A 57,090-nucleotide genomic window follows, 5' to 3' on the forward strand; every position below is an offset into this window, starting at 1 on the left:
GCATGAAATGCAGCGCCGCGACGCGAAGCGCGGGCTGGCGTCGCTGTGCATCGGCGGCGGCATGGGCGTGGCGCTCGCGCTCGAACGCGGCTGATCTGACGCCGTGGCGGGCCGCAAGCGGCCCGCCACGGCTTACCCGACGAGCGCGAGCGATTAGCGAGCGCGAGCGGCGCAGGCGGAGACAGCAGGAAGGAGCGAGGCCGGGGCCGTTTATCGGCGCATCCGGAAAACGATAATGGAGTGTGGTTTATGTCAGAGCGTATTGCGTATGTAACTGGCGGGATGGGCGGCATCGGAACGGGCATCTGCCAGCGCCTCGCGAAGCAGGGTTTCAAGGTCGTCGCCGGCTGCGGTCCGAATTCGCCGCGCCGCACGAAGTGGCTGGAAGACCAGAAGGCGCTCGGCTTCGATTTCGTTGCTTCGGAAGGCAACGTCGGCGACTGGGATTCGACCCGTCAGGCGTTCGACAAGGTGAAGGCCGAAGTCGGCGAGATCGACGTGCTCGTGAACAACGCCGGCATCACGCGCGACGTGGTGTTCCGCAAGATGACGCGCGAAGACTGGACGGCCGTCATCGACACCAATCTCACGAGCCTCTTCAATGTGACGAAGCAGGTGATCGACGGCATGGTCGAGCGCGGCTGGGGCCGCATCATCAACATTTCGTCGGTGAACGGCCAGAAAGGCCAGTTCGGGCAGACCAATTATTCCACGGCCAAGGCGGGCATTCACGGCTTCACGATGGCGCTGGCCCAGGAAGTAGCGACCAAGGGCGTGACGGTCAATACCGTTTCGCCGGGTTATATCGGCACGGACATGGTGAAGTCGATCCGTCCCGACGTGCTTGAAAAGATCGTCGCGACGATCCCCGTGCGCCGTCTGGGCGCGCCCGAGGAAATCGCGTCGATCGTGGCGTGGCTCGCCTCCGACGAGTCGGGCTTTGCAACCGGTGCTGACTTCTCGCTGAATGGCGGGTTGCACATGGGCTGATCCCGGCGCAGCGCGCCTTGCTAGGGGCGCATGATGCAGGGATCGAGGGCGGCAGCAGGCCTGTTTGCACACCGGGGCAGGCCGCTTCCGGGCTAGACCAACGCGCGACGGCAGCGGCCGCCGCGCGTTGGCGCTAACAAGGGCGACACATGACGACTACAAAGAAAACCGCCGAACGTCTCATCAAGAAATATCCGAATCGTCGGCTGTACGACACGGAGACGAGCACGTACATCACGTTGACGGACGTGAAGCAACTCGTGCTGGATCAGGAGGAGTTCAAGGTCATCGACGCGAAGACCAACGAGGATCTGACGCGCAGCATCCTGCTGCAGATCATCCTCGAGGAGGAAAGCGGCGGTCTGCCGATGTTCTCGTCGTCGATGCTGTCGCAGATCATCCGTTTCTACGGCCATGCGATGCAGGGCATGATGGGCACCTACCTGGAGAAAAACATCCAGGCGTTCATCGACATCCAGAACAAGCTCGCGGACCAGTCGAAGAGCCTCTACGAAGGCAACGCGATGAACCCCGAGGTCTGGTCGCAGTTCATGAACATGCAGGCGCCGATGATGCAGGGCATGATGACGAGCTATATCGAGCAGTCTAAGAACATGTTCGTGCAGATGCAGGAGCAGATGCAGAACCAGGCGAAGAACATGTTCAGCAGCTTTCCGTTCAAGCCCGTGACGCCGGGGGGCGCGGCGACGCCGGCGCAGGGCGCGCCCGAAGGCGGCGAGGAAGAGAAGAAGTAGGACACGGCGCGGCCGGATGTCGTGTGGCGCGCCGCCGTTTTGCGTGGCCGCGAGCTTGCTTGCGGCGCAACGCATATCTGGTGCGATCGATGCACGCGCTTTCAGGCGCCTTGCACGTCGCGCAAGGCTTCGGGGTGCGCCACGGCCACGCGCAGCAGGGTTTGCGCGGCACCAGTAGGCTGGCGCCGGCCTTGCTCCCAGTCCTGCAGCGTGCGCGTGGAAACGCCGAGGAGTGCTGCGAAGGCGCTTTGCGAGAGTCCTGTCCTGGCGCGCGCGAGCGCTGCCGCGGTGGGCATGGGGTGCGCACGTCGCGCCGCATAACCGAGGCGCGCGCCGCCCGACGCCGTCCCACGTTTTTCCATTTCGCGCACCGCCCTCAGCAGGTCGATCCGAAACCGCTCCATTTCGTCGTTCACGTTCTCGCTCTCCGTGCAGCCGGTTGTGAGATGCCTTTGACGATGCGCAAGGCGTATGCGGCGCAAATTATCTGGATGCGCCGTGGGCCGCGAGGAAAAGCTGAACGAAGTTTGATCCCGGTCCATGTTCCATCTGACCCCGGGACTACCGGTGGCCGGCCCGCATGCTGCGCCGCGCGATACGTCAAACGGGTAAAATGGCGGATTGGCCTGACTTCGCGCCGCGCTTCGTTCGCCTCGCGCCCCACATCCGGACGTACACGTGAAAAACCCAGTTGAATCAACGACCTCCCGCAATCCTGCTCCGCGCGTCGGGATGGTATCCCTCGGCTGCCCGAAGGCGCTTGTCGACTCCGAGCAGATCATCACCCAGTTGCGCGCCGAGGGTTACGAGATCTCGGGCTCTTACGACGGCGCGGATCTCGTGGTCGTCAACACGTGCGGCTTCATCGACGAGGCGGTGCAGGAGAGTCTCGACGCCATCGGCGAAGCGCTCAATGAGAACGGCAAGGTGATCGTCACCGGCTGTCTGGGCAAGAAGGCGAGCGCGAGCGGTTCGAACCTGATCGAGGAAGTGCATCCGAAAGTGCTCGCCGTGACCGGTCCGCACGCGGTGGGCGAGGTCATGCAGGCCGTGCACAGCCATCTGCCCAAACCTCACGACCCATTCGTCGATCTCGTGCCCCCGGCGGGCATCAAGCTCACGCCGCGCCACTACGCGTACCTGAAAATTTCCGAAGGCTGCAATCACCGCTGCACGTTTTGCATCATCCCGTCGATGCGCGGCGACCTCGTGTCGCGCCCGGTCGCCGAAGTCATGCTCGAAGCGGAAAACCTTTTCAAGTCCGGCGTGAAGGAACTGCTCGTGATCTCGCAGGACACGAGCGCCTACGGTGTGGACGTCAAGTACCGCACCGGCTTCTGGAACGGCAAGCCGATCAAGACGCGCATGACCGACCTCGTCGCCGCGCTCGGCGAACTGGCCGCGCAGTACGGCGCCTGGGTGCGCCTGCATTACGTCTATCCATATCCGGGCGTCGACGAAGTCATCCCGATGATGGCCGAAGGGCCGTTCAAGGGCCACGTGCTGCCGTACCTCGACGTGCCGTTCCAGCACGCGCATCCCGAGGTGCTCAAGCGCATGAAGCGTCCCGCGAACGCGGAGAAGGTCATGGAGCGCGTGAAGGCGTGGCGCGAGATCTGCCCCGATCTCACGATCCGCAGCACCTTCATTGCCGGCTTCCCGGGCGAGACCGAGGAGCAGTTCGAAACGCTGCTCGACTTCATCCGCGAAGCCGAGCTCGATCGCGTGGGCTGCTTCGCCTATTCGCCGGTCGAAGGCGCAACGGCGAACGAGCTCGACGGCGCGCTGCCCGACGCGGTGCGCGAGGCGCGCCGCGCGCGCTTCATGGAAGTGGCGGAACAGGTGTCGGCCAAACGCATTCAGCGTAAGGTCGGCAAGACGCTCAAGGTGCTGATCGACGAAGTCAACGCGGACGGCGGCATCGGCCGCACCGCGGCGGATGCGCCCGAAATCGACGGCGTGGTCTACGTCGCGCCCGCGACGAAGGCGTCGAAGCGCTACAAGGTCGGCGATTTCGTCTCGGTGAAGATCACCGGCGCGGACGGGCACGACCTCTGGGGCGAGGTCTGACCGGCATGACGAGCGCCGCTGCGCAAGTCCTCGCCTATGGCGAGGCGATGGTCGAGTTCAATCAGGCATCGAAAGCGCGCCCGGAGTATCTGCAAGGCTTCGGCGGCGACACGTCGAACTTCGCCATCGCGGCGGCGCGCCAGGGCGCGCGCGCCGGCTTTGTCTCGGCGGTCGGCGACGATCATTTCGGACGCCTGTTGATCGATCTGTGGACGCGCGAAGGTGTCGATGCGTCGACGGTGCGCGTGGACGCCGCGGCGCCCACGGGCGTCTACTTCGTTTCGCACGGCCCGGGCGGTCATGCCTTCGATTACCTGCGCAAGGGCTCGGCCGCGAGCCGCTATGCGCCGGGCGAACTGCCGCTCGACAGGATTGCGGCCGCGCGCGTGCTGCATCTGTCGGGCATCAGCGTGGCGATCAGCGACAGTGCCTGCGACGCGGCACTCGCCGCCGTCGAGCATGCGCGCGCGAATGGCGTGCGCGTGAGCTTCGACACCAATCTGCGCCTGAAGCTCTGGCCGCTCGCCCGCGCGCGCGCCGTGATGAACGAGGTGCTGCGCCTCACGGACATATGCCTGCCGAGCTGGGACGACGTGGCCGTGCTCACGGGTCTCGACGACCGCGACGCGATCGTCGATTGCCTGCTTGCGCGCGGGGCTCGCGTGGTCGCGCTCAAGCTCGGCAAGGACGGTGCATACGTCGCCACGCCCGAAGCGCGGCGCGTCGTGCCGGGCCACGCGGTCGCGGCCGTGGACGCCACGGGCGCGGGCGACTGCTTTGGCGGCGCATTCGTCGCGAGGCTCGCGGCGGACGACGACCCTTTCACGGCCGCGCGCTATGCGAACGCGGCCGCCGCGTTGTCCACGCTGGGCTATGGCGCCGTCGCGCCGATCCCGTATCGCGAGGACGTCGAGCGCATGCTGGCCGGTCGGTCGGCCGGCTGAGCGTTCTCGAGGCTACGAAGCGACGCGTGCCGATAACGAGATTCATCCAGTCAGGAAGACGAGGAGCAAGACGATGGAACGCGAAGTAGTGGTGGCAAGCGGTGTGCGTACGGCAATCGGCGACTTCGGCGGTAGCCTGAAGGACTTTTCGCCGACCGATCTTGGCGCGCGCGTGGTGCGCGAAGTGCTCTCGCGAGCGAACGTCGATGGCGACGCGGTGGGTCACGTGGTGTTCGGCAACGTCGTGCATACGGAGCCGAAAGACATGTACCTGGCCCGCGTGGTGGCGATCAACGGCGGCGTTGCGCAGCACGCGCCCGCGCTGACGGTGAACCGCCTGTGCGGCTCGGGCCTGCAGGCGATCGTTTCGGCCGCGCAGACGATCCTGCTCGGCGACGCCGAGATCGCGATCGGCGGCGGCGCGGAGAACATGAGCCGCGCGCCGTACGCAATGCCGGCCGCGCGTTTCGGCCAGCGCATGGGCGACGCGCAGCTCGTCGACATGATGACCGGTGCGCTGCACGACCCGTTCCAGACGGTCCACATGGGCGTGACGGCGGAGAACGTCGCGAAGAAGTTCGGCATTACGCGCGAGGCGCAGGATGCGCTCGCGCTCGAATCGCACCGGCGCGCCGAGCGTGCGCTCGCGGAAGGCCGCTTCAAGGATCAGATCCTGCCCATCGCGGTCAAATCGAAGAAAGGCGAGGTGGTGTTCGACGCCGACGAGCACGTGCGTCAGGGCGCCACGCTCGACGAATTCGTCAAGCTCAAGCCCGTGTTCGCGAAAGAGAACGGCACGGTGACGGCGGGCAACGCGTCGGGCATCAACGACGCAGCGGCGGCCGTGCTGCTGATGAGCGCCGAGGCCGCCCGCGCGCGCGGCGTGAAGCCGCTCGCGCGCCTCGTCGCCTACGCGCACGCGGGCGTCGATCCGGCGTACATGGGCATCGGTCCGGTGCCGGCCACGCAGAAGGTGCTGGCGCGCGCCGGCCTCAAGGTCGGCGACCTCGACGTGATCGAAGCCAACGAGGCCTTCGCGGCGCAGGCCTGCGCGGTTTCGCAGGAACTCGGGCTCGACCCGGCCAGGGTCAATCCGAACGGCTCGGGTATCTCGCTCGGTCACCCGATCGGCGCGACTGGCGCACTCATCACCGTGAAGGCGCTTTATGAACTGCAGCGCATCGGCGGGCGCTATGCGCTCGTGACGATGTGCATCGGCGGCGGGCAGGGCATTGCGGCCGTCTTCGAGCGTATTTGACGCCGTTGCGCTCCGTCCGCCGTGCAAGTGAGGGAAAAACTCAGATGGAAGCTGTGACGCAAGCCCTGCGGCCGCCGCGCGCGGCCGCCCGACGGGGCAGCGCCGTGAAGGCGCGTGGCTGGATCGCGGCCGTTGCGGCCGCGGTCGTGGTGTGGGCGCCCGTTGCGGCGCACGCGCAGGACGCGGGCGCGTCGCCGCCGGTCTCGTCCACGCTCAAGCCCAATCCCGAGTTCGCGAAGCTGCCGCAATACGTCGGCACGCTCGGCAAGCGTCGGATCGTCATGCGCCTCGGCGCCAAAACCGGCGACGACGACCCGTCCGGCGTGCACGGCGAGTACCAGTTCACCGACACCGGCGAAGTGATCCTGATCGCAGGCGATCGCGCGGACGCCACGCTCGAAGCCGAAGACTCGAACGACGGTACGCATATCACCGGCAACTGGGTGGGCACGTTCGCCGAGGACGGCTCGCTCTCGGGCGAGCGCATGGAGCCCGACGATTCGAATCCGGTGCCGTTCGATCTGAAGCCGCTGGATCGAGGGGCGGCTGCGCCGGCCGTGTCGACCGGCGCGGCCCCCGCGTCGGCATCGGCGCCGAAAGGCGGCCAGGCGGTGAACGGCGTGAGCAATCTCGTCATCGGGCAATAAGCGCCGCCGCGGGTGTTAATCTTCGTATTCGGCGTTGCGCGCGCAAGCGGGCCACGAGAGCAGCGGGCCAGCCGTGCGGCGCAATGTCATCGCGCCTCAACCGAATTCGCTCCGACATGAACAAATCCGACTCCAGCCGCGCGTTGCAGACGCGCATCATTCATCCGCAAGACGATCTCACGCCCGGCTTCGAGTCGTTTGCCGCGCCCGTCACGCGGGCTTCGACCGTGGTGTTTCCCGACCTCGCATCGGTTCGCGCGCTCGACTGGCGCAACGACGCGCAATGGCGCTACGGCCTGCATGCCACGCCCACTTCGGCAATGCTCCAGAAGCGGATTGCCGAAATCGAGGGCGGCGAGCACGCGCTGTTGCAGCCTTCGGGACTCTCGGCCATCTCGAACGTCTACTTCGGACTGCTGAAGTCGGGCGACGACGTGCTGATTCCCGACAACGTCTATTCGCCGAACCGCGATCATGGCGACTGGCTCGCGCGCGATTTCGGCCTCACGGTGCGCTATTACGATCCGATGATCGGCGCGGGCATCGCCGACCTGATCCGGCCGGACACGAAGCTGATCTGGCTCGAAGCGCCCGGCTCGGTGACGATGGAAGTGCCCGACGTGCGCGCGATCACGGCGGCGGCGCGTGCGCGCGACGTCCTCACGGCGATCGACAATACGTGGTCCGCCGGTCTCGCGTTCAAGCCGTTCGAGCATGGCATCGACATTTCGGTGCAGGCACTCACGAAGTACCAGTCGGGCGGCAGCGACGTGCTGATGGGCGCGACCATCACCGCCGACCGCGACCTCTATCTCAAGCTCAAAGCCGCGCGCATGCGGCTTGGCATCGGCGTGTCGGCCGACGACTGTTCGCTCGTGCTGCGTGCGCTGCCAAGCATGAAGGCGCGCTTCGAGGCGCACGATCGCACGGCGCTCGCCGTGGCCGGCTGGCTCAAGGCGCGCCCCGAAATCGCCGCGATGCTGCACCCCGCATTCGAAGACTGCCCGGGCCACGCTTTCTACAAGCGCGACTTCACGGGCGCGGGCGGCCTCTTTTCCGTGGTGTTCGACGAGCGCTACAGCGCGGCGCAGATCGATACGTTCTGCGAGTCGCTCGAACTCTTCTCGCTGGGCTGGAGCTGGGGCGGGGCGCATAGCCTCGCGATGCCGTACGACGTCGCCTCGATGCGCACGGCCGCGAGCTGGCCGCACCGCGGCACGCTGGTGCGCTTCTACATCGGCCTCGAAGACGAAGCCGATCTGCGTGCGGATATCGAGCGCGCGCTCGCGAAGCTCGCCGCGTAGGCCGGTGCGCTGACGCGCGCCGCATATGAAACGGCCGCCCGCGTCCAGGTGGACACGGGCGGCCGTCGGCGTTTCCGGCCGCCGCGAAACAGGTCGCGAAACAGGTCGCGAAACCAATCGCGAGACAGGCCGCGAAACCGGCCGCAAAGCAGAATCAGAAAAGACGCAGCAGTCCGTCGAGCCCCACGAAGTTGAACGCGACGCTCGCCGCCTCACGCACCACCGGCTTCGCGCGAAATGCGACGGAGAGGCCCGCCGCGCCCATCATCTTGAGGTCGTTCGAGCCGTCTCCCATCGCGATCGCACGGTTCGGCTCGATGCCGATTCGCGCGCAGGTTTCGGTCAGCATGCGCGCCTTCACGTCGGCGTTGACGATCTCGCCGGTCACGCGGCCCGTGAGCTTTCCCTCGACGATCTCGAGCGTGTTCGCGCGCGTGTAGTCGAGCCCGAGCCGTGCCTTCAGGCGCTCGGTGAAAAACGTGAAGCCGCCCGAGACGAGCAGCGTCTTGAGGCCGGCGGCTTTCGCGCCCGCGAGCATCTGCTCCGCGCCCGGCGAGAGTTGCAGGCGCTCCTCGTAGACGCGCTCCAGCGCGCCCGCGTCGAGCCCCTTGAGCAACGCCACGCGTCGCGTGAGGCTTTCGTTGAAGTCCTTGATCTCGCCGCGCATCGCGGCTTCGGTAATCGCCGCGACTTCGGCCTTCAGGCCGCAGAAGTCCGCGATTTCGTCGATGCATTCGATCGTGATCAGCGTCGAGTCCATGTCCATCGCCACGAGGCCGAAATCGGCCAGCGTCCGGCCCGCTTCGACGAACGCGTAGTCGAGCTGGTGCGTGCCGCAATAGACCTCGAGGTCGGCGCGCTGAGCGGGCTCGGCGTTCTCGATGCGGACCGCATGGGCGTCGACCGGCGTAAGGCGGCTGCCGCGGGCGAGGCCGAGGAGCGGCTTGTGATGGACGGTGTCGAGCGGAGCAGGACTCTGGATGACGAGATTCATGGCAGGGCGGACAAGGCCGGCGCACGGCGCCGGCACGGCGATCGGATGAACGGAGGCGCATGACGCGCGTGCGAAGCCTCTGCGGCGCGCGGCAAAGCCCGTTATTGTAACTTCTTGCCGCTGGCTTCGGGCCATATGGTCCGGCCGCCACGCCCCGCACACGGCAGATGCTTCCCCATTTTTTGGATCGCCGCCGTACACCTTACGGCGACGAAAGCGCCCGTTCGATGCACAATGAAAGCTTGTGCGGCGGTCTGACGGGGACGGCCGCCGCGTGCCGTCAGCCGAACGTGTCGCGACTCGCGTCGCGCGACGCGTCATGTGCGCCATCGTGCGCCGGGGGAACCGGTATGCAGGACGCTCGCAAGGCCCAAACCACGAAATCCGCCCGAACGCCGCGCGGCGAACGGGCCCCGACATCGGACGCCGCCGCGCCGGCCTCGCCTGCCGCGTCCGTGCGCCGCTCGCCCAGCGCCGCGAGGCGCCGCCGCGCCGATGCCGCCGAAAGCGAAATCGCCGGCATACGCATCACAAGCGCAAGGCGCGTCATCGACGCCGACAGCGGCACGCGCAAGCTCGAACTCGTGCGCTATTACGAGCGCGCCGCGCGCTGGATCCTGCCGCATCTGCGCGCTCGTCCGGTCTCGCTCGTGCGCGCGCCGCGGGGCTTGAGCGGCGAGATGTTCTTCCAGCGCCACAGCGGCCGCGTGCCGCTGCCCGGACTCACGGAGCACGAGGGGCTCGACCCGGGCCATCCGGCGCTGCTCACGATCGATACCCAGAGGGCGCTCGTGAGCGCCGCGCAGATGGACGTCATCGAGCTGCACACCTGGAACGCGAGCGTCGACGACATCGAACGGCCTGACCGCGTTGTGTTCGACCTCGACCCCGATCCGGCGCTCGGCTGGGACCGCATGATCGAAGCGGCGCAGCGCACGCGCGCGTTGCTCGCGGAGCTCGGCCTCGAGTCGTTTTGCAAGACGAGCGGCGGCAAGGGGCTGCACATCGTCGTGCCGCTCGCGCCGGAGGCGGGCTGGGACGACGCGAAGGCGTTCGCGCGCGCGGCCGCGCAGCATCTGGCCTCCGTCTGGCCCACGCAGATCACGGCCACGATGGGCCCTGAGCATCGCAAGAAGAAGATTTTCGTCGACTACCTGCGCAACGCGCGAGGCGCGAGCACGGCGGTCGCTTACGGCGTGCGGGCGCGGCCCGGCATGGGCGTGTCCGTGCCGATCGGCTGGGACGAGCTGGAGGCGACGACAGGCGGCGCGCACTGGACGCTCGCGACCATCGACGCCCGCCTCGCGCAGATCGAGCACGCCGATCCGTGGGCGGCCTATGGGCGCGTGCGCCAGACAGTGACGGCGGAGCTGACGATCGGCCTCGAAACGGGCGGCAAGTAGCGCGGCGGGCGCGAGTCCCGGCTGGGCTCGATGCGCGGCACGCGATCGCGCCTCACGCGCCCGGGGCGCGCGCGGATTCGGCGGCGGCGCGCATTTTCAAAATCCGACGAAGAAAGTTTCCGCGATTGCACGGCTTCCGCGCGCAACCGATGCCGCCTACGATAACTGCCAGCGACGCCTCCGGCGCCCCCCAAACCGACTTGCCTCGACAGGAGCCTCGCATGAAAGCTGTTGCCCTCTATCGCTATCTTCCGGTCGACGATCCCGAATCGCTCATCGACGTCGAGTTGCCCAAGCCCGTCGCCGTCGGCCGCGACATTCTCGTGAAGGTCGAGGCGGTCTCCGTGAACCCCGTCGACTACAAGGTGCGCGCGCCCAAGGCGACCGTGGAAAGCACGCCGCGCGTGCTCGGCTGGGACGCCGCGGGCGTCGTCGAGGCGGTTGGCCCGGAGGTCACGCTCTTCAAGCCGGGCGATTCGGTCTTCTATGCAGGCGACATCACGCGTGCCGGCTCGAACAGCGAGTATCAGCTCGTGGACGAACGCATCGTGGGCCGCAAGCCGGCCTCGCTCGATTTCGCGCACGCCGCCGCGCTGCCGCTCACCGCGATCACCGCGTGGGAAGCGCTGTTCGTGCGCCTGAACGTTTCGCCGCAAGGCGCGGACGCGGGCAAGTCGGTGCTGATCGTCGGCGGGGCGGGCGGCGTCGGCTCGATCGGCATCCAGCTGGCGAAGCAGCTCGCGAAGCTCACCGTGATCGCCACCGCCTCGCGGCCCGAATCGTCGAAGTGGGCCCAGTCGCTCGGAGCGGATCACATCGTCAACCACTACGGCGACGTGGCCGCGCAGTTGAAGGCGATCGGCTTCGAGTACGTCGATTACGTGCTGATCTTCAACGACACCGATGCCAACTTTCCGGCCGCCGCGCAGGTCATCAAGCCGCAGGGCGGCATCGCGACGATCGTCGAGAACAGCGAACCGGTTCCTGTCGAGCTGCTCAAGGCGAAGAGCGCCGCGCTGCACTGGGAGTTCATGTTTACGCGCTCGATGTTCAAGACGCCGGACATGATCGAGCAGCACAAGCTGCTCAACGAAGTCGCGCGGCTCGTGGACGCGGGCACGCTGCGCACGACGCTCGGCGAGGTGCTCGGGACGATCAGCGCGGCCAACGTCCGGCGCGCGCACAAGCTGCTCGAAGAGGGGCGCGCGATCGGCAAGCTGGTGCTGAGCGGATTTTGAGCGACGCAGTCGGCGCGATCGGGCATGGACGCCGCCCATGCGAACGGGTGAAGGCCCGCGCGGGCGTTCGCCAGCGTGCGGCAAGCAAAATGCGCGCGATGGCAAGCAGGATAAAACCTGGTCCGCTCGATGCGTGCGCTCGGCGCAAGCCATCGCGCGGCGCGCTAGACTGGTAACAGACCATCCGCCGCACGGGAGCGGTGCGTCGTGCAGGCTTCGCGGCTTGCCGCGTTTGTTGCGTACGCCGCTAACGCTCCCGGGCGCGGCCGTTCACGCCAGGAGGTGACGCATGCCTTGCCGCAGCTCCCGCCATACCCGCCGCCGCGCGGCGTTTATTCCGTTTGCCCTAGCCGTTTCCTGCGCGCTCGCGTTGCCTGCGCTCGGGGCCACGCCGATCACGGTCACTTCGAAGGCCGCGACCGACGGGCCGATCCGCTACACCGTGCGGGTCGCGTCCAGGCAGTTCGGCAACGCCGAGGAAACCCGCACGCTGCGCTCGGGAGACACCGACGACTTCACCTGGCGCACCACGCCGCCGGGCGGCGCCGTCGCGACGCCGCAAGGCTGCCCGGACTACGCTTCGCTGCCGCTCGACGCGAACGGTGCGATGGTCCGCCAGACTCAGGTGCGTCTCGCGCCGATCGTTGCGAGCAACGGCATCGCCACGGTGCAGGTGAGCTTTCGCGCCCAGGCGCCGCACGGCACGCAGTCGGTGTCGAGCAACGGCGCCACGCTGACGTGTCCCGCCGTGGTCGCGCACAGCGAAGTCGCGCATCTTACGATGCCGACCAACGGCACTTCGAAGACGCTCACGCTCAGCGACGGCACGCAGATCACAATCTCGGCGCAGCGTTAGGCGCGCCGCACGTCGAAATCGTTTGCAACGCGCAGGCAGCGCGGGCCGCGTAAGGCCCTAAGCGCGTGCCTTGCGCTCGACGAGCCGCGCAACGAGAAAGCGATGCTCGGGTGAGAATAGCCGCCGGTAGGCGAGCAGCACGGCGCCCACCGTGCCGAGCGCCGAGGAAGCCGCGATCAGGAACATGATCACGATCTGATAGCGGACCGCCTGAAGCGGCGACTGCCCGGCGAGCACCTGGCCCGTCATCATGCCGGGCAGGCTGACCACGCCCACCACGGCCATCTGGTTGAGCGTCGGGATCATGCCGGCGCGCACCGCCTCGCGGGCGCTCGCCTGCGCGGCTTCCCAGCGCGTCGCGCCGAGCGCGAGCGCGCTTTCCACGCGATCGCGCCGCGCGGTCAGTTCCTGCATCATGCGCTCCACGCCGAGCGACACGCCCGTGAGCGTGTTGCCGAGAATCATGCCGAGGATGGGAATCGCGTATTGCGGCTCGTACCAAGGCCGGATGCGGATCACCACGAACAGGCCGACCGCCGCCACGAGCCAGGCGCTCAGCCAGATCGAGACGATGCTGTCCGTGCGCTGCCCGCCATATGTGCGCGCGCCGCGCTGCGCGCCCGCGAAGCCGGCGATCAGCGTCATGAGCCCCATCAAGGGCAGCACGACGTACCAGCGATTGAAGGCGAACACCCAGCCGAGCACATAGCCGATCGCGAGCAACTGCACGACGGTGCGTACGGCCGCCCAGGCCAGCCTGCGCTCGAGGTCGAGCTTGAGCAGCACCGAAACCGCGCCGTTCACGAAGACCAGCAGCGCCGCCATCGCGACGTCGCCGATGCCGAGGTTCTGCAGCACGCCGGGGCTCATGGCGCGGCTCCCTGGGCGTAGGCCGCGCGCGCGGCCGGTTCTTCGAGCATGCCTTCGCGCATCGTCAGATGCCGCGCGCCCACGCGTTGCGCCTGGGCGGGGTCGTGCGACACCCAGACCGTGGCGCGCGCCGTGCGCGCCTGATCGAACCAGCCTGCCACGAGCGCTTCGACCGCGCGCACCGATTCGGGGTCGAGGGACGCGGTCGGTTCGTCGAGAAGGAGCGCCTCGGGGTCGAGCTGGAGCACGCGCACGAGCGCGACGATCTGCGCTTCGCCGCCCGAGAGGTCGGAGGCGTCGCGGGAGAGGAAGTCGCTCGCGCGGCCGGCGGCGGCAAAGAACGCGCGGGCACGCGCCGCATCGAATTGCGCGTCGCGATATACCGCGAGCGTGTAGGGGTAGCGCAGGTTGTCCTCGACGCTGCCGTCGAGTAGCGCGGGCCGCTGGCGCAGGTACGCAACGTGCCGGCGATAGTGGACCATGCGCGAGCGGGAGACAGCTTCGCCATGCCAGCGCACTTCGCCGCCGTCGAGCGGATCGAGCAGCGCGAGCGCGCGCAGGAACACGCTTTTTCCCGAGCCGGACGGCCCGGTGAGTACGGCGCGCTCGCCGGCGCGCAGCGCGAAATCGGTGGGATGCAGCAGCCACTGGCCGCGCCGCGCGCCGCGCCTTGCGATCCGGTTCGCCTCGGCGAGCGGGGCGTTTTCGGCATGGAGAGAGGACAAATGATTGTGCGTTAGCATCGAAAGATTGCAAACAGGACGTGCATCCGGTTGGCCGCGCGAGCCCGCCGTGCGGATCTGGCCGGGCACGCTGGCTGCTTCCGCGGTCATGCAACATAGCAGGCGAAACAACAACGCATAACACGGAGTGCGCATGACGTCACCGCAGCCCAAAGCCTTCAGCCTCGGCCGCACGCTCGCCAGGATCATCGCATGGCTCGTCGCCGTTGTCGTCGTGCTGATCGCCGTGCTCGTCGTATTCATTCTCACGTTCGACTGGAACCGCGCGAAGCCGTACATCAACGAAAAGGTCAGCGAGGCCATTGGGCGGCCGTTCGCCATTCAAGGCGACATCAAGGTCGGCTGGCAAAAGCCGCCTGGCGAGACGGGGTGGCGCGCCTGGGTGCCCTGGCCGCGTTTTTCCGCTACGCGGATCGAAATCGCCAATCCCGACTGGACCAAGGCGCCGCACTTTGCCACGCTCGACGAGATCGACTTCGAAGTGGCCGTGCTGCCGCTTCTCACGCACGACATCGTCATTCCGGCAATCAATCTCGTGAATCCGGCCATCGACGTCGAGCGTCTTGCGGACGGGCGCAATAACTGGACTTTCAAGCTGCCCGCCTCGAGCGGGCCGTCGACGTGGAAGCTCGATCTGCATGACATCGCCTTTTCGAGCGGCAACATCGCCGTGAGCGACCAGCAGACGAAGACCGACGTGAAAATCGTGGTGAGTCTGCTCGGGCATGGCATCCCGATCGGCAAAATGATGGAGCAGCAGGAAGCGGCGTCGCGTCAGGGATCGGCGCAGATGATCGGCCGCGCGGGCGCGAACCGGCTCGCGCAGCAGGCGCGCAGGGAGCAGGCTTCGGAGGCTGCGGGCGCGGCGAGTGGAACTGGCGCGGCCAGCGGGGCGAGCGCAGTCTCCGCGGCCGGCGCGACGGTCCCTGCCAGCGCAACGGGCACGAACGCCGCAACGAGCGCGCCCGCGGCAGGCTCGCAGGCGCTCGCCGCAAGCGAAGCCAGCGGCGCATCGGGCGTCATCGGCGCGCGGCCCGCCGCGACGCAGCCGTTCTACGCGATCGGCTGGACCATCAAGGGCACGTACAACAAGACACCGCTTTCGGGCGACGGCAAGGTCGGCGGCGTGCTTGCGCTGCAGGACGCGAATCGCCCGTTTCCGGTCCAGGCCGATGTGCGCGCCGGCGACATGCACGTCGCGCTCGTCGGCACGATCACCGACCCGATGCATCTAGCCGCCGTCGACCTGCGCCTGTGGCTGCAAGGGCAGAGCATGGCGCACCTCTACAACCTGACGGGCGTGACGCTGCCCGAGACGCCGCCCTATGCCACCGAAGGCCGCTTCGTCGGCCGGTTCCGTCGCGGCGCGAGCGTGTTCCGCTACGAGAACTTCACCGGCCGCGTCGGCGGCAGCGACCTGAACGGCACGTTCGTCTACGAGCAGCGCCCGACGCGGCCGCTTCTCTCGGGCGAACTGGTGTCGAACCTGCTGCAGTTCCCGGACCTCGCGCCGATCATCGGCGCGGACAGCAAGGCGAGCAAGCAAAAGCGCGGCGACGCGGTCAAGCAACCCGCCGATCGCGTGATTCCCGTCGAGCAGTTCCGCACCGACCGCTGGAACGCCATCGACGCCGACGTCAGGTTCACGGGCCGGCGCATCGTCAAGCAGGGCAGTCTGCCTGTTCAGGATCTCTACACGCACGTGACGATGACCAACGGCGTGCTCGTGCTCGATCCGCTGACGTTTGGCGTGGCGGGCGGCACGCTCGCCACGCGCCTTTCGCTCGACGGCGGCGGCGCGCCGCTCAAGGCGCGCGGCACGCTCGAGGCGCGCCATCTGAAGCTCAAGCAACTGTTCCCGGGCTTCAAGACGATGCAGTCGGCGCTCGGCGAGATCAACGGTGACGCTTCGCTTTCGGCCACGGGCAATTCGCCGGCGGCGCTCGCCGCGACGTCGAACGGCGAAGTGAAGCTGCTCGTCACGCAGGGCACGATCAGCCGCCTGCTCATGGAGGCGGCGGGACTGAACGTGGCGAACGTGGTCTATGAGAAGCTGTTCGGCGAGCGTGACGTGAAGATCAACTGCGCGGCGGCGGACTTCGTCGCGACCAACGGTGTGCTGGACCCGCACGTGTTCGCGCTCGACACCGACGACGCCGTGATCGATATCGACGGCCCGGTCGATCTGCGCGACGAGTCGCTGGACATGAAGGTCCACCCGCATACGAAGGGCTTTCGCATCTTCACGCTGCGCTCGCCGCTCTACGTGAAGGGCACGTTCAAGAATCCGCACGTGGGCGTGGATGCCACCGCGCTCGCGCTGCGCGGCGGCGCAATGGTCGGGCTTGGGCTCATCAACCCGTTTGCCGCGCTGCTCCCGCTCATCGCGCCGAGCAACAACAAGCCGCTGCCGTGCGACGCGCTGTTCGCGCAGTTGCACAAGCAGCCCACGGCGCCGCCGCCGGGCCAGAAGATGCGCGCGCAGCCGAAGCCCGACCTCGGCGGCGCGGGCGGCGCCGCAGCAACCGGGAAGGGGACGAAGACGCGCCCGGCGACGCCGTCGGGGAAGAAGCCGCAGGAAGGGCAGGAGCCGCTCTACAAGGGAAGCTGACGGACAGCGGAATACGAACCGCGCCGGGTAGTCAACCCGGCGCAGCGGTGCAGTGAACTTCGTGGAAGGCGGGACTTAACGCAGCGAACGTGGCGCCGTGTCGCCGGCGGCGTCCTGGCGACGCGTCATGCGCCGCGAGGCCATGCTCGGGCGCGCCGCACCGAACTCGGGCAGGATCCGCGCGCGGGCGCGGCTCGCGAATACGAGAAAGCCGAAGCCATCCGCCTCGTACCAGTACCCGCCGTTTTCGAGGCCTTCGATCGGCTGTTCGAGCGCATGGGCGATCGATTCGATGCACCGTTTGCGCAATTCGCTCGTGCCCGGGTAAGGCGGCTGCGCGCCGCGCACGCAGCACAGGAGCACGTCTAGCCCAGGCAGGACATGCGCATAGAGCACGGGTTCGTCCTGCGCGCGCGCACGCGCGATCTTCGTATCAAGCTGGCCGAACGGTTTGAAGTGGCTGAGCACGGCGAGAAACGACTCGTCGCCGTCTGCCTTGATGCGTTTGCGCTTTTTCGGGAAGGACATAAAAATTCGCCTGAAAAAGGTGGATTGCAAAACACGCAGCGTTCCCATGCGACCACTCCCGGACTGGTGCGCCGCACGTCGATCCTTTATAGCACACGAATTTGCTGCGCTCACGAGGACGGACATAGGGACGGTGCACCGTAACGGCGCGCGGACCGCCTCACACGATTCGTTGTGCGCGGTCCGTCATATTGCCCCTGCCAAAATCCTCATTGCATTCGCAAACGCCATGCCGGATCGCACGTCGCGCTCATGTAGAAATCCCGGCGCTCTCTCGCTTGTCTCCAGTCTCAATAATAGACCTGTGCGTTCGCGGAGTGTGGCGAATTGCCGCAAAAAAGCGGGTTTTCCACGAATCGGGATGTGGGGTACCGCCTACGTTGTCATCCTGAAATTTCGCGCAGATAATGTTGCGGTTCTGGTGCCTGCGGCCGACTCGCGTCGCCCGGGCGGACGCGGCGCGAGGCACGGCGCGCTGCCCAGACCCGCCACTGAGCCAGACCGACATGAAACTGTTCGCCAAGGGACTCTTGCTGATCGCGGTTCCGAGCGTCGTTGAACTGGCGCTGCTCGGCGTCGTGTTCGGCACGCAGGGCGAGGCGTCGCTCGCGGCAAGGCGCGCTGAAAACACCCAGCAAATCCTTTGGCAAGCCACCAGTCTCGTCGACCCGTTGCTGCGCGAGGCTGCGCGCGTGCGCACGGGCATCGTGCTCGAAGATCCTTCTTTCATTGACCGTCACGCTGTCTGGACCGAATTCTCCGATCGCATCACGTTGCTCGCGCGCATGGTCGCCGACAATCCCGTGCAGCTCGCACGGGTTGACCGCATGCGCGACGCGGCCTATGCCTGGCGCAGGCAGGCCGGCGATATCGCCGATGCGCTGCGCATGGGGCGCGGAGCGCCGTTCGCGCGGGCGGCGGGCAACGGTCTGCCGAAGGAGATCGAGACGGTGAGCGGCATGCTGGGCGAATTCATCGCCGAGGAAACGAGGCTCGACGAGGCGCGCGCCGCGATGCTGCGCGAGACGCGTGCGCGCCAGCAGGACGCGCTCATTTTCGCGGTGGTGGGTTCAATGCTGATCTGGGCATTCACGGCAGTCGCGTTCGCGCGCAACGTTGGCGCGCGCCTTGCCGCGCTGCGCGCGAATGCCGGGCGCCTGGGCGAGGGTGCGGCGCTCGCGCCGCCGCTTTCGGGCAACGACGAAATCGCCGCGCTCGATGCGGTCTTGCACCAGACGAGCGCGCGGCTGCGCAAGGCCGATCGCGAACAGGCCGCGCTCAAGGCGCAGCTCCAGGCGCGCGCCGCCGACCTCGCGAGCGCCAACGAGCATCTGCGCCAGGAGAGTCAGGACAACGAGATGTTCATCTACAGCGTGTCGCACGATCTGCGCTCGCCGCTCGTGAATCTGCAGGGTTTTTCGAAGGAGCTGCAGGTATCCTGCGTCGATCTGCGCGCGCAGATCGATGCCGCGGGTCTGCCCGAGCCCGAGCATCGCGCGATGGCCGAAGTGCTCGACGGCGACATCGACGAGTCGCTGCGGTTCCTGCTCCAGGCGGTCGCGCGCGCCGCGGCGATCATCGAGGCGCTGCTGCGCATTTCGCGCGCCGGGCGGCTCGAATACCGCTGGCAGCGCGTGAACGTCGCGCGGCTCGTCGAGCGCGTGCTGGGAGGCCTTGCCGGCGAACTCGCGCAGGCCGCGCGCATCGACGTGCTCGAGCTGCCGCCCGCATGGGGCGACCCGGCCGCGCTCGAGCAGATTTTCGGCAACCTCATCGAGAATGCACTGCGGCATCTTGATACGACGCGGCAGGGCCGTGTCGAGATCGGCGCGCTGGAGGCGAGCGCCGGCGCCGGCAAGGGAAGCGGCGGCGAAGCCGGAGGAGGGACCGGCGAGCGTACACGGACCTATTATGTGCGCGACAATGGCGTGGGTATCGCCCGAGCCTACCTGCCCAAGCTTTTCCGCGCTTTTCAGCGGCTGCACGGCGGCGAATCGCCCGGGCAGGGCACTGGCCTCGCGCTCGCGCGGCGCATCGCGGAGCGGCACGGCGGACACATCTGGGTCGAATCGACCGAGGGCGCGGGCTCGACGTTCTTCGTCGCGCTACCGGCCCAGCCCTTGCGTAGCGCGTAGCGACAAGCTTTCAACAGGCGCCCGGACGAGGGTTACAGGGCGTGGGAGAGTCAGGATGACGAACGGGGAACAGGTCGGCATTGTGCTGATCGAAGACGACGACGGGCACGCCACGCTCGTCGAGCGCAATCTGCGGCGTTCGGGCATCTCGAACGGCTTCGTGCGCTTTCGCGACGGCCAGGAGGCGCTCGATTACTTTTTTGGCGCGCCCGGCGTTGGCGAGGCCGCGGCGGCGAACTGGCCGTCGCGTCAGGCGCTGGCGAATTTCGTCGTGCTGCTTGACCTGCGCATGCCGCGCGTGGACGGCTTCGAGGTGCTGCGGCGCCTGAAGGCGGAGCCGGCCACGGCGTCGGTGCCCGTGATCGTGCTCACGACGACCGACGACCCGCGTGAGATCGAACGCTGCTACGAACTCGGCTGCAACGTCTACATCACGAAACCGGTCGAATATGACGCGTTCATCGAAGCCGTGCGGCGTCTGGGCTTTTTTCTTCAGGTGGTCAAGCTGCCGCCGGGGCACCGCTTCGTCCAAACCTGATCGGCTGAAACGGAATTACGCATTACGCATGGAGTCATCGCACATTGGCATCCGGTTGCAAAACCCGCAAGCCTGGCCCATGCCCGAATGGACGCTTCGCGCATGACTGAGGAACCCACGATGCTGGCCGGCGCCCACGTGCTCGTCGTCGACGACGACGAGGGCATCCTGCGCCTCGCCCGCAAATCGCTTCTGCGCGCCGGTGCGCGCGTGGACGCCTGCACGGGTGTGGGAGAGGCGCGCGCGTTGCTTGCCGTGCAAACGCCCGACGTGCTCGTGCTCGATTACCAGCTCGACGGCGCGGAAACGGGCCTCGACTTCTTCCGCCGCCTGCGCGCCGACAACGTGCGCGTGCCTGCGATCCTCGTGACCGGCTTCACCGACGAGTCGCGCGTGATCGCCGCGCTGCGCGCGGGCGTTTCGGACGTGGTGCCGAAATCGGGCGACTATCTCGACTATCTGCCGGAAGCGGTCGAGCGCGTGCTCTCGCAGGAGGCGCTGCGGCGCGCCTCCGACGAAGCATTGTTGCTGCGCGATCGCGAGGAGCATTACCGCACGCTGTCCGAGGCGCTGCCGCACCTCGTGCTCACGTGCGGCGCGGACGGCAATTGCGACTTTCTCTCGAAACAGTGGCTCGACTACACAGGGTTCGACGCGCGCCAATCGTATGGCCTCGCGTGGCTCGACGCCGTGCATTCCGACGATCGCGAAGAGATCCGTCATACGTGGCTCAAGGCCGTAGCCAGCGGCGCCACGGACTATCGCCACGAATTGCGCATCCGCCGCCACGATGGCGTCTACCGATGGTTCGATGTCCGAATCGTTGCGATGCGCGATCCGCGTGGCGGGGTGAACAAGTGGTTCGGCAGTTGCACCGACATCGACTCGCAGCGCGAAGCGGCCGAGGAGCGCGAGCGTCTGCTCGCCTCGGAGCAGGCCGCGCGCCAGGCGGCCGAAGAGGCCAATCGCGCGAAAGACCGCTTCCTCGCGATGCTGTCGCACGAACTGCGCACGCCGCTCACGCCGGTGCTCGCGGGCACGCGGCTGCTCGAGCAGATCGCGGGCCTTCCCGAGGCGGCGCGCGCGGGCGTGCTGATGATCCGCCGCAATATCGAACTCGAAGCGCGTCTCATCGACGATCTGCTCGATCTTACGCGCGTGGCCAACGGCAAGCTGAGTCTCGCGCTCGACACGGTCGACGTGCACGAGGTGATCGAGGCTGTGCTCGAGCTCTTTCACAGTGAAATCCAGATCAAGCAGCAGGACGTCCACGTCGATCTGCGCGCGCAGCATCACTATGTGCGCGGCGATCGCGCGCGCCTGCAGCAGATGCTCTGGAACCTCGTGCGCAACGCCGCGAAATTCACGCCCGACGGCGGCCACATCTACGTGCGCACGCATGACGAGCGCATGCAGGTGGAAATCGAGGTGGAGGACACGGGCATCGGTATCGCGCCCGACCAGATCGGCAAGCTCTTCCACGCGTTCGAGCAGGGCAGCCACAACCTCACGCGGCAGTTCGGCGGGCTCGGTCTCGGGCTGGCCGTGACCCGCGCGCTAACCGAGGCGCACGGCGGGCGCGTGAGCGCGAAGAGTCCCGGCGCGCATTGCGGCGCGACCTTTACGATCGTGTTGCCGACCGCGGCGCCGGGCGAGGGCGCGGCAACGATCGCCGAGCTGCGCGGCCCGCTTCAGGCGGGCGCGCTGAACATCCTGCTGATAGAGGATCACGAGGACACCGCCGAGGTGATGTCGCAGCTGATGCGCGCAGGCGGCCACGAAGTGGCGGTGGCGGGCAGCGTCGCGGACGCGCTCGCGCTGACCGCCGGTTCGGCCTTCGACCTCGTGGTGAGCGACATTGGTCTGCCCGATGGCTCGGGCATCGACTTCATCCGCGCGTTTCGTGTGCAATCCACGGTACCCGCCATCGCGCTCACCGGCTTCGGCACCGACGACGACGTGCGCCGCAGCGTGGAAGCCGGTTTCACCGCGCATCTCACGAAGCCGGTCAACTTCGAACAGCTCGAACGGTTGATCGAAGAGGCCGTGGCCGGCCGCGCGGCGGCGGCCCAGCCGGATTCCGCCGAGCCTGGTCCCTGAACCTGGTTCCTGAGCCTGGGCGCAAAAAGCCTGCGCGATGAACTACACCCCAAAAGCTGGACGGTGAAAAAGCCAGGTGGCTCACGGGGCTTTTTCGTTGTGCCCGCACAAAGCGGGGCGCTTCAATACGACGGCTTGTCGATGCGAATTTCCTGCAGGATCGTCGTGGCGATTTCCTCGATCGACTTGTGCGTCGACGAGAGCCAATGGACGCCCTCGCGGCGCATCATTGCCTCCGCTTCGTTCACTTCGTAGCGGCAATTCTCCAGTGCCGCGTACTTGCTGCCGGGCCGCCGCTCGTTGCGGATTTCGGTGAGACGCTGCGGATCGATCGAGAGGCCGAATATCTTCGCGCGATGGGGCAGTAGCGCAGTGGGCAGCTTGCCGCGCTCGAAATCGTCGGGAATGAGCGGGTAGTTCGCCGCCTTTACGCCGTATTGCATGGCGAGATAGAGGCTGGTGGGCGTCTTGCCGCTGCGCGAAACGCCCACGAGGATCACGTCGGCGTCGGCGAGATTGCGGTCGGACTGGCCGTCGTCGTGGGCGAGCGAGAAGTTGATCGCCTCGATGCGGTTCTTGTATTCGTCGGTGTCGGCGTTCTGGTGGCCGCGGCCCATCGCGTGGCTCGACTTGAGCTCCAGCTCCTGCTCGAGCGGCTCCACGAAGGTCTGGAACATGTCGAGCACGAGCGCGTTCGCGCGCTTGACGATCTCGTTCGAATTGCTGTCCACGAGCGTCGTGAAGACGATCGGGCGGCGGCCTTCCTGCACGGCGGCTTCGTTGACCTTCTCGGCGGTGGCATAGGCCTTGTCGGTCGAATCGACGAAGGGCACGCGCACGAGGCGGAATTTCTGGTCGAACTGCGACAGGATCGAATGCGCGAAGGTTTCGGCAGTGATCCCGGTACCGTCGGAGACGATGAATACGGTTGGCGGCATCGGTTGAGGCTGGGTACGTGAGCGCAGGGCGGCTCGGGGACAGGCTGGGCGCCCGGAAAGCCCCGTTCGGCGCGACCGAGGGGCAATTCTCGCCGACTGGCACAAATTCCAGAGTCGGCACGGTAGAATAGCGGCAACCTGTTGGATAAGCAATTGCAGTGCAACCGCGCCAAACAGCCGTTCATCGCGGCGTATTCTGGTGTCAATTCGCAGCGATTTCATCTAACTCCGTGCAATCGCTAGCATCTTCGTGCTTTTCCTGAGAATGGGAATTCACTGCACGGATAAGCGATTGCTTTTCCAACAGGTTGCGCAAGACGCGAATCCGCTTCCAATAAGTGGACCGCGTTCGAGCCCACTTGCGCAATCGTGAATTTTTTTCACACTTAGGGGCTTGTATGACTAACACCGTTGCCAAGGATCAGGCATATGTAGTGCCTTTCGAGCAGTTGCGGATGACCGATGTCGAGATCGTGGGCGGCAAGAACGCCTCGCTCGGCGAAATGATCAGCCAGCTGGCTGAAGCCGGCGTGCGCGTGCCCACGGGCTTCGCCACGACGGCACTCGCTTTCCGCGACTTCCTGAAACACAACACCCTGACCGAACGGATCGCCGCTCGCCTGGAGGCGCTCGACGTCGACGACGTCAAGGCGCTGGCCGAAGCGGGCAAGGAAATCCGTCAATGGATCGTCGACGCGCCGCTGCAGCCGAAGCTCGAGGCGGAGATCCGCGCAGGCTTCGAAACGCTGCAGAACGGCTCGCCCGCCGAGCTGTCGTTCGCCGTGCGTTCGTCGGCGACGGCGGAAGACCTGCCCGACGCTTCGTTCGCCGGTCAACAGGAAAGCTACCTGAACGTGGTGGGCGTCGAGGACGTGCTCGACCGCCTCAAGCACGTGTTCGCGTCGCTCTACAACGACCGCGCCATTTCCTATCGCGTCCACAAGGGCTTCACCCACGCCGAAGTCGCGCTCTCCGCGGGCGTGCAGCGTATGGTCCGCTCGGACGTCGGCGCCGCGGGCGTGATGTTCACGCTCGACACCGAATCGGGCTTCAAGGACGCCGTCTTCATCACGTCGAGCTACGGCCTCGGTGAAACGGTCGTGCAGGGCGCCGTGAATCCGGACGAGTTCTATGTCTTCAAGACCACGCTCGCACAGGGCAAGGCCCCGATCATCCGCCGCTCGATCGGCTCGAAGCTCATCAAGATGGAGTTCACGCAGCCGGGCGAGCCGGGTCGCGTGAAGACCGTCGACGTGTCGCACGAGCAGCGCAACCGCTTCTCGATCACCGACGAAGACGTGATCGAGCTGGCGAAGTACGCCGTCATCATCGAGAAGCACTACCAGCGTCCGATGGACATCGAGTGGGGCAAGGACGGCCGCGACGGCAAGATCTTCATTCTCCAGGCGCGTCCGGAAACGGTGAAGAGCCAGGCGCACGGCAAGGTCGAGCAGCGCTTCAAGCTCAAGGGTCAGTCGCAGGTGCTCGCCACGGGCCGCGCGATCGGCCAGAGGATCGGCGCGGGCCGCGTGAAGGTGATTCACGATCCGTCAGAAATGGAACGCGTGCAGCCGGGCGACGTGCTCGTGGCCGACATGACCGACCCGAACTGGGAACCGGTGATGAAGCGTGCCTCGGCGATCGTCACGAACCGCGGCGGGCGCACCTGCCACGCGGCGATCATCGCGCGCGAGCTGGGCGTGCCGGCAGTCGTGGGCTGCGGCGACGCGACCGACGTGCTGAAGGACGGCGCGCTCGTGACCGTGTCGTGCGCGGAAGGCGACGAAGGCCGCATCTACGACGGTCTGCTCGAAACCGAAGTCAGCGAAATCCAGCGTGGCGAGCTGCCGTCGATTCCGGTCAAGATCATGATGAACGTCGGCAACCCGCAGCTCGCGTTCGACTTCTCGCAACTGCCGAATGCCGGCGTGGGCCTTGCGCGTCTCGAGTTCATCATCAACAACAACATCGGCGTGCACCCGAAGGCGATCCTCGAGTACCCGAACGTCGATGCCGATCTGAAGAAGGCCGTCGAAAGCGTCGCGCGCGGCCACGCGTCGCCGCGCGCGTTCTACGTCGACAAGCTGACCGAAGGGATTGCCACGATTGCGGCGGCGTTCTATCCGAAGCCCGTGATCGTTCGTTTGTCGGACTTCAAGTCGAACGAGTACAAGAAGCTGATCGGCGGTTCGCGCTACGAGCCGGACGAAGAAAATCCGATGCTGGGCTTCCGCGGCGCGTCGCGCTACATCGCCGAGGACTTTGCGCAGGCGTTCGAAATGGAGTGCATCGCGCTCAAGCGCGTGCGTGAGGAGATGGGTCTCACGAACGTCGAGATCATGGTGCCGTTCGTGCGCACGCTCAAGCAGGCGGAGCGCGTGGTGGGTCTGCTCGACAAGTTCGGCCTCAAGCGCGGCGTGAACGGCCTGCGGCTCATCATGATGTGCGAAGTGCCGTCGAACGCGATTCTTGCCGAAGAGTTCCTGCAGTACTTCGACGGCTTCTCGATCGGCTCGAACGACCTCACGCAGCTCACGCTCGGCCTCGACCGCGACTCGGGCATGGAACTGCTGGCCGTCGACTTCGACGAGCGCGACCCGGCCGTCAAGTTCATGCTCAAGCGCGCGATCCAGACGTGCCTGCGCCTGAACAAGTACGTCGGCATCTGCGGCCAGGGTCCTTCGGATCATCCGGATTTCGCGCAGTGGCTCGCCGAGGAAGGCATCGCGTCGATCTCGCTGAACCCGGACACGGTCATCGAGACGTGGCAGGCGCTGGCGAAGGCAAAGTAAGTTCAGGGGGCGAGGGCGCGAGTCCTTCCCGCTTTCGAGGTTCGACGTGCCTTTCCTCGTGCCTTTGCAGGCTGCGGAAAAAAGTGTCAGCTTCGTGCTATAACACCCCGGTCAAGCCGGGGTGTTTTACTTTGGGAGATCGTTGTGGGTCCGCATGGTTTGGTCTGGTGGATTGCCGCTGGCGTGCTCATCGTCGCGGAACTGATGACCGGCACGTTCTATCTGCTGATGATCGCGCTCGGCTTTCTCGCGGGCGCGTTGACGTATGAGCTCGGTGTGCCGCTCGACGTGCAACTGATTGTCGCGGCGGCGGTTGGGCTCGCGGCGGTTGTCACGCTGCGGCGCTCGCGCTTCGGCCGCCGCCGGCGCATGACCGACGCCTCGACCGACCCGGGCGTCAACCTCGATATCGGCGCGACGCTCGCGGTCGCCGCCTGGCACAGCGGCCGCGCGCGCACGATGTACCGTGGCGCCGAATGGGACGTCGAACTCGCGCCCGGCGAGCCCGAAGACGCCCCTCTTTACGAGATCAAAGCGGTGCGCGGCAGTTGCCTCGTCGTCGCGGCGAAGCACGAGCGGCGCGAAGCCGGTGCGCGTCACGCTGCCCGCGATGGCGCGCGCCACGCATAGGCGAAGAGAACCGGAAACCGAAGCGCGCTTTTACGTCGTTCTTCTGCGCGTTGAACACACAAACAAACCACACCGAAGCGAACGGAGGTTCTGTATGCAAGTCCCAGTCGTCGGCCTGATTCTGCTTGTGATCGTCGTCGTGCTGATCGCGCAGACCATCAAGATCGTGCCGCAACAGCATGCCTGGGTGCTCGAACGGCTCGGCCGCTATCACGCGACGCTTACGCCGGGGCTTACGATCGTGCTGCCGTTCGTGGACCGCGTCGCGTACAAGCACGTGCTCAAGGAAATCCCGCTCGACGTGCCGAGCCAGGTTTGCATCACGCGCGACAACACGCAGCTTCAGGTGGACGGTGTGCTGTACTTCCAGGTGACCGATCCGATGAAGGCATCGTACGGGTCGAGCAATTTTGTCTTCGCGATCACGCAGCTTTCGCAGACCACGCTGCGCTCCGTGATCGGCAAGCTCGAACTCGACAAGACGTTCGAGGAGCGCGACTTCATCAATCACAGCGTCGTTTCCGCGCTCGATGAAGCTGCGTCGAACTGGGGGGTGAAGGTGCTGCGCTACGAGATCAAGGATCTGACGCCGCCGAAGGAAATTCTCCACGCCATGCAGGCGCAGATTACCGCCGAGCGCGAGAAGCGAGCGCTCATCGCGGCCTCCGAAGGGCGCAAGCAGGAGCAGATCAATCTGGCCGCCGGCGCGCGCGAAGCCGCGATCCAGAAGTCGGAAGGCGAGAGGCAGGCCGCCATCAACCAGGCACAAGGGCAAGCGGCGGCGATCCTCGCGGTGGCCGAGGCGAATGCGCAGGCCATCCAGAAGATCGGCAACTCGATCCAGTCGCAGGGCGGCATGGACGCCGTCAACCTCAAGGTGGCCGAGCAGTACGTCAATGCGTTCGCCAATCTCGCGAAGCAGGGCAATACGCTGATCGTGCCCGGCAACATGGGCGACCTGAGCACCATGATCGCCTCGGCGCTCACGATCGTGAACCGGGCGGGCATTCGCGAGGGGCAGATCAGCGGTGCGAAGGGCGCATAAGTGCCGAAGCGCCATTGGGAAGGATGAAACGCAAACGGGCCGCGCGAGCGGCCCGTTTGTCGTCCACGATGCCGGAAGAATCAGGTCGGCGAGCGCATCAAACGCGCCTTTTCGCGCTCCCAGTCGCGCTTTTTCTCGGTCTCGCGCTTGTCGTGCAGCTTCTTGCCCTTGGCGAGACCGATTTCGCATTTCACGCGGCCGCCCTTGTAATGGAAATTCAGCGGCACGAGCGTGAAGCCGCGCTGCTCGACCTTGCCGATCAGCTTGTCGATTTCTTCGCGGCGGAGCAGCAGCTTGCGTATACGCGTGGGGTCGGGGTGGATGTGCGTCGAGGCCTCGGGCAGCGGGCTGATGTGCGTGCCGATCAGGTAGAGCTCGCCGTCCTTGATCATGACGTAGCTTTCCTTGATGTTGGCCCGTCCGGCTCGCATGGCCTTGACTTCCCATCCTTCGAGCACGAGCCCAGCCTCGTGGCGTTCTTCGATGAAGTAATCGAAGAACGCTTTTCTGTTGTCGATGATGCTCATAGGAAAATGGGATCGGCCCAACTCGTTTAAAATTACGATTTTAGCAAAGCGGGCTCCCGAAAGCCCGCAGCGCTTTCACCCTTGCCACGCATTGCGCAATTTATGGCGGATGTTCAGAAAACCGTGTTGATTCGCCATTCGGCGGAGCAGATGTTCGACCTCGTTACCGACGTCGCCGACTACCCCAACTTCCTGCCGTGGTGCGGAGGCGTCGAAATTCGCCGGCAGGACGAAAACGGCATGGAGGCGAAGATCGACATCAACTTCAAGGGCATCAAGCAGCACTTCGCCACGCGCAACTCGCAAAAGCGGCCCGAACGCATCGACATGGAGTTCGCCGACGGCCCGTTCCGCAAATTTACGGGCTATTGGCGCTTCACGCCGCTGCGCGCCGACGCCTGCAAGATCGAGTTCGCGCTGCATTACGAATTTGCGAACATCATCCTCGAAAAGATCATCGGGCCGGTGTTCCATCACATCGCGAACACCTTCGTCGACTCCTTCGTGAAGCGCGCCGACCAGCGCTACGGCAAGCCATGAGCGCGACGCTTTCCATCGACGTCTGCTATGCGCTGCCCAACGCGCAAACGCTCATCACCGTCGAATTGCCGCCGGGCGCGACCGTCCGGCAGGCTATCGACGCGAGCGGCGTTCTCGCCCGCCATCCCGAGATCGACCTCGCGAAGCTGAAAGTGGGCGTGTACGGCAAGCTCAAGCCGCTCGATGCCGTGCTCGCCGACCACGACCGCGTGGAAATTTACCGCCCGCTGATCGTCGACCCCAAGATGGCGCGCCAGCGCCGCGTCGACAAGAGCCGCAAGGAAGGGGCGGTCGAAGGGCGCAAATGGCTGCCTAAGGATTCCCGCTAGTTTCGCGCGGGCGCACGCTGGCTCATGCGGTCGTGCGGCGTCGCTGCGCGCCGTCGTCGGGGCGCGTGCTGCGATTTTCGTGCGCGATTCCCGGCAGATCGCCTTCCGGCACGATGCCGTCGCCGTGGACCGTGTCCTCCGGGCCGCCCGAGTGCTGGCGCACCGACCAGCTCACGCCCGCCACCAGCAGCACGATCGCCGCGATTTCCAGCGCGCGCGGCAGCCGGTGGTCGTAGATGAAGCCGTAGAGCAGGGCGAATAGCGTCTCGAACACGATCATCTGGCCCGACAGCGTGAGCGGCAGGCGCTTCGCAGCCGCGTTCCAGAGACCGTTGCCGAGCCACGAGGCGCCGATCGCGAGCACCAGATTCAGCTGCCAGAACGTCGTCCAGCGGGCGGTGCTCACGCTTTCCTGCACCCAGCCCGACGGCAGGCACAGAATGCCGAGCCAGAGCACGCCGCCGAGCGCACCTGTGACCACGCCCCATAGCACCGACCACTCGTTGCCGCTGAAATGCGCGTTGCGATGCAGATAGCGGGCGTTCTCGACCGCGAACCAGGTCCAGCAGACGAGCGCGCCGACCGCGCAGCCGAGGCCGGCGATGCGCGTGACGACGCTTGCGTGGCTGCCGGCGTCGCCGGCGGCGGTGAACACGTCCACGTTGATGCAGACGATGCCGGCTGCGATCATCGCGAGCGGCCAGACGAGGCGTGAAATCGGCACGGCGCCATGGTCGCTCCGTCCGAGCAGCGTGACCGTGACGGGCAGCACGCCGACGATCAGCGAGGCGGGCGCGATACCCACGAGATGGATCGCGCTCGCAAGAAAGAGGTAATAGAGCACGTTGCCCATGAGCGCGAGCTTCACGAGCGCGACGAAGTCGGCGCGCGTGAGGCGCGGCCAGACGCGGCGCAGCATGGGCACGAGCGCGGCAAGGGAGACGAGCCCGTACATCACGTAGCGGCCAGAGCTCAGAAGCAGCGGTGAAAACTCCGCCAACTGCCTGGGCACGACGAATACCGTGCCCCACAATGCGCCCGCCAGTACGCCGTACAACACACCACGCTGCATTTGACCTGCCTCCAGAAAACTTCGCGCGACCCATACGGATGGGCCATCCAGCACGTTTTCCCGAAGCTTAGCTGGCGGTCCGCGCCGGCGTCTTGTTCAATCCTGCACCGGACGTGGCGGGAATTCGGGTCGGAGGCGGCGGTGCGCAAACGGCGTCCGCTGGCGCGGACAGCGCTGGAAATAATCCCGAAAACGGCGCTAAGCCCCTGTTCACACAGATGATTTCCAGGGCGCTATCGCGTATAATCTGCTTTTGCGCCTATAGGATTTGCCATGCGTCTGATCCAGAAAGCACTCACGTTCGATGACGTGCTCCTCGTTCCCGCCTTCTCCGACGTTCTCCCGCGCGACACCAGCCTGAAGACCCGGCTGACCCGCAATATCTCCCTGAACATTCCCCTTGTGTCGGCCGCGATGGACACCGTCACGGAAGGCCGTCTCGCAATCGCCATGGCACAGCAGGGCGGCGTCGGCATCGTCCACAAGAACCTCACGCCGGCCGAGCAGGCCCGCGAGGTCGCGAAGGTGAAGCGCTTCGAGTCGGGCGTGGTGCGCGATCCGATCACCGTTCCGCCGCAAATGAAGGTCGCGGACGTCATCGCGCTTTCGCAGCAGCATGGCATTTCAGGTTTCCCGGTCGTGGAGGGCGCGCAACTCGTCGGTATCGTCACGAATCGCGACCTGCGCTTCGAAACGCGTCTGGACGAGCCGGTGCGTTCGATCATGACGCCGCGCGAGCGCCTCGTCACCGTGAAGGAAGGCACGCCGCTCTTCGAGGCCAAGGCGCTCATGCACAGCCACCGCCTCGAACGCGTGCTGGTCGTGAACGACGCATTCGAGTTGCGCGGCCTCATGACCGTCAAGGACATCACCAAGCAAACCGAGCACCCGGCCGCCTGCAAGGACGAGCATGGCAAGCTGCGCGCGGGGGCGGCCGTCGGGGTTGGCCCGGACAACGAAGAGCGCGTCGAGCTGCTGGCGCAGGCCGGCGTGGACGTGATCGTCGTCGATACGGCGCACGGCCACAGCAAGGGCGTGCTCGAGCGCGTGCGCTGGGTCAAGAAGAACTTTCCGCACGTCGAAGTGATTGGCGGCAACATCGCCACGGCCGCTGCCGCGCGCGCCCTCGTCGAGTACGGGGCGGACGGTGTGAAGGTCGGCATCGGCCCGGGCTCCATCTGCACGACGCGTATCGTCGCCGGCGTGGGCGTGCCGCAGATCAGCGCGATCGCCAATGTTTCCGAGGCGCTCAAGGGCACGGGCGTGCCGTGCATCGCAGACGGCGGCATCCGCTTCTCGGGCGACGTGTCGAAAGCGCTGGCCGCTGGCGCGAACGCCGTCATGATGGGCAGCATGTTCGCCGGCACCGAAGAGTCGCCGGGCGACGTGTTCCTCTACCAGGGCCGGCAGTACAAGTCGTACCGCGGCATGGGCTCGGTCGGCGCGATGAAGGACGGCGCCGCGGACCGCTACTTCCAGGACAACTCGGCCAATATCGACAAGCTCGTGCCGGAAGGCATCGAAGGCCGTGTCGCCTACAAGGGTTCGGTCAACGCGATCCTGTTCCAGCTGATCGGCGGCGTGCGCGCCTCGATGGGCTACTGCGGTTGCCGCACGATCGACGAACTGCACGACAAGGCGTCGTTCGTCGAAATCACCGCGGCGGGCATGCGCGAATCCCACGTCCACGACGTGCAGATCACGAAGGAAGCGCCCAACTATCACGTGGACTAAATCCCGATGAAGCCGCTGCTGCGCGTGCTGCTGATTGTCGATGCGTTGACACTGCTGGGGTTCGGCGTGCTGTTCGTTCTTACGCCCTGGACCCTGGTCTACAACGCGTTGCAACTGGTGCAGACGCAGCCGGCGCTCGTCGGACAGGCGTTCGGCGTGGTGCTGCTGGGTTTCGCGTGGCTTGCGCTGCGTGCGGCTTTTCACGGGGAGATGACCCTGCCTGTCGGTCGGACAGCGGGGCACGTCAACTGGATCGCCGGCGTGCTGATGCTGGTCTGGCTGATCGGGCTGCGTACGCCGCGGCTCACGGGTTTGGGCCAGCTGGTGGCCGGTGCGGTCGGGGTGTGGCTGATCGTCCTCGGTCTGGGTGGCGTCCGGCTCGCGGGCGCGGTGCGCAGGCGTGCAAAGGGCGACAAGGGGCGGACGGCGCAGCAGCGTGAAGCGGGCAAGACCGCAAAGGAGCGGCGCGACGAGCCGGTGGCATATGCGAAGCCCGGTTCCATGCGAGCGATGCCTTGGGGCGGTGCGCGTGAGGCGCAACGGCCCGCGGCGCCGGCCGAGCCTGCCGTGCAGGCGCCCCCCGTGACGCCCGCGGCCGTTCCGCCCGCCGCGTCGTCCTCGCCCGCCGCGGCGCAAGCCGGCGAGGCTCGCCAGGCCGCCCGCGACGAAGCGGCCGACGCACCGAGGCCGCCGCTGCGTGGCTGAGGCCGCGCGCAAACCCGGTCTCCGAAACGCCAGACGTAATGCGCCCGAAGCGCCGCCGAACCTGCGCCACCCGGTTCCGCCGTAGCGTGGCGCTGCGGTCCTGATGAATTCACGCTGCGCGCGTTTTCGACTGTCGCGCGGTTTTCCGTATCCGTTCTTTTTTAGGTCTCGTCCGCAGCCATGCACGACAAAATCCTGATTCTCGACTTCGGCTCGCAAGTCACCCAGCTCATCGCGCGCCGCGTGCGCGAAGCCCACGTCTACTCGGAAATTCACCCGTATGACGTAGACGACGCATTCGTTCGCGAATTCGCGCCGAAGGGCATCATCCTCTCGGGCGGTCCGAACTCGGTCACCGACACCGATACGCCGCGCGCACCGCAGGCCGTGTTCGAGCTGGGCGTGCCGGTTCTCGGCATCTGTTACGGCATGCAGACGATGGCAGAGCAGCTAGGCGGCAAGGTGGACGGCGGTCATGTGCGCGAATTCGGTTACGCCGAAGTGCGCGCGCGCAATCACACGAGCTTCCTCGAAGGCATCGAAGACTTTCGCACGAGCGAAGGCCACGGCATGCTCAAGGTCTGGATGAGCCACGGCGACAAGGTCACGGAAATGCCGCAGGGCTTCCAGCTGATGGCGTCGACGGAATCGTGCCCGATCGCGGCGATGGCCGACGAGAAGCGCCATTTCTACGGCCTGCAATGGCATCCGGAAGTCACGCATACGGTACAGGGCCGCGCGATGCTCGAGCGCTTCGTGCTCGGCATCTGCGGCGCCAGGGCCGACTGGGAAATGGGGCACTACATCGAGGAGGCCGTCGAAACGATTCGCAGGCAGGTGGGCAGCGAGAACGTGATCCTAGGTCTTTCGGGCGGCGTGGACTCGTCGGTGGCGGCGGCGCTGCTGCATCGCGCGATTGGCGACCAGCTGACCTGCGTGTTCGTCGATCACGGCCTTCTGCGCCTGAACGAAGCCGAGCAGGTGATGTCGATGTTCGCGGACAACCTCGGTGTGAAGGTGGTCCACGTCGACGCGAGCGAAGCGTTCATGTCGAAGCTCGCGGGCGTGACCGATCCCGAAGCGAAGCGCAAGATCATTGGCGCGGAGTTCGTCGAAGTGTTCCAGGCCGAAGCGGGCAAGCTCACCGATGCGAAGTGGCTTGCGCAAGGCACGATCTACCCGGACGTGATCGAGTCGGCGGGCAAGGGCAAGAAGGCCGCGCACACGATCAAGAGCCACCACAATGTGGGCGGGCTGCCGGAAACGCTGAACCTCAAGCTGCTCGAGCCGCTGCGCGAACTCTTCAAGGACGAAGTGCGCGAACTGGGCGTGAAGCTCGGCTTGCCGCACGACATGGTGTATCGCCATCCGTTCCCGGGACCGGGCCTCGGCGTGCGCATTCTCGGCGAGGTGAAGCGCGATTTCGCGGATCTGCTGCGCCGCGCGGACGCGATCTTCATCGAAACGCTGCGCAACACCATCGACAAGGAAACGGGCAAGTCGTGGTATGACCTCACGAGCCAGGCATTCGCGGTGTTCCTGCCGGTGAAGAGCGTGGGCGTGATGGGCGATGGCCGCACCTACGAGTACGTCGTTGCGCTGCGCGCGGTCCAGACGCTCGACTTCATGACCGCGCATTGGGCGCATCTGCCGCATGAACTGCTCGGGCATGTGTCGAACCGCATCATCAATGAGGTGCGCGGGATCAATCGTGTCGTGTACGACATTTCGGGCAAGCCGCCGGCGACGATTGAGTGGGAATGATTTAGCATAGCCTCACACTGTCTCAAGCGGTATCAAAAATCTCTTAAAAACAAATGGTTACGGAGATTTTTGTTGTCACCCCGCTTTAGCTGAAATCATCCAATCTCAGCTATTTTTCCGGTACCAGTGACGGTACCGCTTGAGGCGGTCGGAAAACCCACCAATGGTACCGTCAGTCACGTCTGACGGTACCATGAGGGAACCTGACCGGAGGCTGATTTGCTAACTGATCGAGAGCTGAATTCCCTCAAGCCCAGGGATAAGGCATTCAAGGTGACAGACCGCGACGGTATGTACGTGGCGGTGCTGACGACAGGTACGATTTCTTTTCGGTACGACTACCGGTTGAACGGACGGCGTGAAACGCTGACTATTGGGCGGTACGACGCGGATCTTGGGCGCCAACCGACGCGAGAGCCCGAATCGCTCGAGTATGGCGTATCGATGTCGCTGCGCGAGGCGCGCCTATTGCTTGATCGCGCCAGACGCGATGTGGAGCGGGGCGTATCGCCGTCGCGAACCAAGGTCGAGAAGCGCGTCTCTGCGACCAACGCGCTCACTTTCAGTGGGTGGGCCGAAAACTACTTCAAGCATAAGGGCGACCCGAAAAGTGGAGCCGAGCAACTGGCCGATAGCACTTTGGCGCTGCGTCGAGCGGTTTATCGGCGCGTCATTGAGCCGGAGCTGGGAAAGCTCAAACTGCAGGAGGTGACTCCGCAGCGACTGAAACGCCTGTGCGACGAAACCAAAGAGAAGCGCGGCCCCGCTGTCGCCGTCCATGTTCGCGATATCGTTCGCGCTGTATTCAACCACGCTCAGGGTAGCGGGTTGGCTGTGGATAATCCGGCTGAGGCGATCCGTGCCAGTGCCATCGCCACGTTTGAGCCACGAGAGCGCGCGCTGTCGCCTGCTGAAATGCGGACGTTTCTGACAGCACTGGATCGTGTGGCGACCATGCCGACTCTGCGCTTGGCGTTGAGATTTATTCTGTTGACTGGGGTTCGAAAGAGCGAGTTTATCGATGCCACTTGGAGGGAGGTCGATTTCGACGCCGAGCGTTGGACGATCCCTGCTGCGAGGATGAAGGCGGGCAAGGACCACGTCGTACCGCTGAGTAGCCAGGCACTGGATATTTTGACGACGTTTCGTTCGTGCTTTGGTTCGAGCGTGTACCTGCATCCAAGCCGATACGACAGTGAGACACCGATTTCCAATGCCACGTTGAATCGCGTGATTGACGCCACTGTGGAGCACATCAGGAAAGACGATTCCGATTTTCAGAGCCTTGGCGTGCATGATCTGCGGCGGACGTTTTCTACCGGCCTGAACCGCGCGAAGTTTGACGAGCGCTGGATAGAGATGTCTCTGGCACACTCTCCGAAAAATAGAATCGCGGCAATCTATAACGTGAATCGTTACTTCTCCGAGCGGAGGATCATGCTGCAATGCTGGGCCGACATGATCGACGCATGGTTACGCGGAGCGTCTGCAAAGGATCTGATTGCCGATGCCAAACGGCGTGCCGCCGAGATTCACGAAGACGATTTGGACGATGATCTTTAGCCATACGGAGCAAACCGACCGCTAGCCTAAGCATGGATTTCCGGCTTCAGATAATCGGCCAAGAAACGTTCGAGCGATGTCGTACTGCTCATGCCTATTGAAAAATATATTATTTTTCAATAGGTTATATGTTAAAAACCATTGAAAAAATTCCTAGCTACCCATCTAGCTACCCATGTGGCGTGCAATGAGATGATGGGGCTATAGACCGCATGATAGCGGCGCTGTCGGTCTAGGTGCATGGGAGGCAAGCAATCGTACACGGCGGAGTTCAAGGCGGCCGCCGTCCAGCGGGTCAAGATGGCTAGGGATTTGGTGTGGTGGCCCGCGAGCTGGGCATGTCGGAATCGGGCGACCACATTGTCGTGGTGCTGCCGATTGCATGGAAGTTACGCCTTGGCGGTCGCGAGCGATGAGTGCTTAGACAGTCAGAATACCCATTGGACCTTCATCGCCATATCTAACAAAATGACTCCTGATGCGGCACGGACGGTGCGGAAGCAAGCAAGCCCTATGGCTTCTCTCACCAGGAAGCTAACGTGCGTATTGGCTTGGTGACGTGGGCAGAAATTCTGGGTGCGTCGAGGACGCGGCTTGCAGCGTTTCGCAGCAAGCTCGGCTATACGGCGACAAGACCAAGGTGCCGGCCTTCTGCGCAGCAAATATGCCGGATATCTGCCAGATGGTCTCCAAGCAGCGCCTGATGTAACTTCAGACTCGTCAGAGTGTTGAAATGATGGGCTAGCGATGGTAGAGGGGCAGAGTGAGTGCTTATGGATAACGGCCGGAAGTTACTCCACGAGAGAATGCGCTGATGTGCGAAAGTCCGTTTCGCGTAGGACTGGCGCAACTAAAGCACAAGACCGGCAAGGTCGTACCGTTGGGATTTGATGCGCCCCCTGCAGGATGACGGTTTGAGGATCTTTCCGCGATTAAAATTGAGTTATCGCGCCTCAAGGTCCGTGACCTATCGTGCTTGACTATCTTCGTGATAAGACCCCAAGGGCGATTCGGCCGTTGATGAATTGGGGCCGCATAGCTACGTTGTGATTGATTGTATAAGGCCGAAGAAAATGAATTTACATAGGCTCGATTTCACATCTCTCCTGCTTTTTACTCTCATCGTCCGGAGCGGGAGCATCAGCAGCGGGGCGAAACAAGCTCATATTTCGCTCGCGTCTGCTAGCAAGCGAATGTCCGTACTAGAAGCAGCCATAGGAACTGAAACGTTCGAGAGACATTCTCGCGGAATCAAGTTAACGCCAGCAGGACAGGCTCTTTATCGCCACGCACAGAGAATTCTGGGGGACGTTGATTTGCTGTTAGCCGATCTGTCGGACTATGTTGAAGGCGTCATGGGCGTAGTTAGGCTCTGGGCTAATACGTCGGCCATTACACAATTTCTGCCGGGGGACATCGCATCGTTCATTGCCGCTCATCCGACTATTCGCATCGAGCTCGAGGAACAAAACAGCGGTGAGGTTGTCAGGGCGGTGCTGGATGGAGAGGCGGACTTCGGTATCCTCGCTGACCGCATACCAACGTACGGCCTCGAAACGTTGCCGTATCGTCAGGATAAATTGGTCCTCGTTGTTCCCGCGGGCCATCCCCTCGGACGCAAGCGAGCGGTTTCGTTCGACCAGGCTGCTGACTACGAGTTCGTAAGCCTGCCACGCGCCACATCGCTTGCCCAGCGCCTAGATCTCGCGACGAGCGCAGCGGGGAAGAGGCTGAAACTTCGAATCCAAGTTCGAAGTTTCGATGCGATGTGTCAGATGGTCGCTGCGGGACTCGGTGTTGCAGTCCTGCCCGATGCGGCTGTGAGCCCTCATCTTCGGTCAATGGGCTTACGGAAGTTGGAACTGAACGAAGAGTGGGCCACGCGAGAACTACTTTTCTGTGCGCGGGATTTTCGAGCACTCCCCAAGCCTGCCCGACTCTTGATCCAATTCCTCCAAACCGCGTCTTCGAATTCATACCGTAACTAATTCAAGTAGTCGTAGTGTTGCAGCCTTCGTCGAAAACGAAGGCTCGGTTGACGTCTTACGGATTCCCCCATCGCGCCGTCTTCAGCACAATATTCGTATCGCCGTATTTGTCGGGCCTCAACGAGAGGATAGCGGCAATTGGCTTGCGGGCTTAAAAATATTAGCTGAGTATTTTGGAGACGTGCAATGACATCCGCGATAGCTGATCCTCAAACCTTATTCGACAAGTTGTGGAGTCGGCACGTAGTTGCCGAATTAGAGGGAGGGCCGGCGCTTCTATATATTGACCGTCATCTGGTCTATGAAGTCACTAGTCCGCAGGCCTTCGAGACGATTCGTTCGAAACAACGAAAGGTCTGGCGCCCGGATACGGTGCTCGCAGCTGCCGACCATAACATCCCCACAATTGCTTCTCAGCGTGTAAATCTTGATGCAATCGAGGACAAGCTCTCGCGCGCGCAAGTGGCGCAACTGGAAAAGAACTGCGACGAATTTGGCCTGACGGTGTTCAGTCTGGGCAGCCCAAAGCAAGGGATTATCCATGTGATCGGACCCGAGCAAGGTGCGACGCTGCCGGGTATGACGGTGGTGGCAGGAGATTCTCACACGAGCACACACGGCGCCTTCGCAGCCCTTGCTTTTGGCGTTGGTACTTCAGAGGTCGAGCACGTCTTGGCCACGCAGTGCCTGTCGGTCTCAAGAATGAAGTCGATGCTCGTTCGCATCGATGGCACTCTCAGTCCATGGGTGGGCGCAAAGGACCTGATTCTCTTTCTGATTGGCAAGATCGGTACAGGCGGCGGCACAGGATATGCGATCGAATTCGCGGGCGAAGCCGTTAGGACAATGTCGATGGAGTCCCGCATGACGCTGTGCAATATGGCAATCGAAGCCGGAGCGCGCGTTGGGCTTATCGCCGTTGATGACGTCACATTGGATTACGTCCGTGGTCGCCACTTTTCGCCTCATGGCGACGAGTGGGACGCCGCCGTAGCCTATTGGCGGACGCTGGTCAGCGACGAAGGCGCGCACTTCGACAAAATCGTCGAGGTCCGTGCGAATGACGTGCGTCCGATGGTTACCTGGGGCACCTCGCCGGAAATGGTTATTCCTGTGGATGGAACCATTCCAGATCCGGCACTCGAGCCGGACATCAGTCGGCGTTCTGATATGGAGCGCGCGCTTCGTTACATGGGACTGGAACCGGGGATTTCGGCGCTTAATATCGCCATCGACAAAGTTTTCATTGGCTCATGCACCAACGGCCGGATTGAAGACCTGCGAGTGGCGGCGGACGTTGTTAGGGGACGGCGTGTTGCACCCGGCGTCCGACTTGCAATCGTAGTACCGGGTTCGGGTCCCGTGAAGGCGCAAGCCGAGGCAGAGGGCCTCGACATCGTTTTTCGCGATGCAGGCTTCGAGTGGCGGGAGCCTGGCTGCTCCATGTGCTTGGGGATGAATGGTGACCGGCTGGAACCTGGGGAGCGGTGTGCTTCGACTTCGAACCGGAACTTCGAAGGACGTCAAGGCCAGGATGGCCGCACTCATCTTGTCAGCCCCGCAATGGCGGCCGCGGCCGCGATCGCGGGCCACTTCGTGGACGTCTCGAAGGGGAGAGAGGTATGAATCCATTCACGACACTGAAATCTCTGGTCGTGCCAATCGATAGAGCGAACATCGATACCGATGCGATCATTCCGAAGCAATTCATGAAATCGATCGCACGGACTGGTTTCGGTGTAAACCTGTTCGATGAATGGCGTTATCTCGACCACGGTGAGCCAGGACAAGACGTTGCAAGCCGGAGGCTCAATCCTGAATTTACGCTCAATCAGGCTCGATTTGCCGGCGCGCAGATTTTATTAGCCCGAGATAACTTTGGCTGCGGGTCGAGCCGGGAACATGCCGCTTGGGCGTTATATGACTATGGAATCAGGGCTTTGATCGCACCAAGCTTTGCTGATATTTTTTATGGCAACTGCTTTAAAAACGGGATGTTACCAATCACTCTTGATCAAACGACCATCAGGAGCTTATTTGACCTCGTAGAACGGCCGGATGGCCTTCAGATAGCGATCGATTTAAGAAGTCAGACTCTTGAAGTTCCGGATTTGGGGTGTCTGCGGTTCGAGGTCGACCCAGAAAGAAAGCGTAGGTTGCTGGCAGGCCTGGATGACGTCGCGCTAACGTTGCGCCTTGGGGACCGCATACGAGCTTACGAAGCGGATCGGCGGCTTAAGGAGCCATGGTTGTTTCCTCAGTTCGACAATTCGCCGGAAGGTCACGCCTGACGCGATCCTGCTGCTTTGATAGAAAATCTTGGAGGATTTAACGCATGAATGCCCGATACGAAACCACGACGTCGCCTAGTGCACTGGCCGGTGTGAAGATCGTCGAAATGGGGCAATTGATCGCTGGCCCGTTCGCTGGCAAAACGTTGGGTGAGTTCGGCGCCGAGGTAATCAAAATAGAAGCGCCGGGGAAAGGCGACCCGCTTCGGAATTGGCGGTTGATCAAGAACGGGACTTCGGTGTGGTGGCAGGTGCAGTCGCGTAACAAACGCTCTATTGCATTGGACCTGCGTAGCTCGGAAGGGCAGAACATCGCGAAGCAACTCATCGCTGGTGCAGACGTGTTGATCGAAAATTTTCGTCCCGGCACGTTGGAAGGATGGGGCATGGGATACGAGGAGCTAGCGAAGCTCAACCCGAGACTCATCATGCTCCGAATCTCGGGATACGGGCAAACGGGGCCGTACAAAGATCTCCCTGGCTTTGGATCAATAGGCGAGGCATTGGGCGGTTTGCGTCACCTTACCGGCGAGCCCGGGCGAGTCCCGGTGCGTTGTGGCATTTCAATCGGAGATACGCTGGCGGCGCTTCACGGGGTGATCGGCGTATTGGCAGCCCTATATTATCGAGACGCCAACGGCGGTATGGGTCAAGTCATTGATGTGGCGCTTCATGAGGCTGTGTTTAATGTGATGGAAAGCCTCATCCCCGAGTACAGCGCATTTGGCGTCGTCCGCGAGGCAGCCGGAAGCGCGTTGCCCGGGATCGCACCGTCCAATGCCTACCGTTGCTCGGATGGTTATGTCCTGATCGCGGGCAATGGAGACAGCATTTTCAGGCGATTGATGATCGCAATCGACCGGCAGGATCTCGCCTCGGATCCGACACTGGCTTACAACGCGGGCCGGGTCGCTCGTGTTGAAGAGCTTGATGCGGCGATCGAGCGATGGAGTTTTATCCGAACGGTGGAGGAAGTCTTGCATGTGCTGAATGAAGCGGATGTCCCCGCTGGAAAAATTTATACCGCCAGAGACATTCATGAAGATCCGCATTTCCGCGAACGCGACATGATTCTTGAGCAGGCTACCCGAGATGGCTACGTCGTCGACGTCCCGGGCATCGTTCCGAAGCTACTCGGTACGCCTGGCACCATTAGATCGTCGGCACCGGGTCTGGGCGACGACACAAACGCCATTCTGGGGGAACTTGGTGTGAGCCAAACCGAAGTGGATGTGTTGCGTCGCAAGGGGGTCGTCGCATGAAGCCGTGGAGCGGTGATGGTCGCCCAATTTTTATCAATGAGGTCGGGCCGAGAGACGGGTTCCAGGTAGAGTCCGCGTTCGTGCCGACAGACGAAAAAGTTGGCTTGATTAACGCTCTTTCGGAAGCTGGCCTGAGCAAGATCGAAGTCACGGCGTTCGTCTCACCCAAGGCGATCCCTGCGCTGCGTGATGCTGAGGTCGTACTGAACGAGATCCAGCGCAATCCTGACGTTGTTTATACAGCTCTCGTTCCAAATGTACGTGGTGCAGAACGTGCGATCGAATCGCGAGCAGACGAACTCAACTTGGTGATGTCCGCAAGCGATAGTCACAATCTGTCGAATCTACGCATGACCAGAGAACAGTCGTTCAGCGGACTAATGCAGGTTGCGGGGGTGGCTGATGCATCGGAAGTCAGGGTTAATATCTCTTTGTCGTGCGCGTTTGGATGTCCGATGGAAGGGGATGTCCCCGAAGACACTGTGTTTCATTGGTGCGAGCGCTTCATCGAGGAAGCCGGTGCCAACGGCGTAACGCTTTGCGATACCACCGGCATGGCTTATCCAAGTCAAGTCGCAAGAATGACGGAAGCGTTCATTGCACGCTGGCCGAAGACCGAATTGACGCTGCATTTCCATAATACTCGCGGAATGGGTCTTGCGAACATAATCGCAGCAATCGACTCCGGGGTAACGAGATTCGACGCGTCGTTTGGCGGCCTGGGGGGATGTCCATATGCGCCGGGCGCCAGCGGGAATGTCTGTACCGAGGAGGTCGTGCATGCGCTTGAGCTTATGGGCTACCGTACGAGCATCAACCTTGATGCACTTATGGGCGTATCCCGGCGCCTTCCTTCGCTCGTCGGACACGATCTCCCAAGCCAGCTCCTAAAGGCTGGGAAGCGACTGGACCTGCACGCACCGCCACCGGATTTCGCCGAAATTCGGGAGCGGGCCCTCGCCCGCAATATGCCGTCGTAATCGCGGACCGGCGCGCGCTGCCGGACTCAGCGGAGCGCCGGGTTAGCCCGTCTGGCGTCTGGCTGTCTCGGTCACGTTACCTCGACGGGTCGGCAGTGTAACCGGGATACACCGCATACGTCGATGCGACACGTTTCAAGACGGCTGAGCTAATAATCCGAAGCAATTTTGATCAGATCGACTGTCCGAAGAATCTGGGAACGTTTGCCGAAGATGTCCAAGTTTGCTAATTGGCGCGCTACGAGTATGGCTGCAAAGGACTAGTGTTATGGACATTCTGCATGCGATGCGGATTTTCTCTGAGGTGGCCAGTGCAGGCAGCTTTACGCGGGCCGCCGACACTTTGTCCTCCAGTATGGCATCGGTTTCTAGGGCTATTACTAGTCTTGAGGACAGACTTCATACGAGGCTACTGCAACGGTCTACCCGGAGAGTGTCATTAACTGAAGCCGGCGAACGGTATCTGATCCGTTGTCGTGAAGTGCTCCGACTTATAGAGGATGCCGAGGCGGAAGCTGCGCATGCGCACATTGTTCCATTTGGTACGATGCGACTGCATGCGACTCCAGGACTTGGTCAGCACTATCTGAGCCGGATGATTCCGGGCTACGTTGCCAACTATCCCGAGGTGTCCTTCGATATGTCGATTTCTCCCCGCGTGCCCGACATCATCGAAGAGAGCCTCGATATATCATTTGTTGCATCATTCGGACTTGAGGATAGCCAGTTTTTGTCCAGACGGCTGGGCAGTACCAAAATGGTTTTATGCGCCTCCCTGAGCTACTTGCAGACGCACGGAACCCCGTCCTGCCTTGATGAACTTTCCAATCATAAGTGCCTCGAATTGGCGGGAACAACGTCGCACCGCCGAGTATGGACGCTGGACAATGGCGGTAAAGAGGTAAATGTTGATCTGAAGCACATCCCGCTGCGGGTAGACTCAGTCGACGCGATGGCGGTGGCGATCCGAGAAGGGATGGGAGTCGGTCCGCTTCATGCGGGTGTGGCCATTTCTCATCTGGGGGAGGGCGCTATCAGGCTAGTATTGCCTGACTACCGGCTTAAAGGCTTGGACATATTTGCGATTTATTCTTCGCGCCGTTTCCTGGACGCAAAAGTCAGAACGTTTATCGATTTCCTGCGTGACCGTATTCCGGCGGCCTTGGATGAGGAAGACCAGGCTGTCTTTCGTTTTGCAAGTGACCAACCGCTCCACTTGACTGGACCGACTCGCTGAGGTGACATAGAAGAAATAACACTTCCCAGCAAACATCAGTCCGCAGACGAGACATAGTGAAATACCATAAATTTGATCCGATGTCGTTACGGCTATTCATCGCTGCGGCCGAACTGGGCAGCTTCAAGTCGGCGGCAGATGCGGTTCACATCGTGCCTTCCGCTGCCAGCCGTAGACTTTCTGAAATGGAAGCCGAAATCGGCGCGCGTTTGTTTCACCGTCACGCAAACGGCGTGAGCCTGACCGAAGCCGGGGTCCTTCTGCAGCGATACGCGAGCATAATATTGACGAGCTATGACAAGCTTTATCTTGAGTGCTCGGAAATCTCAGCGGGTATCAAGGGCTTGATTCGCATTTGGGCGTCAAGTTCTTCTTTGTCAGAACGGTTCGCGGGGGTATTAAGCTCCTTTCTTGAAACGAATCAGGACATAAAAATAGAACTGGAAGAGCGAACTGATGGCGAGATAGTGGAAGCGATTCGGGACAATCGAACGGACGTTGGCGTGTTTTCCTCTCATCAAAGGGTAACTGGGCTGCAGACGTTTCCGTTTTCCAGTGACCGGATTGTTGCCGTCCTGCCAAACTCGCATCCGCTCGCCGGCGCAGAAAGGTTGAGTTTTGAAGCCATATCCCAGTACGACATCATTGGATGGAACGACGGTATAGCCTTGGGACGCGTAATGACGGATTATGGGTCGGCGGTTGGCGCGCCGTTGCGAATAAGGCTTAAGGTCAAGTCGTTCGGCGCCATGTGCAACCTGATCAAAGCCAACTTGGGGATCGGGCTCGCTCCTCATCCGCAGGTGGATGCTGAGGTCAAGAGGCATGGCCTTACGATCACCCCGATTTTGACGGAATGGGCCAGCCGAAATGTGCTTTTCGGATACCGAGACGCCGAGGCGCTGGGAACGGCCGGGCGGCTATTGATTGACTATGTGCAACGCGTCGTACCGCAGCCGCTGCAAAGTAATACTGTGCTGTAAACCGCCGGAGTTGGGGCGGGGCAGGACGATCGGCGAGTAGTTAGGGCTGAGCGACATTCGACTGAACTTGATCGGTCGAGTTCCTTTACACAGGCCGGCTCAGGCCGCACGTGTTTCGACAGCGGCACCCGCTTGCTGCAGCTGTGCCCGACCGCGCTTCAGCAACGCGGAGTCGGGGACGTCGACCATGTGCAACGGTCCCGTACTCAATTTGGCCGCATCCGCATCCGCATCCGCATTCGCATCCGCATCCGCTTCCGAGCGCAGTGCGCCGACGCTTCACCGCTTTCTGAAAGAGTCAGTTCAGTGGCCGCTGGTTTATCAGGGGAAAGCGCTGACCTATAGTGTGTTCACTGAAGTGAGCCGCGATGGTATGTGCCGACAGTGACGTTGCAGAGCTGGTGTTATGTCGCGTGAACGGAATGTCGATTGATTTACTGGCACAAAAAGTAGCGGGTTCACGGAAGAGGTATGGTCCGGCTCCCCGGATTCCGCTTGCCTATTCTGATGGCGGCTCAGAACGCAACGCTGCCATTAGGATATAGCCAAACGAAGACCTTCAGGATTCGGGATGTGTAGGGAAGCTCTACGTGTACTCTAAAGCTGGATCGAAGTGGTTCATACGATAGTAATACATAGGAGTACGACTCAATGAAGAAGATATTGATGCGTTTTACCTGCGGCGCACTGGTGATCGCGAGTACATCGGCTTTCGCCGGATCGCGTCTTACGGCTCAGCAGTGTAACGACTATCCGTTTGTGAGGACCGGAGGCGCTGTCACGCATACGCAACTCGAGAACGAGCTTGCTGAACTCGAATCGGTCGGCTATGACCCCACCGATACCGAGCACCCGGATTACCCCAGCGACATCGAACGCGCCCAAACGCGGCTGCTGACGAAGTACCGAGCAGATTGTGGTTCTCAATCACCGACGGCAATCACCGGCGCAATATCGACGAACTGATTTCGCCTGCATCGTCGCTGCCACGTTCATGGCTATGACGCATGCTAAGTCTTTCGGTACGACGTTTATCCGATGAGGCCGACGACACAACGGCTTCATACGGTTCACAACCCAAGTTAATCAGGACCGTAAAATGAAAATCCGTAACGCACTCTTCGCCATCGCTGTTGGATTCTCATCCGTTGCTGTCGCAACGACTGCGTCGGCGCAGGTAAAGACCCGCGACGAAGTCCGTCTTGAGCTGATCGACGCGGAAAACAACGGCAGCCGCCTCGTCGCGGATGCATCGTATCCGGACGTGAGCCGCGTTTATCAGCAGCAGGTCGCGCAACGTCGCGCGCTTCATGATTCGGGCACCGGCCCGGGTTCGGGCTATTCGGGCAGCAGCGAGGCGGGTCAAAAAACAGCGACCGTTGCGCCCGCCTCGAATTCGACGAAAGACGGCTGCGTTGGTCCGGCAGGATTCTGCACGCCCTATTTCGGCAGCTAGGTTTCGTAGTCAATGCCGATGCTGACTTGAACTAGGAGTTCGCGACAGCGGGACCGCCTGCCACCCGATATCAAGGATATGTTTTTCAAGAAAAAGCTCACCATTCTCGCGCAGCTGGCCGGCAACTTTTCGAAAAATTCGGACGGGCACGATCCTGGCCTCCGGGCCTTAGAAGTAGCGGGCGCATTTTCAGCTAGGCCCTTGAAATTTTTAAGATTAGGTGGAGCCAGGGGCGAGGGGATGTGGTTTCCGTGCTATTGCTACGGCGAGACAAATTGAACATTGGAGTGTAGGGGAAAAATGAATGATCGTATTCGCCCAACTAGGGCCAACAAATTTCTCCGGGGCGGCTTCGAGAACATACGGCAATTCACCCCGAATTGGTTTGCCGTCACGATGGGAACTGGAGTCGTATATCTCGTTCTAGAAGCGTTGTCGGGCGCGTCTCCGATAAAGAGGGAATTGGCCGAGTGGCTCTGGCGGATTGACATTGGTATGTATGCCGTCTTTTTTATGATGTTTGTCGGTCGGCTCGTGTTGTTCAGCGAAACGATAAAGCCTTTGCTCCATCATCCGATGCAGTCGATGTTTCTTGGCGCGTTGCCGATGGGCTTTGCGCCGATCGTGAATGGCGTGATCGCGTTTTCCGGACCGCGCTACGGAGACGGCGCATATTCCCTCGCATTCGGGCTTTGGGGCGTGGACGCCGTGACGTCGCTGGTTGTCGCGATCGGCGTTCCGTATCTCGTGTTTACGAAGCAGGAGCACAGTGCCGACCGACTTACGGCCGCCTTGCTGTTGCCCATCGTAGCTCCCGAGGTAGCCGCATCAAGTGCTGCGCTGCTGGCGCCGCATCTAACGCCCGCTCACGCCCAGCTCGTTGTCGGGGCCGGCTATTTGCTGTGGGCTGTTTCAGTGCCGCTTGCATTTTCAATCTTGACCCTTGTTTTGTTTCGCCTTGTCATCCACAAATTGCCCCATCGTGAGGTTGGGGTGACGAGTTGGCTTGCGCTCGGACCAATAGCTACAGGGTCCCTCGGGCTCATTACGCTCGGTGAGGCAGCGGCGAAGGCATTTTCTGGTACGGCACTGCAATCGGTCGCGATTCTTGCGCGCGCCTTCGGTGTATTGGGTGCACTGCTTCTTTGGGGAAGCGGCCTCTGGTGGCTCGCGTGCGCGGTATTGTTCATGTGGCGTTATCACCGAGAAGGATTACCCTTCAACCTCGGCTGGTGGGGTCTCACCTTTCCAACGGGGGTTTACACGCTGGCCACGCTCAATCTGGCAAGGGCCACCCATTCGAATGCGTTCCTAAATATTGGTGTCGCGCTCCAAGTCATCCTTGATCTACTTTGGGGGGCGGTACTAGGCCGAACGATCCGCGGTCTCATTTATGAGCGAATGTTCCAAGCGCCTTGCCTCTCCACTGAATTGCAGGTACGCATGAAGTAAAAGATTTGGCGTGTCTAGATAGAAAGCCCTTATCAACGATCCTCTAGCGGGAGAACATCTTGTCATCAAATCCTAAGCGCGTAGTCATAACCGGGGCCGCTGGCCAAATTGCCTACTCTTTGCTATTTCGCATCGCAAATGGCGATCTGCTAGGCAAAGATCAGCCGGTCATTCTGCAGCTTCTGGAGTTGCCACAGGCATTGGCCGCGCTCCGCGGTGTGGTTATGGAATTGCAAGATTGCGCTTTTCCTTTGCTTTCCGGCATCGAAATAAGTGCCGATCCGTATGCCGCTTTTCGCGACGCAGACTATGCCCTGCTGGTAGGGTCTCGCCCGCGTGGCAAAGGAATGGAGCGCCGTGATCTGCTCGCTGCAAATGCTGCGATCTTTCGTAACCAGGGTGAAGCGTTGAACGAGGTTGCCAAGCGCTCTGTGAAAGTGCTCGTCGTTGGTAATCCCGCCAACACGAATGCTTGGATTACACGCCAGTTCGCGATCGATCTACCCGCAGACGCGATTACGGCGATGATCAGACTCGATCACAACCGCGCAGTTTCTCGTCTCGCAGCCCGCTGCGGTGTGCCGATCGATGCTATACGGCAGATGGTTGTATGGGGCAACCATTCGCCTACGATGTATGCAGATTATCGACATGCCCTGGTGAGTGGGCGCGCTGTATCGGAGTTGTTATCCGACGATGCGTGGAATCGCGATGTCTTTATTCCCGAAGTCGCGCGGCGCGGTACGGCAGTCATTGAAGCCCGAGGGGCTTCCTCTGCCGCGTCAGCTGCGAACGCGGCAATTGACCAGATGCGCGACTGGATATCGGGCAGTGATGGCCGGTGGGTATCGATGAGCATCGTATCTGAGGGCGAGTACGGTGTGCCACCCGGGTTAATGTTTGGCATGCCGGTCACGTGCGACGCGGGGACTTATCGGGTCGCTTCGGGCCTCAGCATCGATGCGTTCGCGCGTTCAAGAATCGACGCCTCGGTCGGCGAGTTGATGGAGGAAATCACCGCGGTGCGCGAAATTTTGGGGACGACATCTCACGCTTGAAATAAGCAGGACCAGAAGTTCTTTGGTGAGTGCCGCAGAGAAGCGCCAGACATGTAACTGTTCACTTCGTTGCTTACTTGCATAAGCGGTCTTGCCGTGCTATTTGCCAGCGCATTCAGTCGCCGACCTGCGGATCGCGGTCGGCGGCTCGCCTTGCAGGTTGATCAGCGGGACCAAGTCTTGGGTAGTTGCATTGCGTGGTACCACGATCCACGAGCGTACCGCAATTGCACGGTGTAAGGCTGGATGGTTCTCGAATGGAGAACGCCCAGTCAAAAAATAGCACTTCCTTCAACTTTAAAACGAAATCCATAATAAGAAACATTTTAAAAAAATTGGAGACTAGGCATGGAACAGGCCAACACCGCCGTTCCCGCGTCGATCTTGGCGCGTTTGGATCGCCTCCCGGCAACCAGGTCCATCTGGAAGATGATCGTACTGCTGAGTATGGGCTTCTTCTTCGAGCTTTACGACCTGCTGCTGACTGCTTACATCGCGCCGGGTCTGGTGAACGCAGGCATACTAACTTCCAATACGCCGGCTTTCTTCGGCTCAACGGGAGTTGCGGCGTTTATCGCATCGACGTTTGCTGGACTCGTCGTCGGTACGCTTTGCTGTGGATACATTGCCGACCGCTTCGGCCGTAGAGCGATCTTTACATATTCGCTCCTCTGGTATACGGCAGCCAATACCATCATGGCATTCCAGCATACGGCTATCGGTTTGATTGCATGGCGCTTTGGTTCCGGAATTGGCATCGGACTAGAACTGGTCACCATTGGGGCATATATCACTGAACTTGCCCCGAAGGCCATCAGAGGCCGGGCCTTCGCATGTGAACAGACGATTGGGTTTATCGCGCAGCCGGTTGTAGCGGTACTAGCCTACTTGCTAGTTCCCTATAGCCCGCTGGGCTTCGATGGTTGGCGATGGGTAGTCCTCATTGGTTCGACCTCGGCTGTATTCGTCTGGTGGCTACGCCGAGGACTAGTCGAAAGTCCGCGCTGGCTCTATCAGGCAGGCCGCGTCGATGAGGCCGATGCTGTGGTGAGATCTCTGGAGAGACTGGTGGAACTGGAGATTGGACGAAGTCTTCCCGACATAGAGTCCAGTGCGCCGGCCCAGACTAGCCGCTTACCCATCAGTATATTGTTCAAGGCTCCGTACAGGCGCCGGATGCTGATGATGTCGGTTTTTAACTTCTTCGCGGGAATCGGATATTACGGCTTCACGAGTTGGGTACCGACACTGCTTCTAAAGCAGGGCGCTACGCTCAATACAAGTCTTGGATATTCCACGCTGATTGCTTTGGCGGCGCCGGTGGGACCATTTATCGGTTTGTTCGTTGCTGATAAAGTGGAGCGAAAGTCAGCTATCGTTACCACAGCCATCGTTGCACTATTAACTGGTTTATTGTTTAGTGTTTCGAAAAACGGAATTGCAATCGTTGCTATGGGCGTGGTATTGACGATCGCCAATAACATGCTCGTGTATACATTCCACACCTACCAAAACGAGCTCTTCCCCACGTCGGTCCGATCTCGCGCTGTTGGATTTGTATATTCATGGAGTCGTATTGCTGCGGTGTTTACCGGATTCGCGATCGCGATGATCCTCGAGCGTGCGGGCGTTAAGGGAGTATTCGTCTTTATCGCGTTCGCCTATATGATGTCCGCGGCAGTAGTCGCGGCTTTGGGCCCGAAAACCAAAGGCCGACCACTCGAATACATATCGGGATAGCAATGAAATCATCAGACGTTTATCAGGAAAAGGGATTTAATAAGAGTTTTTCGCTTAGTGCCCCGTTCGGCCTTCTACTAGTGGATTTCTGCGGCGCCTTTGTCCACGGCGATGCACTGGGAGGCGGGAACATCGCGGCGGCGGCTGCTCGGTCAGTCGATCTGCTGAGATACGCGCGGGAGCGTTGTTGGCCGGTAGCGCATGCGAAAATAATTTTCGCGATGGACAAGTCTGATGCGAACGTATGGGCAGAAAAAATACCGCTCCTACTCACACTAACGGAATCAAATCCGGAAGCGGATTTTATTCGTGAGCTGCAGCCCGCACCCGATGAGTTTGTCGTTCAAAAGAATGTGGCTTCGGCGTTTTGGGAGGGCACACTGACTGGATGGCTCCGGTATAAACATCACGTAAAGACGGTTGTTATTGCGGGGTGCACGACGAGCGGTTGTGTGCGAGCGAGTGCCGTCGATGCCGTGTCGTATGGGTTTCGAACCGTTGTTATTACGGATTGCGTTGGAGACCGGTCCATCGCGGCTCATGAAGCCAGCCTCTCGGATTTAAAGGCGAAGTACTCGGAAACCTTGTCGATATCTGAATTCATGAGCATGACTGAGGCGACTACATAGCGGCAAGCGCCAATGCTACCTGGCACCGTGTGGTGGTCGTTCGAGTCTACTGCTGCTTGGCATTCAGATCGACGGGTTTTGGCAGGTACCGCCCGTCGATTGATGGTGGTATTGGTCCGTTTCAGGGAAGTGAGCGTCGATATCGTTTTCAACTCGTTATCCAATCAAAGAGTCATGCATTCTCTATATGAGATCAGGGGTTCTCATAATGTCACTTATCTAAAGGTGACATTGATTAGATAATAAACGCAACGAAGCGTGACTGACGCTGGCTGGCTTAGCGCTACTACAGGGAAATAATTTCCGCCTGCGGAAGCTAATGCTAGTTGTCGACATTGGCGGGCGATGCTAATGCGCGGCTTCTTTCCGCCCAATCCAAGCTGGCGAACTAATCGAGTATGTACCACCCATCTGCTCGCGACTGGCTATTCTCTGCCAGAGCGTTTGTTGCGGCCATGCTTGCGCTGTATCTGGCGCTCTCGCTTGATTTGCCTCGGCCATATTGGGCAATGGCAACCGTCTATGTGGTTTCGAATCCATTTCTGGGGCCTGGTCGCTCGAAATCAGTCTATCGGGTGGTTGGGACGGTCATTGGGGCTGGGATAGCGGTTTTGCTTGTTCCGCCCCTTGCGAATGTACCGTTGATACTGTGTGTATTGGTCGTCTTATGGGTCGCCGTACTTCTTTTTCTTTCGATGTCCGACCGTACCGCGCGAGGCTACGCATTCCTGCTGGCCGGCTATACAACGCTTTTGATTGTGCTGCCGGCGTCGATCGACCCTACCTCGGTTTTTGAAGTTGCGGTTTCGCGCACTGAGGAGGTGGTTCTCGGGATAGTTTGCGCCGGAGTCGTGGGCGCAGTGGTATTTCCGCGCCAATTAGCACCGGCAGTCATAGACTCGGTCGACTCTTGGTTCGACGACGCGATCCTATATACGTCAGAAGCTCTCTCTGGAACGGCAGACGAACAGAAGGTTTATGCATCTCTCCAGCGACTCGCGGCAACGGTCCACAGATTAGAGCTCGGGATAAGCCAGATGAGTTACGACCATGTCACCTCAAGTGTGGTCGAGCGCATGGAGACACTGAGACGAAGAATGAAGTTGTTCCTTCCGATAGTGGTGTCACTCGCGGACGCGCATCGGGCTTTGGTAAAGGAAAGTAGCCCGGCGCTTGACGGATTGGACCGGCTAGTGCACGACGTTTTGGTCTGGATGCGTGCATCCGTCACCGAGGGAAAGAGTTCTCAAGTCCTTAGTGGCATTGCTAGCGGCACATGGAAACAACGTTTGCGGGAAGCTAAGCCTTCACAAGAAGAATTTGCGAATTGGCGCGGTGCACTGCGATCAGATGTACTTTGGCGCCTCGACCAGATTACCGATATATGGCATGACTGTGTTTCCCTTCGGGCCGGAGTGTGGGACAAATCCGCAAATTGGGAACCGAGACTGGATCACTGGCTAGCAGAGAAGAACGATCGATATTTTGACAACGTGAGCATGTTGTTGTCGCTGATATCGGCGGTTGGTGCGATTGCCGTGGTGGGTGTGTTCTGGATCGAAGCTCGATGGGTCGACGGCTCTACCGCAGTCATGCTGGCTGCAATCGCATGTGGCCTGTTTGCTGCACTTGATGAACCGGTACCGCATGTATATCGCTTTTTTTTGGCAATTTTGGCCAGCACAGTACTGGCTGGAGTTTATCTCTTCGTAGCGCTACCTCACGTTCAGGGGTTTCTTCCGTTAGCTGTTTTGTTCGCGGGCCCGTTCATTTTCATTGGGGCATTCATTCCGGGGCCAACGTTTGGTGTGACGGCGATGTTGGTCGCGGTTTTCACTGCCAGGTTCACGAGCATTCAAAGTGTGTACGACGCAAATTTTGAGGAGTTTTTGAATAGTTCCTTGGCAGGCGTCGCAGGCGCATTTTTCGCGGTTGTGTGGACGAAGGTTACTCGACCGTTCGGCTCGGAATTCATTATGGCGCGAATTTTACGCTCGATCTGGTTCAACGTATCGATAGCGAGTAGGCCGATTGCTGCCAAGAAGCGACGTGAAGTGCTTCCAAAGATCTTGGACCAGGTTGTTCAACTGATTCAACGCATTCATCCGGCGGGTGCTCAGTCGTACTTCTCCGTCGAGAGCCTCAGGGACTTGCAGATAGCACTTGTCAGTTCTGACTTGTGTAACGTTCGGGATGTATTGGACGACGGTCTTTCCCAGCAAGTGGAAGATGTGCTTTGGAAAGTGAGTGCCTACTATTCCTCATGCGCTCAAATCGGCTTTCGGCAGATCGTGCCTGTGGACACGCTTTCCAAGATCGATAGTGTTTTAAAAATATTTATGAGTCGTAGTGTAAATATGCACGACAACCGACGCGGTCGAGCGGCTGGCCCACATGCCATGGAGTCGAACATCAGTGATATCCGTGATGCAACACGTGCTCTTATTGGACTACGCCTGTCGCTCCCAAGCGGACCGTATCGAGGATCAGCTTCATTAATTTAGAACGGAGCCTTACGTGCATGATTTGGTGTCTGGGTTGATACGAGCATACCAATGAATTTGGAAATCGATATAGCCGGCGTTTTGATGCCGGCGATTTTGATTGTTGCCATTGCCGCTTATTTTGTAAATTCTATTGTCTGTGCATCGATTTTGTGCGTTTGGCCAAAATGGCCGCAGTGGCTCCGGAATTTGTTGGATTTGAGTTTGTATGTGATCGTATTGGGATTTTTGTTTGAAATTTATTCGGCTTTATCAAGTGAATAGCACTGGTTTCCGCCTGCGTAATTTAATCACGGTGTTGATGTTTTTAGCGCTGGCGATCTTCATCGCCTGGCGCCTCTGTAGCTACTATATGCTGGCTCCGTGGACGCGGGATGGACATATCTATGCAGATACGGTCCGCCTCTCCGCCGACGTGCCAGGGATCATTACGGCCGTCTATGTGACGGATAATCAGCCGGTGAAACGGGGGCAGCCGTTATTTGTAATCGATCAATCGCGCTACGATCTGGCGCGCCAGCAGGCCGAGGCCGAGGTTCAGAGGCGTTTGGTCGCCACCGACCAGGCGCGTCGTGAGTACATGCGGAATGTGGGATTGGGCGATCTCGTTTCACAAGAGGCGCTGGAGGAGAGCAGGGAGCGTCTACAGAGCGATGAATCGGACCTTGTATATTCGCGCACGCTTCTGAACGTGGCTAACCTCAACGTCGGGCGCACTGTTGTGACAAGTCCCGTCGACGGTTATGTCAATGACAAGGCCCCTCATGTTGGCGAGTACGTCGAGAGAGGAAGCCCGATCGTGTCTGTGGTTGACGCAAGTTCATTTTCGGCCGTCAGATATTTCGAAGAGACAAAGCTTAATGGAATCCGCTTGGGGCAGTCGGCGGATATCTATGTAGTCGGCGAGCAGGTGCCATTGCATGGTCGAGTGAAGAGCATTGCAGCCGCAGTCGAGGATCGCGAACGCACCGAAAGTCCAAATCTTTTGCCTAATATCGATCCGAACTTCGCTTGGGTCCGTCTTGAACAACGCATTCCGGTGCGAGTAACGCTGGATGGTACGCCGGACAATCTGCGCTTGGTGGCCGGCCGGACGGCAACGGTCTTCATAAATGAAGCACCAAATAGCGGTGCGATTCAGTGGCGTCTTCGTGGCTCGTCGAGACCTTCGTGGTCGTGGTTTCTCTTTTCGCTCTAAAGTAACATGCTAACGCTTTTTGGCACCCGGTTCGTGATGCCGTACCTGCTGGCGATGCTGGCATTGAGTGCTTGCACGAGCGTCGGCCCAAATTATCACATTCCTCAGGCTGCTTTGATCAACGCACCCCTCGCGAATGCGGAGCTTGATAGCCGCGGTTTGCCGGTGTCGACGGAATCAGTCCCAGCGGACTGGTGGCATTTATTTGACGACCCAAACCTAGATCAATTGGTGCAAGAGGCATTGAGGGCGAATACCGATTTGCGTGTTGCCGAGGCGAACTTGATGCGATCGCATGCGGCTGAGGAGTTCGCAAGCGAACAGGGGGGATGGTCTGGCGGAACTACAGCAACGATTGAACGCACCCAAGAGTCCGCTGAGGAGTACCTGCAGTCGGGCAAGATCCCGGTCGTGTATGGAGGAGATGTCGGGATTGGGGTCTCGTACGAGGTGGATTTGTTTGGAAAAATCAGACGTGGGATTGAGGCCGCGCAGGCAGATTCGCAGGCGATGGAGGCCGCGAAAGATGTGGTGAAGGTGGCGGTGGTCGCTGATGTTGTTCGGGCGTACGTGGAGTCGTGTTCCGCAGCCGAGGAACAGTTGATTGCCGAGGAATCCCTCAGCGTCGGTCAGTTGCGCGCAGACGCTATGAGGAAGCTTCGAGATGCTGGGCGCGTAGCCCAGATCGATGTGAGCAAAGAAGAGACAAAGGTCAGCATTCTGAGGGCCGGTATGCCTGTCTTTGCGGCACGGCGACGTATCGCACAATACAAGCTCGCCGCGCTTCTCTCTCGAGCACCGAGTGACCTCCCTCCTGCCGTCTTCTCCTGCCACGACGTACCTGAGCTCCTTCGCCCAATGCCGATCGGCGATAGCACCTCGATGCTAAGACGACGCCCTGACGTACGCCAAGCAGAAAGGAAATTGGCCGCCGCTACAGCTCGTATTGGTGTGGCTGTCGCCGAACTATATCCGTCGATAACAATCGGCGCATCGGCGGGGTCAACAGGGATTCTCGGTGATTTGCTTTCACCCAGTACCAATCATTGGGCGCTCGGGCCGCTGATCAACTGGACGTTTCCTGAAAACGGGCAGCGCGCGCGGGTGCGTATGGCCCAGGCTCAAGCAGGTGGTGCGCTGGCCGAACTCGACGGCGCGGTGCTCAATGCATTGCGGGAAACGCAGACTAGTCTGGCGGCGTATTCGGCAGATTATCAACGTGTCGTGTCGTTACAAACGGCGTACGAATCCGAAATGAATACTTTGGCACAGACCCGCAGGCTACAGGCAGCCGGCCGCGAGTCAGTTCTTTCCACGCTAGACGCGAGTGGCGATTTAGCGAGCCTACATGCAAGTCTTGCCGCTCAGCAAGGTCAGGTTGCGCTTGACCAAGTTCAGCTCTTTGAGGCGTTGGGAGGTGGCTGGGCACAGAAAGAAGACCAGAATCGAGCGGCTCCGCTTATCAAATGAAGAAGCAGTGCTCTGACGTGGTTCGGGGAGGTAAGGATTGCAGTTATACTGCATTTGATTCGAGCCTTAAATATTAGAGTTTCTTCTTGCGAGCACGAGTTTCCTTAAAGCGTTTCATCTTATAGGCTATTAGATGCTCGATTTCGTCCTTATCTTCGCTCGGTAGTGCATTGAAATCCGGCTGCCTTATTTTCTCCAGCGGCCAACCTCCAACTTCTTTGCTGTGAACGGCTGCTTTGACGGCGACCGAAGACTGTCCCAAGTTGGGGCTAAGCAATTGCCACGTTTCAAGATTAAAAAAACGTGCGATCGCCTCGAGCACCTGAAGAGTGGGATTTCCTTTTCCATATTGAATCGAACCGAGTGTGCCGTCTCCCACCTTCATTTCTCTCGAAAGGTTCAGGCGTGACGTCTCCGGCCGCGTGTCAAGCAGCGCTTTAAGATTCTCCTGAAGAATTTTCCTAGTGTCTAGCATGATATTGCTAGTCTACCGCGAATTTCATCCTATATGTCGCTTGTATGTCTAGCGGCATAGTGCTAGATTTAAGTTGGATCTAGCAGAAAATTAATAGTCATGTCGATCATTACATCCATACGCACAGAATTGCTGGCACGAAAGGGTAACTGGAGAAAAATCTGTAGCGATACGAATCTTTCCTACTGGTGGCTAACGAAGTTTGCCCAGGGGCGTATCAGCAACCCGGGCACGGTCAATCTCGAAATCCTCAAAACCTATCTCGAAAAGGAGGGCGCCATTCTCCGGCAAGGGGAAGAACGCGATGAGCAGTAAACCGTGAAATGTTTCTGGGCGTAGGCATTAACGCGGTTCCAGTCGTCTCTCCCGTACTTCCTCACCATACCGATATAGAAATCGGTCGTAGTGTTGTTTAGCCAGGCTGTCTTTGACGGGGTGTAAAGGCACACGCCTGCATGATTTCGGTGAGGGCAAGCTTATGCGTGAGCTTAAGGAGGCTCTGTACGGTGACGATCACATAGGCTCAATCGAGAGTCGGTTGCTGCGGTGGGGCCGTGTTTCGCGCGCAGGTCCGGACGGGTTGAACCCGTCTGATCTCCGTGAATACGAGTTAATCACGAGGGCCTGGCGGCGTCTGGCCGTGCCGTATCGCGAGATGATCAAGATGGTCTATGTATGGCGGGTGAACCGCGAGGTCATCTGTCGTCGCCTGCATATCAGGCGGTCGCCCGTCACGTTTTACGA

At 61.6% G+C, this 57,090-nt stretch carries 52 protein-coding genes (1 of these 52 only partly in view); 43 read left to right on the top strand and 9 right to left on the bottom strand.

Annotation, left to right across the window (positions count from 1 at the left end; genetic code table 11):
• From BLU17_RS26850 to phaR, 3 genes are all read left to right on the top strand, one after another.
• Nucleotides 1-94 (top strand): hypothetical protein (locus BLU17_RS26850; RefSeq protein WP_143189273.1); only part of this gene is annotated, 94 nt, incomplete at its 5' end.
• A gap of 155 nt (nucleotides 95-249) precedes the next feature.
• Nucleotides 250-990, top strand: a complete 741-nt coding sequence (locus BLU17_RS26855; RefSeq protein ID WP_092003887.1) for a 3-ketoacyl-ACP reductase — start codon at nucleotides 250-252, stop codon at nucleotides 988-990.
• A gap of 149 nt (nucleotides 991-1,139) precedes the next feature.
• Nucleotides 1,140-1,745 (top strand): polyhydroxyalkanoate synthesis repressor PhaR, encoded by a 606-nt coding sequence (gene phaR, locus BLU17_RS26860; protein WP_092003890.1) that lies wholly within the window; start codon nucleotides 1,140-1,142, stop codon nucleotides 1,743-1,745.
• Nucleotides 1,746-1,846: 101 nt separating this feature from the next.
• Here the strand turns inward: phaR and BLU17_RS34645 are convergent, their stop codons facing one another.
• Nucleotides 1,847-2,041, bottom strand: coding sequence for a helix-turn-helix domain-containing protein (locus BLU17_RS34645; protein ID WP_425434149.1), 195 nt, complete (start codon nucleotides 2,039-2,041; stop codon nucleotides 1,847-1,849).
• Nucleotides 2,042-2,477: 436 nt separating this feature from the next.
• Between BLU17_RS34645 and rimO the strand changes: the two genes are divergently transcribed.
• The 5 genes from rimO to BLU17_RS26890 all read left to right on the top strand — a co-directional run bounded on the left by rimO (nucleotide 2,478) and on the right by BLU17_RS26890 (nucleotide 7,968).
• Entirely contained in the window at nucleotides 2,478-3,815 is a 1,338-nt protein-coding gene (gene rimO / locus BLU17_RS26870) for a 30S ribosomal protein S12 methylthiotransferase RimO (protein ID WP_218137048.1), read from the top strand.
• Between the two features lie 5 nt (nucleotides 3,816-3,820).
• Nucleotides 3,821-4,759 (top strand): sugar kinase, encoded by a 939-nt coding sequence (locus tag BLU17_RS26875; protein WP_092003897.1) that lies wholly within the window; start codon nucleotides 3,821-3,823, stop codon nucleotides 4,757-4,759.
• A 73-nt stretch (nucleotides 4,760-4,832) separates the two neighbouring features.
• Nucleotides 4,833-6,017 (top strand): beta-ketothiolase BktB, encoded by a 1,185-nt coding sequence (gene bktB / locus BLU17_RS26880; protein WP_092003900.1) that lies wholly within the window; start codon nucleotides 4,833-4,835, stop codon nucleotides 6,015-6,017.
• Between the two features lie 44 nt (nucleotides 6,018-6,061).
• On the top strand, nucleotides 6,062-6,664 hold the full coding sequence (locus BLU17_RS26885) for a hypothetical protein (protein ID WP_245747027.1): 603 nt from the start codon (nucleotides 6,062-6,064) through the stop codon (nucleotides 6,662-6,664).
• A 116-nt stretch (nucleotides 6,665-6,780) separates the two neighbouring features.
• Nucleotides 6,781-7,968, top strand: coding sequence for a cystathionine beta-lyase (locus BLU17_RS26890; protein WP_092004099.1), 1,188 nt, complete (start codon nucleotides 6,781-6,783; stop codon nucleotides 7,966-7,968).
• Between the two features lie 154 nt (nucleotides 7,969-8,122).
• Here BLU17_RS26890 and serB read toward each other — a convergent pair whose 3' ends face one another.
• A complete protein-coding gene (gene serB, locus BLU17_RS26895; RefSeq protein ID WP_092003902.1) occupies nucleotides 8,123-8,962 on the bottom strand; it encodes a phosphoserine phosphatase SerB in 840 nt (279 codons plus the stop codon).
• 350 nt (nucleotides 8,963-9,312) lie between these two features.
• Between serB and ligD the strand changes: the two genes are divergently transcribed.
• The 3 genes from ligD to BLU17_RS26910 all read left to right on the top strand — a co-directional run bounded on the left by ligD (nucleotide 9,313) and on the right by BLU17_RS26910 (nucleotide 12,459).
• Nucleotides 9,313-10,365: a non-homologous end-joining DNA ligase gene (ligD, locus tag BLU17_RS26900; RefSeq protein WP_342713873.1), complete on the top strand. Its 1,053-nt coding sequence runs from the start codon at nucleotides 9,313-9,315 to the stop codon at nucleotides 10,363-10,365.
• 221 nt (nucleotides 10,366-10,586) lie between these two features.
• The gene (locus BLU17_RS26905; RefSeq protein WP_092003907.1) at nucleotides 10,587-11,603 is read left to right on the top strand and encodes a zinc-binding alcohol dehydrogenase family protein; all 1,017 of its coding nucleotides are present in this window, start codon (nucleotides 10,587-10,589) and stop codon (nucleotides 11,601-11,603) included.
• 289 nt (nucleotides 11,604-11,892) lie between these two features.
• A complete protein-coding gene (locus BLU17_RS26910) occupies nucleotides 11,893-12,459 on the top strand; it encodes a DUF6013 family protein (RefSeq protein WP_092003910.1) in 567 nt (188 codons plus the stop codon).
• Nucleotides 12,460-12,516: 57 nt separating this feature from the next.
• Here the strand turns inward: BLU17_RS26910 and BLU17_RS26915 are convergent, their stop codons facing one another.
• Complete coding sequence (locus BLU17_RS26915) at nucleotides 12,517-13,329, bottom strand: ABC transporter permease (protein ID WP_092003913.1); 813 nt, start codon at nucleotides 13,327-13,329, stop codon at nucleotides 12,517-12,519.
• A complete protein-coding gene (locus tag BLU17_RS26920) occupies nucleotides 13,326-14,072 on the bottom strand; it encodes an ABC transporter ATP-binding protein (RefSeq protein WP_092004102.1) in 747 nt (248 codons plus the stop codon). Before BLU17_RS26920 ends, BLU17_RS26915 begins: the two co-directional genes overlap by 4 nt.
• Before the next feature lie 133 nt (nucleotides 14,073-14,205).
• On the opposite strand from BLU17_RS26920, the gene BLU17_RS26925 reads away from it, so the two are divergent.
• Nucleotides 14,206-16,683, top strand: a complete 2,478-nt coding sequence (locus BLU17_RS26925; RefSeq protein ID WP_092003916.1) for an AsmA family protein — start codon at nucleotides 14,206-14,208, stop codon at nucleotides 16,681-16,683.
• A gap of 75 nt (nucleotides 16,684-16,758) precedes the next feature.
• Here BLU17_RS26925 and BLU17_RS26930 read toward each other — a convergent pair whose 3' ends face one another.
• Nucleotides 16,759-17,259, bottom strand: coding sequence for a hypothetical protein (locus BLU17_RS26930; protein WP_092003919.1), 501 nt, complete (start codon nucleotides 17,257-17,259; stop codon nucleotides 16,759-16,761).
• Between the two features lie 458 nt (nucleotides 17,260-17,717).
• Between BLU17_RS26930 and BLU17_RS26935 the strand changes: the two genes are divergently transcribed.
• The 3 genes from BLU17_RS26935 (at nucleotide 17,718) to BLU17_RS26945 (ending at nucleotide 21,984) form a co-directional block, all read left to right on the top strand.
• Nucleotides 17,718-19,346 carry a sensor histidine kinase gene (locus BLU17_RS26935; RefSeq protein ID WP_092003923.1) on the top strand — a complete coding sequence of 543 codons (1,629 nt, stop codon included), beginning with the start codon at nucleotides 17,718-17,720 and terminating at the stop codon, nucleotides 19,344-19,346.
• Nucleotides 19,347-19,401: 55 nt separating this feature from the next.
• Complete coding sequence (locus BLU17_RS26940; protein ID WP_092003926.1) at nucleotides 19,402-19,884, top strand: response regulator; 483 nt, start codon at nucleotides 19,402-19,404, stop codon at nucleotides 19,882-19,884.
• 102 nt (nucleotides 19,885-19,986) lie between these two features.
• On the top strand, nucleotides 19,987-21,984 hold the full coding sequence (locus BLU17_RS26945; RefSeq protein WP_092004106.1) for a response regulator: 1,998 nt from the start codon (nucleotides 19,987-19,989) through the stop codon (nucleotides 21,982-21,984).
• A 122-nt stretch (nucleotides 21,985-22,106) separates the two neighbouring features.
• On the opposite strand, the gene ppsR is transcribed toward BLU17_RS26945, so the two are convergent.
• Nucleotides 22,107-22,922, bottom strand: coding sequence for a posphoenolpyruvate synthetase regulatory kinase/phosphorylase PpsR (ppsR, locus tag BLU17_RS26950; RefSeq protein WP_092003929.1), 816 nt, complete (start codon nucleotides 22,920-22,922; stop codon nucleotides 22,107-22,109).
• A gap of 398 nt (nucleotides 22,923-23,320) precedes the next feature.
• Between ppsR and ppsA the strand changes: the two genes are divergently transcribed.
• The 3 genes from ppsA to BLU17_RS26965 all read left to right on the top strand — a co-directional run bounded on the left by ppsA (nucleotide 23,321) and on the right by BLU17_RS26965 (nucleotide 27,389).
• Nucleotides 23,321-25,714: a phosphoenolpyruvate synthase gene (gene ppsA, locus BLU17_RS26955; protein WP_092003932.1), complete on the top strand. Its 2,394-nt coding sequence runs from the start codon at nucleotides 23,321-23,323 to the stop codon at nucleotides 25,712-25,714.
• 144 nt (nucleotides 25,715-25,858) lie between these two features.
• Nucleotides 25,859-26,344, top strand: a complete 486-nt coding sequence (locus tag BLU17_RS26960) for an NfeD family protein (RefSeq protein WP_092003935.1) — start codon at nucleotides 25,859-25,861, stop codon at nucleotides 26,342-26,344.
• A 94-nt stretch (nucleotides 26,345-26,438) separates the two neighbouring features.
• Nucleotides 26,439-27,389, top strand: a complete 951-nt coding sequence (locus BLU17_RS26965) for an SPFH domain-containing protein (RefSeq protein WP_092003938.1) — start codon at nucleotides 26,439-26,441, stop codon at nucleotides 27,387-27,389.
• Nucleotides 27,390-27,469: 80 nt separating this feature from the next.
• On the opposite strand, the gene smpB is transcribed toward BLU17_RS26965, so the two are convergent.
• Nucleotides 27,470-27,916: an SsrA-binding protein SmpB gene (smpB, locus tag BLU17_RS26970; protein WP_028211433.1), complete on the bottom strand. Its 447-nt coding sequence runs from the start codon at nucleotides 27,914-27,916 to the stop codon at nucleotides 27,470-27,472.
• 102 nt (nucleotides 27,917-28,018) lie between these two features.
• On the opposite strand from smpB, the gene BLU17_RS26975 reads away from it, so the two are divergent.
• Nucleotides 28,019-28,456, top strand: coding sequence for a type II toxin-antitoxin system RatA family toxin (locus BLU17_RS26975; RefSeq protein ID WP_092003941.1), 438 nt, complete (start codon nucleotides 28,019-28,021; stop codon nucleotides 28,454-28,456).
• Nucleotides 28,453-28,785 carry an RnfH family protein gene (locus BLU17_RS26980; protein ID WP_092003944.1) on the top strand — a complete coding sequence of 111 codons (333 nt, stop codon included), beginning with the start codon at nucleotides 28,453-28,455 and terminating at the stop codon, nucleotides 28,783-28,785. The genes BLU17_RS26975 and BLU17_RS26980 overlap by 4 nt, the downstream gene beginning before the upstream one ends.
• A gap of 22 nt (nucleotides 28,786-28,807) precedes the next feature.
• Here BLU17_RS26980 and BLU17_RS26985 read toward each other — a convergent pair whose 3' ends face one another.
• Nucleotides 28,808-29,857: a DMT family transporter gene (locus tag BLU17_RS26985; protein ID WP_092003947.1), complete on the bottom strand. Its 1,050-nt coding sequence runs from the start codon at nucleotides 29,855-29,857 to the stop codon at nucleotides 28,808-28,810.
• Between the two features lie 273 nt (nucleotides 29,858-30,130).
• On the opposite strand from BLU17_RS26985, the gene guaB reads away from it, so the two are divergent.
• The 21 genes from guaB (at nucleotide 30,131) to BLU17_RS27085 (ending at nucleotide 55,871) form a co-directional block, all read left to right on the top strand.
• Entirely contained in the window at nucleotides 30,131-31,591 is a 1,461-nt protein-coding gene (gene guaB, locus BLU17_RS26990; protein ID WP_092003950.1) for an IMP dehydrogenase, read from the top strand.
• 6 nt (nucleotides 31,592-31,597) lie between these two features.
• Complete coding sequence (locus BLU17_RS26995; RefSeq protein ID WP_092003953.1) at nucleotides 31,598-32,296, top strand: hypothetical protein; 699 nt, start codon at nucleotides 31,598-31,600, stop codon at nucleotides 32,294-32,296.
• 180 nt (nucleotides 32,297-32,476) lie between these two features.
• Nucleotides 32,477-34,060: a glutamine-hydrolyzing GMP synthase gene (gene guaA, locus BLU17_RS27000; protein WP_092003956.1), complete on the top strand. Its 1,584-nt coding sequence runs from the start codon at nucleotides 32,477-32,479 to the stop codon at nucleotides 34,058-34,060.
• A 219-nt stretch (nucleotides 34,061-34,279) separates the two neighbouring features.
• On the top strand, nucleotides 34,280-35,623 hold the full coding sequence (locus tag BLU17_RS27005; RefSeq protein ID WP_092003959.1) for a tyrosine-type recombinase/integrase: 1,344 nt from the start codon (nucleotides 34,280-34,282) through the stop codon (nucleotides 35,621-35,623).
• Nucleotides 35,624-36,696: 1,073 nt separating this feature from the next.
• Nucleotides 36,697-37,611 (top strand): LysR substrate-binding domain-containing protein, encoded by a 915-nt coding sequence (locus tag BLU17_RS27010; protein WP_092003962.1) that lies wholly within the window; start codon nucleotides 36,697-36,699, stop codon nucleotides 37,609-37,611.
• 186 nt (nucleotides 37,612-37,797) lie between these two features.
• Entirely contained in the window at nucleotides 37,798-39,237 is a 1,440-nt protein-coding gene (gene leuC, locus BLU17_RS27015; RefSeq protein WP_092003965.1) for a 3-isopropylmalate dehydratase large subunit, read from the top strand.
• The gene (gene leuD / locus BLU17_RS27020) at nucleotides 39,234-39,902 is read left to right on the top strand and encodes a 3-isopropylmalate dehydratase small subunit (protein WP_092003968.1); all 669 of its coding nucleotides are present in this window, start codon (nucleotides 39,234-39,236) and stop codon (nucleotides 39,900-39,902) included. The genes leuC and leuD overlap by 4 nt, the downstream gene beginning before the upstream one ends.
• Nucleotides 39,903-39,946: 44 nt before the next feature.
• The gene (locus tag BLU17_RS27025; protein ID WP_092003971.1) at nucleotides 39,947-41,164 is read left to right on the top strand and encodes a CaiB/BaiF CoA transferase family protein; all 1,218 of its coding nucleotides are present in this window, start codon (nucleotides 39,947-39,949) and stop codon (nucleotides 41,162-41,164) included.
• Nucleotides 41,161-42,144: a hydroxymethylglutaryl-CoA lyase gene (locus BLU17_RS27030; RefSeq protein WP_092003974.1), complete on the top strand. Its 984-nt coding sequence runs from the start codon at nucleotides 41,161-41,163 to the stop codon at nucleotides 42,142-42,144. Before BLU17_RS27025 ends, BLU17_RS27030 begins: the two co-directional genes overlap by 4 nt.
• A 268-nt stretch (nucleotides 42,145-42,412) precedes the next feature.
• On the top strand, nucleotides 42,413-43,381 hold the full coding sequence (locus BLU17_RS27035; protein ID WP_092003977.1) for a LysR family transcriptional regulator: 969 nt from the start codon (nucleotides 42,413-42,415) through the stop codon (nucleotides 43,379-43,381).
• Nucleotides 43,382-43,437: 56 nt separating this feature from the next.
• Nucleotides 43,438-44,364: a LysR family transcriptional regulator gene (locus BLU17_RS27040; protein ID WP_143189347.1), complete on the top strand. Its 927-nt coding sequence runs from the start codon at nucleotides 43,438-43,440 to the stop codon at nucleotides 44,362-44,364.
• Between the two features lie 651 nt (nucleotides 44,365-45,015).
• Nucleotides 45,016-45,330, top strand: a complete 315-nt coding sequence (locus BLU17_RS27045) for a DUF4148 domain-containing protein (RefSeq protein WP_245747028.1) — start codon at nucleotides 45,016-45,018, stop codon at nucleotides 45,328-45,330.
• Between the two features lie 133 nt (nucleotides 45,331-45,463).
• On the top strand, nucleotides 45,464-45,820 hold the full coding sequence (locus BLU17_RS27050; protein ID WP_092003983.1) for a DUF4148 domain-containing protein: 357 nt from the start codon (nucleotides 45,464-45,466) through the stop codon (nucleotides 45,818-45,820).
• Nucleotides 45,821-46,120: 300 nt separating this feature from the next.
• Nucleotides 46,121-47,272: a TDT family transporter gene (locus tag BLU17_RS27055; RefSeq protein WP_092003985.1), complete on the top strand. Its 1,152-nt coding sequence runs from the start codon at nucleotides 46,121-46,123 to the stop codon at nucleotides 47,270-47,272.
• 59 nt (nucleotides 47,273-47,331) lie between these two features.
• On the top strand, nucleotides 47,332-48,330 hold the full coding sequence (locus BLU17_RS27060) for a malate dehydrogenase (protein ID WP_092003987.1): 999 nt from the start codon (nucleotides 47,332-47,334) through the stop codon (nucleotides 48,328-48,330).
• 348 nt (nucleotides 48,331-48,678) lie between these two features.
• Nucleotides 48,679-50,070, top strand: coding sequence for an MFS transporter (locus BLU17_RS27065; protein WP_092003991.1), 1,392 nt, complete (start codon nucleotides 48,679-48,681; stop codon nucleotides 50,068-50,070).
• Nucleotides 50,071-50,072: 2 nt separating this feature from the next.
• The gene (locus BLU17_RS27070; RefSeq protein WP_092003994.1) at nucleotides 50,073-50,699 is read left to right on the top strand and encodes an isochorismatase family protein; all 627 of its coding nucleotides are present in this window, start codon (nucleotides 50,073-50,075) and stop codon (nucleotides 50,697-50,699) included.
• 398 nt (nucleotides 50,700-51,097) lie between these two features.
• Complete coding sequence (locus BLU17_RS27075) at nucleotides 51,098-53,203, top strand: FUSC family protein (RefSeq protein WP_092003998.1); 2,106 nt, start codon at nucleotides 51,098-51,100, stop codon at nucleotides 53,201-53,203.
• Between the two features lie 51 nt (nucleotides 53,204-53,254).
• Entirely contained in the window at nucleotides 53,255-53,467 is a 213-nt protein-coding gene (locus tag BLU17_RS32700) for a DUF1656 domain-containing protein (RefSeq protein ID WP_143189348.1), read from the top strand.
• Nucleotides 53,436-54,401 carry an efflux RND transporter periplasmic adaptor subunit gene (locus BLU17_RS27080; protein WP_143189349.1) on the top strand — a complete coding sequence of 322 codons (966 nt, stop codon included), beginning with the start codon at nucleotides 53,436-53,438 and terminating at the stop codon, nucleotides 54,399-54,401. Before BLU17_RS32700 ends, BLU17_RS27080 begins: the two co-directional genes overlap by 32 nt.
• A 6-nt stretch (nucleotides 54,402-54,407) precedes the next feature.
• A complete protein-coding gene (locus tag BLU17_RS27085; protein ID WP_245747029.1) occupies nucleotides 54,408-55,871 on the top strand; it encodes an efflux transporter outer membrane subunit in 1,464 nt (487 codons plus the stop codon).
• 73 nt (nucleotides 55,872-55,944) lie between these two features.
• Here the strand turns inward: BLU17_RS27085 and BLU17_RS27090 are convergent, their stop codons facing one another.
• A complete protein-coding gene (locus BLU17_RS27090) occupies nucleotides 55,945-56,346 on the bottom strand; it encodes a hypothetical protein (RefSeq protein ID WP_092004004.1) in 402 nt (133 codons plus the stop codon).
• 99 nt (nucleotides 56,347-56,445) lie between these two features.
• On the opposite strand from BLU17_RS27090, the gene BLU17_RS27095 reads away from it, so the two are divergent.
• Together BLU17_RS27095 and BLU17_RS34010 are read left to right on the top strand one after the other, a co-directional pair.
• Nucleotides 56,446-56,661, top strand: coding sequence for a hypothetical protein (locus BLU17_RS27095; protein ID WP_092004007.1), 216 nt, complete (start codon nucleotides 56,446-56,448; stop codon nucleotides 56,659-56,661).
• 340 nt (nucleotides 56,662-57,001) lie between these two features.
• Nucleotides 57,002-57,090, top strand: partial view of a hypothetical protein gene (locus tag BLU17_RS34010; protein WP_245747030.1) — the 5' portion only. It continues 73 nt past the right edge of the window; only the first 89 of its 162 coding nucleotides appear in the window; its start codon is at nucleotides 57,002-57,004; its stop codon lies beyond the right edge, outside the window.

The organism is Paraburkholderia lycopersici (assembly GCF_900096975.1).
GTDB lineage: Bacteria > Pseudomonadota > Gammaproteobacteria > Burkholderiales > Burkholderiaceae > Paraburkholderia > Paraburkholderia lycopersici.

Excerpts from the sequence above, each read along its gene's own strand:
- BLU17_RS26910 (WP_092003910.1), top strand. The coding sequence starts at position 11,893 with ATGCCTTGCCGCAGCTCCCGCCATACCCGCCGCCGCGCGGCGTTTATT.
- rimO (WP_218137048.1), top strand. The coding sequence starts at position 2,478 with ATGGTATCCCTCGGCTGCCCGAAGGCGCTTGTCGACTCCGAGCAGATC.
- ppsR (WP_092003929.1), bottom strand. The coding sequence starts at position 22,922 with ATGCCGCCAACCGTATTCATCGTCTCCGACGGTACCGGGATCACTGCC.
- phaR (WP_092003890.1), top strand. The coding sequence starts at position 1,140 with ATGACGACTACAAAGAAAACCGCCGAACGTCTCATCAAGAAATATCCG.
- ligD (WP_342713873.1), top strand. The coding sequence starts at position 9,313 with ATGCAGGACGCTCGCAAGGCCCAAACCACGAAATCCGCCCGAACGCCG.
- BLU17_RS27095 (WP_092004007.1), top strand. The coding sequence starts at position 56,446 with ATGTCGATCATTACATCCATACGCACAGAATTGCTGGCACGAAAGGGT.
- BLU17_RS34645 (WP_425434149.1), bottom strand. The coding sequence starts at position 2,041 with ATGCCCACCGCGGCAGCGCTCGCGCGCGCCAGGACAGGACTCTCGCAA.
- leuC (WP_092003965.1), top strand. The coding sequence starts at position 37,798 with ATGACATCCGCGATAGCTGATCCTCAAACCTTATTCGACAAGTTGTGG.
- BLU17_RS27050 (WP_092003983.1), top strand. The coding sequence starts at position 45,464 with ATGAAAATCCGTAACGCACTCTTCGCCATCGCTGTTGGATTCTCATCC.
- BLU17_RS26920 (WP_092004102.1), bottom strand. The coding sequence starts at position 14,072 with ATGCTAACGCACAATCATTTGTCCTCTCTCCATGCCGAAAACGCCCCG.
- bktB (WP_092003900.1), top strand. The coding sequence starts at position 4,833 with ATGGAACGCGAAGTAGTGGTGGCAAGCGGTGTGCGTACGGCAATCGGC.
- BLU17_RS27035 (WP_092003977.1), top strand. The coding sequence starts at position 42,413 with ATGGACATTCTGCATGCGATGCGGATTTTCTCTGAGGTGGCCAGTGCA.
- BLU17_RS26855 (WP_092003887.1), top strand. The coding sequence starts at position 250 with ATGTCAGAGCGTATTGCGTATGTAACTGGCGGGATGGGCGGCATCGGA.
- BLU17_RS27055 (WP_092003985.1), top strand. The coding sequence starts at position 46,121 with ATGAATGATCGTATTCGCCCAACTAGGGCCAACAAATTTCTCCGGGGC.
- BLU17_RS27030 (WP_092003974.1), top strand. The coding sequence starts at position 41,161 with ATGAAGCCGTGGAGCGGTGATGGTCGCCCAATTTTTATCAATGAGGTC.
- BLU17_RS26975 (WP_092003941.1), top strand. The coding sequence starts at position 28,019 with ATGGCGGATGTTCAGAAAACCGTGTTGATTCGCCATTCGGCGGAGCAG.
- BLU17_RS26905 (WP_092003907.1), top strand. The coding sequence starts at position 10,587 with ATGAAAGCTGTTGCCCTCTATCGCTATCTTCCGGTCGACGATCCCGAA.
- BLU17_RS27070 (WP_092003994.1), top strand. The coding sequence starts at position 50,073 with ATGAAATCATCAGACGTTTATCAGGAAAAGGGATTTAATAAGAGTTTT.
- BLU17_RS26985 (WP_092003947.1), bottom strand. The coding sequence starts at position 29,857 with ATGCAGCGTGGTGTGTTGTACGGCGTACTGGCGGGCGCATTGTGGGGC.
- BLU17_RS26965 (WP_092003938.1), top strand. The coding sequence starts at position 26,439 with ATGCAAGTCCCAGTCGTCGGCCTGATTCTGCTTGTGATCGTCGTCGTG.
- BLU17_RS26930 (WP_092003919.1), bottom strand. The coding sequence starts at position 17,259 with ATGGGAACGCTGCGTGTTTTGCAATCCACCTTTTTCAGGCGAATTTTT.
- BLU17_RS26945 (WP_092004106.1), top strand. The coding sequence starts at position 19,987 with ATGACTGAGGAACCCACGATGCTGGCCGGCGCCCACGTGCTCGTCGTC.
- serB (WP_092003902.1), bottom strand. The coding sequence starts at position 8,962 with ATGAATCTCGTCATCCAGAGTCCTGCTCCGCTCGACACCGTCCATCAC.
- guaA (WP_092003956.1), top strand. The coding sequence starts at position 32,477 with ATGCACGACAAAATCCTGATTCTCGACTTCGGCTCGCAAGTCACCCAG.
- BLU17_RS26995 (WP_092003953.1), top strand. The coding sequence starts at position 31,598 with ATGAAGCCGCTGCTGCGCGTGCTGCTGATTGTCGATGCGTTGACACTG.
- BLU17_RS32700 (WP_143189348.1), top strand. The coding sequence starts at position 53,255 with ATGAATTTGGAAATCGATATAGCCGGCGTTTTGATGCCGGCGATTTTG.
- leuD (WP_092003968.1), top strand. The coding sequence starts at position 39,234 with ATGAATCCATTCACGACACTGAAATCTCTGGTCGTGCCAATCGATAGA.
- BLU17_RS27065 (WP_092003991.1), top strand. The coding sequence starts at position 48,679 with ATGGAACAGGCCAACACCGCCGTTCCCGCGTCGATCTTGGCGCGTTTG.
- BLU17_RS26935 (WP_092003923.1), top strand. The coding sequence starts at position 17,718 with ATGAAACTGTTCGCCAAGGGACTCTTGCTGATCGCGGTTCCGAGCGTC.
- BLU17_RS26925 (WP_092003916.1), top strand. The coding sequence starts at position 14,206 with ATGACGTCACCGCAGCCCAAAGCCTTCAGCCTCGGCCGCACGCTCGCC.
- BLU17_RS27045 (WP_245747028.1), top strand. The coding sequence starts at position 45,016 with ATGAAGAAGATATTGATGCGTTTTACCTGCGGCGCACTGGTGATCGCG.
- BLU17_RS26875 (WP_092003897.1), top strand. The coding sequence starts at position 3,821 with ATGACGAGCGCCGCTGCGCAAGTCCTCGCCTATGGCGAGGCGATGGTC.
- BLU17_RS27075 (WP_092003998.1), top strand. The coding sequence starts at position 51,098 with ATGTACCACCCATCTGCTCGCGACTGGCTATTCTCTGCCAGAGCGTTT.
- BLU17_RS27085 (WP_245747029.1), top strand. The coding sequence starts at position 54,408 with ATGCTAACGCTTTTTGGCACCCGGTTCGTGATGCCGTACCTGCTGGCG.
- BLU17_RS26890 (WP_092004099.1), top strand. The coding sequence starts at position 6,781 with ATGAACAAATCCGACTCCAGCCGCGCGTTGCAGACGCGCATCATTCAT.
- BLU17_RS27010 (WP_092003962.1), top strand. The coding sequence starts at position 36,697 with ATGAATTTACATAGGCTCGATTTCACATCTCTCCTGCTTTTTACTCTC.
- BLU17_RS26885 (WP_245747027.1), top strand. The coding sequence starts at position 6,062 with ATGGAAGCTGTGACGCAAGCCCTGCGGCCGCCGCGCGCGGCCGCCCGA.
- smpB (WP_028211433.1), bottom strand. The coding sequence starts at position 27,916 with ATGAGCATCATCGACAACAGAAAAGCGTTCTTCGATTACTTCATCGAA.
- BLU17_RS26940 (WP_092003926.1), top strand. The coding sequence starts at position 19,402 with ATGACGAACGGGGAACAGGTCGGCATTGTGCTGATCGAAGACGACGAC.
- ppsA (WP_092003932.1), top strand. The coding sequence starts at position 23,321 with ATGACTAACACCGTTGCCAAGGATCAGGCATATGTAGTGCCTTTCGAG.
- guaB (WP_092003950.1), top strand. The coding sequence starts at position 30,131 with ATGCGTCTGATCCAGAAAGCACTCACGTTCGATGACGTGCTCCTCGTT.
- BLU17_RS26980 (WP_092003944.1), top strand. The coding sequence starts at position 28,453 with ATGAGCGCGACGCTTTCCATCGACGTCTGCTATGCGCTGCCCAACGCG.
- BLU17_RS27025 (WP_092003971.1), top strand. The coding sequence starts at position 39,947 with ATGAATGCCCGATACGAAACCACGACGTCGCCTAGTGCACTGGCCGGT.
- BLU17_RS26915 (WP_092003913.1), bottom strand. The coding sequence starts at position 13,329 with ATGAGCCCCGGCGTGCTGCAGAACCTCGGCATCGGCGACGTCGCGATG.
- BLU17_RS27090 (WP_092004004.1), bottom strand. The coding sequence starts at position 56,346 with ATGCTAGACACTAGGAAAATTCTTCAGGAGAATCTTAAAGCGCTGCTT.